Source organism: Pantoea sp. sgz302252 (genome assembly GCF_047713085.1).
In the GTDB taxonomy this organism is placed as follows: Bacteria; Pseudomonadota; Gammaproteobacteria; order Enterobacterales; family Enterobacteriaceae; genus Scandinavium.
In genome coordinates, this window is the sequence record NZ_JBLFJW010000010.1 from 111,536 (window position 1) to 152,193 (window position 40,658).

A 40,658-nucleotide genomic window follows, 5' to 3' on the forward strand; every position below is an offset into this window, starting at 1 on the left:
CGCCCGCAGGGATGCGGTAGCCCAGGCTATCGAGGCAAATAATTATCTGGCACAAAATTTCACGCCGAGCTTACTGATTGAAAAACTGAAAGAGGTAGACACTCTTACCGTTGGCAAATGGCTGGACCGTTACGACATGCTGCTGCAGCGTCGTGACCTTTCAGCCAATACATACAAAATTCGCGGAAACCAGTTGGCAACGGTAAAAGAGAAGATGGGCGGGATGATATTGAAGGAAGTCAGCACCCGGCATATCGCAGAGTTTCTTGATCCGTGGGTAAGTGAGGGAAAAAACACAATGGCGGCCGGGATGCGCTCGGTTTTGTCCGACGTGTTCAGGGAAGCGATCGTTGAAGGCCATATCATGCACAACCCCGTCACCCCTACCCGTACGCCGGGAATCAAAGTGCAGCGCGACAGACTTGATCTGAAAGTATTCCACGATATGCGCAGCACCGCGGAACAGATGCCGGTGTGGTTCCCGCTGGCGATGGATCTCGCATTGGTTACAGCGCAGCGCCGCGAGGATGTGGCCACCATGCGATTTTCTGAAATTTATGATGACCGGTTACACGTAATTCAGCAAAAAACAGGCGTCATGTTGGCGATCCCGCTGTCGCTCACCCTCCCTGCTGCTGGACTGCGCCTCGGTACGGTGGTCGATCGCTGCAGGCTGGTCAGTCGGTCAGATTTTTTAATCAGCGCTGGCATCAGAAAAAACAGCCCGGATGGCAGTATTCACCCCGACGGGCTCACCAAAAAGTTTGCAGATACCAGAAAATTGTCTGGCCTGTCATTCAGCGATACCCCGCCAACATTTCATGAAATCCGGAGCCTGTCAGGTCGGCTATACGAAGCGGCCTATGGAAAAGAATTTGCCCAAAAACTTTTCGGTCACAAGTCCGAGAAGATGACCGAAATGTACCTGGACAAGCGGCAAAACGAATACGTGATGATCTGAATTTTTCGTGTAAAAAAAATATTAAGGCCGATTTTGTTGTGGTATAACGGAAAAAGACCGAATACGAGATTTCGATAAAATTTCGATAAATTTCGATACGGTCTTTGTAAGTTACTGATATGACTTACAAATAAAAAGAGACCGAATACGATTCCTGTATTCGGTCCAGGGAAATGGCTCTTGGGAGAGAGCCGTGCGCTAAAAGTTGGCATTAATGCAGGCTAAAGTCGCCTTGCCCTTTAAGAATAGATGACCATGCCAGGTTTTCCAGTCCGCGACAAAAGTGGTCAAAAAAAACCGTGAGCAAAGCGTCACAAAAAACAAAAACCGCAGGCATTCGTCAGAATAACTTTCGTTTTTTTTATTGTGCATCAAACGGTTAGCGCTACGCTTCAGCAGAGTTTTTCCGCACGTGCAATAAACGGTTCAAGGCTCATTTTCTGGCCTGCCTGGGCCGGATCGTCAATCTGAATCACCGAAATGGGCTGTGCGGTCGTTTTCCCCTCTTTCACTTCTTGTTCAGCCACCGCGTTCAGCGGGTACTGCACCAGTGTGCTGGGATTAATGGCATACAGCGCATTGCCCGGCCGACAGGTCAACATTACCTCTTCACGATTAAATGCCCACTTATCTTTGCCGACTTCAAAGCGGCTGACGGTGATCACCTGCGGGGCGGCAAGAGCCGCTCCAGAAGTTGCCAATAACACGAGAGATAGAACGAGTTTTTTCATGATTTCGCCAATAATTTAGAACGGTTCCCAGGTGGCGAAAGCGCTTACCGCCGCCAGCACCAGAGCCCCTAATACCATTTCAGCCTGCGTCATGCGCAAGAACAGTTTTTCAACATGCTGCCGATCCGCTGCCATTCGCGGGACCAGAACATACCGGTTTATGAGCGCAATGGCGACCATCAGTGCCACCAGCCCCATCTTCACCACCAGCAGAGTGCCATACGCCGTGTCGGTGAACAGCGATCCCTGGATCAAGAACGCGTTAATCAGGCCGCTCAACACCACGCCCGCCACCGCCAGATGCCCATATCGCGAGAAACGCATCATGGTGGCGATAGCAAGGGTTCGCCAGCGCCCTTGTGCTAAACGAACGCAATAGGCGAACGGTAACAGGCCGCCAAGCCAGGCGGCAGCGCACAGCAGATGAATCGCGTGATTGGTGCGTTGTAGCACGCCGCTCATGCCTTCGCGCATTGCAGCATGACCGACACCGGCCATCAACAGAAACTGTGCGATGCAAAGAATGAGCAACAGTGGCATCAACCGTGATGGCCGCAGCCACCACACCACGACGGTAATCCACGCCAACAGGATTTGCCACAGCCAGATGCTGCCAAAGCGGGTACCAGCCACCAATAGCCAGATATCCGGCTGGAAAACGTCGCTCCAGCCATTGCCCATCAGCCCACCCTGCAACATCAGCATCAGGCTCGCGCTGCTGGCGCTGAGAAAGAGCGTAACGGAAAGCAGCCGTGAAAAACGCTGGCTTATCAGGCGTCGAACCTGAGGCGCAGCCCACCAGGCCGAGTACAGGACGCAACCAAATGCCAGCATCAGGCAGACAAAATGCCCCCAGCGCAGACCGATATAGAGTGAAGCCAACACGTTTATTTCACGCTGAAGTGATACTGGCCTTTGGTTTTATGCCCGTCTACCGACACAACATGCCAGTCAACGGTGTAATCGCCCGGTTTCAGCGCTTGCTCAACCGGAACAATCAGCTGAGTGTTGTCTTTTTCATTCAGTTTCGCTGTTCCCACCGGGATTAGCGCCTGCTGCGGCCCCGTTAAGGTGATGCCGCTGAATTTCACTTCAACCCCTTCCGAGAAGTTCAGGGTCAGTGCTTGTGGCGCCGCGGTGACCTGAGCATCGGCTGCAGGATATTGATGTTTAAGATGGGCATGTGCCAGTGCTGTGGAAGTCGTTAATATGCAGGTCAGGAAAACCGCCGCGCTCAATGCGCGAGAAGCGATGGGGGTCATTCTCTTCATTCTCTTTTGTTATGTATCTGGTGCCAAGAATAACGCTGTATAATGTTCACGTCGAGATTCAGCGCCGCCGGGCTTGCTATTCTGAGACACTCTTAGTAATTTCTGCCCAGGTTTAAGAAGGAGCACATCATGGAAAACAATCTGGCAAAAATTCCGCAAGACGAGATGGACAAGGTCAATGTCGATTTGGCGGCTGCGGGTGTGGCATTTAAAGAGCGCTACAATATGCCGGTCATTGCTGAAGTGGTTGAACGCGAGCAGCCAGGCCACCTGCGAGACTGGTTTCGCGAGCGTCTGATCGCGCACCGTCTGGCCTCCGTGAATCTCTCTCGCCTGCCGTACGAGCCAAAACAGAAGTAAGAATTCTCAACTGTTACACTTCCTTACATAAACCCTGCTACAATCTTGAGAAAATTCTGAAGCATTCACCAGGGACATTGTGTAAGGCACCAGTCTGACACCGCAGGCGAACCATGTCAGCGTGCTGCCGCCGGATGCCGAAGGCCACGAACTTGACCCGATTGCTACTTTACTGGCCGCGGGCACCTGTACTCGCGAATTTCAGCAGCAATCCGTGCAACAGCTACAGCGCCTCGCGCACAAGTACGCGATTGCGGTCCTGAAATCGAATTACGCTGACGGCAGTGCGCTGTGGGGCGAAAATATTCCAGCGGCTGGGAGGGCGACATCATTCCGCTGCACGGACACCGTTACGCCATTGACGAAATCCGCTGCGACGCATAACCTTCCCTTTTTAGCCGGGAGAGCATTATGTTACGCGTTATCGATACGGAAACCTGCGATTTACAGGGCGGCGTGGTAGAGATCGCCTCGGTGGATATCGTTGACGGCAAGATAACGAACCCAATGAGCCATCTGGTGCGACCAGACCGACCGATAAGCCCTCAGGCGATGGCTATCCATCGCATCACCGAAGAGATGGTGGCTGACAAACCATGGATTGAGGAAGTGGTGCCGCACTATCAGGGCAGCACGTGGTATGTCGCGCACAATGCCAGCTTTGACCGCCGCGTTCTGCCAGAAATGAACGGGGACTGGATTTGCACCATGAAGCTGGCACGCCGTCTGTGGCCGGGCATTAAGTACAGCAATATGGCGTTGTATAAATCCCGCAAGCTTAACGTTGTAACGCCCCCCGGCCTGCATCATCACCGCGCACTGTACGACTGCTACATCACCGCAGCGTTGCTTATCGACATCATCAACGTGTCAGGCTGGACGCCAGATCAGATGGCCGATATCACCGGCCGCCCGGCGTTGCTGACCACCTTCACCTTTGGCAAATACCGCGGCAAGCCTGTAGCAGAAGTGGCCGAGAACGATCCCGGCTACCTCCGCTGGCTGTTCAACAACCTCAATTCGATGAGCCCCGAGCTGCGTTTAACGCTCAAGCACTGGCTCGGCGAATAATCAACGCGGTGCCTGGCCCGGTAACGTCCCCTGGGCCAGCGCAATCAGGAAAGTGTATTCCAGCGCCACGCCCTCATAGCTTTTGAAACGCCCTGATTTACCGCCGTGCCCGGAATCCATCTCCGTGCATAACAACAGCAAATTATCACCAGTTTTCAGTTCACGCAGCTTCGCCACCCATTTTGCCGGTTCCCAGTACTGAACCTGCGAATCATGCAGCCCGGTGGTCACCAGCAGATGAGGATAAGCTTTCGCGGCCACGTTATCGTACGGGCTGTACTCTTTCATGTAGCGATAGTATTCCGCATCCTGAGGATTGCCCCACTCTTCAAACTCACCGGTAGTGAGAGGAATCGATTCGTCGAGCATGGTGGTCACGACATCAACAAACGGAACCTGTGCGATCACGCCGTGGAACAGTTCCGGACGCTCATTGATGGCGGCTCCCATCAGCATGCCTCCGGCGCTTCCGCCCATGCCGTAGCACAAAGCAGGACTGCCAAAGCCTTGTGCCAGCAACGCATCACAGACGTCGAGATAATCATTGAAGGTGTTTTTCTTCAGCAGGAATTTGCCATCTTCGTACCACTGCTGGCCCAGTTCGCCGCCGCCGCGCACATGCGCAATGGCAAACACAAAACCCCGGTCGAGCAGGCTTAAACGACTGCTGCTGAAATCGGCGTCCATACTGGCACCATAAGAACCGTAGCCATACACCAGCAAAGGATTTTTGCCCTGGCGGAAATGCTGGCGGTGATAGACCAGCGAGACAGGCACCTCGACACCATCACGCGCTTTGATCCACAAATGCTCGCTGCGATAGAGGCTTGCGTCAAAACCCTTCACTTCCTGCTGCTTGAGCACTTTACGCTCGCCGGTATCCATATTCAGCTCAAACAACGTGTCTGGCGTTGTCATCGATGAATAACCGTAACGCAGGCGTGAAGTATCTGATTCAGGGTTGTAGGCCACCCAGGTGACATAAGCCGGATCGTCAAAGGCGATGCCCGTGACTTCGCGGGTTTTACGGTTAATTTGCCTCAGGCTGGTCAGCCCACGCTGGCGCTCTTCCACCACCAGCCAGTCCGTAAACAGGGTAAAGCCTTCAAGCATCACATCATCACGCGCCGGGATCAGCGTTTCCCAGCGGCTTTCGTCGCGAACAGAGGTGCGATAGAGGCCAAAGTTTTTCCCGTCACGGTTAGAGCGAAGATAAAAATTGTGCTGGAAATGGTCGACGCTGTACTCATGATCTTTGCGACGAGGCAGGAAACAGATCGGCTGTGCATCCGGCATTTCGGCATCCAGCAGCAGCACTTCGCTGGTGGTGGCACTTGAAAGGTAAATGATCACATAGTGCTTCGAGCTGGTTTTATGCAGGCTGACGTAAAACATGTCGTCCTGTTCTTCATACACCCTTTCGTCTGCGCTGACCGGCATCCCAACGGTATGCCGCCATACCTGATAGGGCAACAGCGTGGTCGGGTGTTTACGCACGTAATAAATCGTTTGTGAATCGTTACCCCACACAAATTCGGGCTCGATGTTCTCCAGCGTTTCCGGGTACCAGTTCTCGGTTTCCAGGTTGCGGATGCGCAGGCCATACTGGCGGCGCGAAAGATAGTCTTCCGTTAAAGCCATCAGGGTATTGTCTGGCGAAATGCCCAGCCCGCCGAGGGTATAAAACTCACTGTGCGCCGCACGCTGATTGCTGTCGAGCAACAGCTCCCATTCATCCCATTCTTCTTTCTGAACAGACTGACGCTGATAGAGCGCATACTCGCAGCCCGGTTCATAAATCTGCCGGTAGCGATACCCGTTCTTCGTATAAGGTGCAGAAACCTCGCGCTGTGGAATACGATCAACAATCTCCTTCAGCACCTTATCTTGCAGGCTACGCTGTGAAGCCATCACTTCACGCCCGTAGGCATTTTCCTGCTTCAGATAGTCGAGTACCGCTGGCTGCGAACGATCATCGTCGCGCAGCCAGAAGTAATTGTCGGTTCGTGTGTCGCCATGCAAGGTCATGACGTGGGGAATGCGTTTGGCTTTTGGTGGCATGTCGTTGTTCTTCTGCGTAATACATTTACCCTAAGGGTGGCAAATGTGCAGAACGATGCAAGCGAAACCTGCCAATGTGACGTTAAACGGCTTGTTTTTGTGCCTTCAAATCGGCTTCGATACCGTCCCGAACGTCCTGAGGGATTTTCAGTGCATCGCCCAGCGCGTTGAGATAACTGCGTTCCATAAAGTGATCAATATCGATGGCAGCACAGCTGAGGAAATAAAGCTCCAGCGCTTCCTCTTCATTGCGGACATCACGGGCCAGAAGTTGAGGATCTAATGGCTGAGCAATGGCTTTCTCCACCAATTGACGCCCCTGTGATTCCACACCCGCTTCCTGCAACTGCTGCTCGATGGCGGCACGTTCTTTGTCGTCAATATGCCCATCACTCTTGGCAGCAAACACCAGGGCGTAAATCAGACGCTCCGTTCGCACATCCACAGGGCTAGTTTGTTGCCCGAACTGCGGTTCACCCTGATGCGCCGTTCTCACTTTATCTTTGTATTTATTCCACAACACGGTACCAGCCACCGCCCCGCCGCCAACCAATAACGCGCCCGTGCCGTATTTGGCTAACAGTTTGCGGGAAGATTTGCTGGACACCAGCAAGCCGGCAAGGCCGCCGAGTGCGCCAGGCACCAGCAGTTTGCTAAGCCCCTGCTCGCCAGAAGGCTGAGCAGAGGAAGAAGATTGACCGAGTAAAGACTGGAGTTGATTGAGCCAGTTAGCCATGATTTCCTCGCGGCGCAGTGATGAATGCTTTCAGACTAAGCGAGACGATGTAAGGTTTCGTCTGGGCTGACTAAAGATACGCAAAGTCCCCGGCCTCATCGTCTGCTATTCTGCGGGAAGACAGACGCAAACGTTTTCGTATATACTGACGGCCACTTTTTTACTGTGGAATTTCGTTATGACTGTACTAGGCACCGCGCTGCGTCCGGCGGCAACTCGCGTAATGTTATTAGGCTCTGGCGAGCTGGGAAAAGAAGTGGCCATTGAGTGTCAGCGTCTGGGCATTGAAGTGATTGCCGTTGACCGTTACGCCGATGCACCAGCGATGCACGTCGCGCACCGCAGCCACGTCATTAATATGCTCGATGGACAGGCGCTTAACGCACTGGTTGATCAAGAAAAGCCCGATTTCATCGTGCCGGAAATTGAAGCGATCGCCACCGATATGCTGATTGAACTGGAACAAGCCGGGCAGCAGGTGGTTCCCTGCGCTCGTGCGACGAAGCTCACCATGAACCGCGAAGGCATTCGCCGCCTCGCCGCAGAAGAGCTGAAGCTGCCTACGTCCAGCTACCGTTTTGCGGACAGCGAAACAGCATTCCGTGATGCCGTGGCAGAGATTGGCCTGCCTTGCATCATCAAGCCGGTGATGAGTTCATCGGGTAAAGGCCAAAGCTTTATCCGCACGGAAGATCAGCTTAGCGCCGCCTGGCAATATGCCCAGCAAGGTGGGCGTGCGGGTGCCGGTCGAGTGATTGTAGAAGGTGTGGTTAAGTTTGATTTCGAAATTACCCTGCTGACCGTCAGTGCCGCAGATGGTGTGCATTTTTGTGCCCCTGTCGGCCATCGCCAGGAAGATGGCGATTACCGCGAATCCTGGCAGCCACAGCAGATGAGCGCGCTGGCACTGGAGCGTGCGGAGGCAATCGCCCGTGAAGTGGTGCTGGCGTTAGGCGGTTACGGCTTGTTTGGCGTCGAGCTGTTCGTCTGCGGCGACGAGGTTATCTTCAGCGAAGTCTCACCACGCCCGCATGACACCGGAATGGTGACGCTGATTTCACAGGATCTGTCTGAGTTCGCACTGCACGTTCGCGCGTTCCTGGGTTTACCGATAGGCGCGATTCGTCAGTACGGCCCGTCGGCCTCGGCGGTGATCCTGCCTGAAATGACCAGCAATAATGTCAGCTTCGGCAATCTTGAAGCCGCTGTTGGAGCGGATGTGCAGTTGCGCCTGTTTGGCAAACCGGATATCGACGGTACGCGTCGTTTGGGCGTGGCGTTAGCCGTGGCAGAGGATGTGGAAACGGCGGTTGAAAGGGCGAAAACAGCGGCAGGAAAAGTCAGGGTAAAAGGCTAAAAAAATGCCCGGTGGCGCTTACGCTTACCGGGCATTAAATTGGGTGCGGTCTGATGCCCTCACCCCGTCCCTCTCCCACGGGAGAGGGTGCACACACTAAAAAACCTTCTTAGAAAGAAGGTTTTTGCAGTTTATTTCGCGCCTTCAACCGCTTCGCGAGCAATTTTGGTGATGCGGTCGTAATCGCCAGATTCCAGCGCGTCGGCTGGTACCAGCCAGGAACCGCCGATGCACAGCACGCTTTTCAGCGCCAGGTAGTCACGGTAGTTCGCAGGTGAGATGCCGCCAGTTGGGCAGAAACGGATGTGCGCGAACGGACCGGCAATCGCCTGCAGTGCTTTAGTGCCGCCGTTAGCTTCCGCCGGGAAGAATTTGAACTCTTTCAGGCCGTAATCCATGCCCAGCATCAGTTCAGACACAGTGCTGATCCCTGGGATCAGTGGGATAGTGCCTTCGGTAGCGGCTTTCAGCAGGGGCTCAGTCAGGCCCGGGCTGATGGCAAACTGCGCACCAGCTTCGGTCACTTCTTTCAACTGCTGAACGTTAGTCACGGTACCTGCACCGACGATAGCGTCCGGCACTTCTTTCGCAATGGCGCGGATAGCGTCCATTGCACATGCAGTACGCAGCGTCACTTCCAGTACGCGCACGCCACCGGCAACCAGCGCTTTCGCCATTGGCACCGCGTGTTCCAGTTTGTTAACCACGATAACCGGGACGACCGGGCCGTTGGTCAGGATTGCTTCTGCTGTTGTTTTCCAGTTTTTCATCAGAGTTGTTCTCTCGCCAGAATGAGTAAACTTGTCGTATTAAAAAGTGATGCAGGTTGCGCCCTGCTCCGCACCAGAGAGGTTTTCACGCAGCGCGCCAAACATCTCGCGCCCGGTGCCCACTCGTTGTGCGCTCAAATCAGGAATATGTGGCTTACGAGCCGCCAGTTCCGCTTCATCTACCAGCAGGGTCAGTTCACCTGTCTGGCCATTGACACGAATCATGTCGCCATCGTGGACTTTCGCCAGCAGACCCCCGTCGTAAGCTTCCGGGGTGACGTGGATGGCTGAAGGTACTTTACCGGATGCACCGGAAAGGCGTCCATCGGTGACTAATGCTATTTTGAAACGGCGGTCCAATAATACACCTAATGGCGGCATAAGTTTATGTAATTCTGGCATGCCGTTGGCTTTTGGTCCCTGAAGACGCACTACCACCACGCAATCTTTGTCCAGCAGCCCTGCTTCGAAGGCGGGCAATACGTCATGCTGGCTTTCAAAGACTACCGCTGGCGCTTCGATAATCTGGTTCTCAACCGGTACGGCAGAGGTTTTCATCACCGCGCGTCCCAGGTTACCGCTCAGCACTTTGGTGCCACCGTGATGAGAGAAAGGTTTATCAAAGCTGGCGATAACCGCTTCATCCAGCGACGCCTGCGCCCCTTCACGCCAGTCCAGTTCACCGTTATTCAGCCATGGCTCCAGGGTGTAACGATGCAGGCCATGACCGGCCACGGTGTCCACGTCTTCATGCAGCAATCCGCCTTTCAGCAGTTCACGCACCAGCACAGGCACGCCGCCCGCCGCCTGGAAGTGGTTGATATCCGCAGGACCGTTCGGGTACAAACGCGCCATCAGCGGCACCACATCAGACAGATCAGAGAAATCATCCCAGTTAATGATGATACCTGCCGCGCGAGCCATTGCCACGATATGCATGGTGTGGTTAGTCGAACCGCCGGTAGCCAGCAGCGCGACAATACCGTTCACCACCACTTTCTCATCGAACATTTTACCGAGCGGCATCCATTCGTTGCCGTTACCGGTCATACGCGTCACCTGGCGTGCAGCTGCCGCAGTCAGCAGCTCACGCATTGGCGCATCCGGATGTACGAACGACGAGCCCGGCAACTGCATGCCCATAAACTCAATAACCATCTGGTTGGTATTGGCTGTGCCGTAGAAAGTACAGGTGCCTGGCGCGTGATAAGAAGCCGCTTCAGATTCCAGCAGCGCCATGCGATCCACTTTGCCTTCAGCGTAAAGCTGACGAATGCGCACTTTTTCTTTGTTCGGCAGACCGCTCGCCATGGGGCCAGACGGAATGAAAATGGAAGGGAGATGACCGAAGGAAAGCGCCGCCATTGCCAGACCCGGGACAATTTTATCGCACACGCCCAGATACAGCGCGCCATCAAACATATTGTGAGACAGCCCCACCGCCGCGGACATCGCAATCACTTCACGGCTCAGCAAAGAAAGCTCCATGCCGTCCTGACCTTGCGTCACACCATCACACATGGCAGGAACCCCGCCAGCGACCTGACCGACCGCGTTGACGCTGTGCAGCGCTTTGCGGATCACATCCGGATAGTGCTCGTAGGGCTGATGTGCCGACAGCATATCGTTGTAGGAAGTAATGATCGCAATATTGTTACGCAGCATGCTTTTCAGCGACGCTTTATCATCGGGCTGGCAGGCAGCAAAGCCATGAGCCAAATTCCCACACGCCAGACTGGAGCGTTGGACGGTATCGGATTTGGCCTGCTTAATCCTGGCGAGGTAGGCACTGCGGGTCTTTTGTGAGCGTTCAACAATGCGTTGTGTTACGCGTAACAATACAGGATTCATAAAAGCTCCTCAAACTCTGAGTGTCTGGGCTTAGGCATTAACACGAAGTTCAGGAGTGATTAACAATGCTGAAACGCGCGTGTGCTGTAGCTCAGGGGCAAATTCATCTCCCTTGAGTGTAATAAAAAAAGCCCCGGTGGTGAACCACCTGGGGCTTAAATGCGCAAATATCGCACGAGATGCTGTGTCAGATCATGTTACCGGTAAAATACCCTGATCGGAGTAGCGTCTGATTTTACTCGAACTCGTTCCAGGAGCGGCCGTCACGGGTGATCATCGCCACGGAAGCGACCGGTCCCCATGTGCCTGCCTGATACGGTTTTGGCGCATCCTGATCGGCGGCCCACGCTTCGGTGATGGAGTCGACCCATTTCCACGCCTCTTCCACTTCATCACGACGCACGAACAGCGCCTGAATGCCGCGCATGGTTTCCAGCAGCAGACGCTCGTAGGCATCGGCCAGATGCGTTTCGTTGAAGGTCTCGGAGTAGCTCAGATCCAGCTTGGTAGTCTGCAGGTTGTGCTTGTGATCCAGACCCGGCACTTTGTTGAGGATCTGAATGTCCACGCCTTCGTCCGGCTGCAAACGAATGGTCAGCTTATTCTGTGGAAGCTCCTGCCAGGACTCTTTAAACAGGTTGAGTTCTGGGGTTTTGAAGTAAACGACAACTTCGGAACATTTGGTCGGCAGACGTTTACCGGTACGCAGGTAGAACGGCACGCCAGCCCAGCGCCAGTCGTCGATATCCACACGGATAGCCACGAAGGTTTCGGTGTTGCTGCTCTTGTTTGCGCCTTCTTCTTCCAGATAGCCCGGCACTTTTTTGCCCTGGGCAAACCCGGCAGTGTACTGACCGCGCACGGTTTTATCACGCACATTTGAGCGGTCGATACGACGCAGCGATTTCAGCACTTTCACTTTCGCATCGCGAATGCTGTCCGCGCTCAGGTCAGACGGCGGTGACATCGCAATCATGCACAGAATTTGCAGCAGGTGGTTCTGGATCATGTCGCGCATCTGCCCGGCCTGATCGAAATACCCCCAACGGCCTTCGATGCCCACTTCTTCCGCCACGGTGATTTCCACGTGATCGATAGTGCGGGAATCCCAGTTGTTGACGAACAGGGAGTTGGCAAAGCGCAGCGCCAGCAGGTTCAGCACCGTTTCTTTACCGAGATAGTGGTCGATACGGTAAACCTGGCACTCTTCGAAGTATTCGCCCACCTGGTCGTTGATTTCGCGGGAGGTTGCCAGGGACGTACCCAGCGGTTTCTCCATCACGACGCGTGCCGGTTTGGCGTTGAGCTTCGCTTCGCCCAGCCCTTTGCAGATGGCGCCAAAGGTGCTTGGCGGCATCGCGAAATAGTTGATGGTCACGCGCTCTTTCTGATCGAGCATTTTACCCAAACGGGTGAAGGCTTTGGTGTCGTTGACATCCAGATTGCAGAAGTCCAGGCGACCGCTAAGGGTGTCCCACAGACTCTCGTCAATCTTCTCCTTCATGAAGGTTTCCAGCGCCTCGCGCACCACTTTGGTGTATGCATCTTTATCCCAATCGGCACGCCCTACCCCAAGGATACGGGTGTCCGGATGGATCTGACCCGCTTTCTCCAGTTGATACAGGGAAGGCAGCAATTTACGACGCGCCAGATCGCCTTTCGCGCCGAAAATGACCAGATCGCATGCCTGGGCCGTTTGCGTTACCGCCATGTCATTCTCCTCAGTTGGATTGCCTGGTGCTTCTGCCAGGCGCTATTTGTAATTTTCTTACGCTGCACTGTACTGTGTTTACGTGAATGTCGAAACCCTGAACCGCCCGTCGACGCCATATAAAGGCATTTTCGGGAAAAAGAGGGCATCATTTCCGAGTCAATCGCTTCATTTTGTTCGTCATTTCGCCAGTTCACGTCGGGAAAAAGGCGACTCTGATCATGTAATGAAAAAAAACAACGTAAATTGTCCTCTTTCCTCAGCATTGCCGCGGGCACAGGGGTATATTCTCACTAAAATGCATGCCGATTTCATCCATTAATGGAATCGCTTTCACCGATGAGCGTCTGTTAACCATGAACATGCTGGAAAAAATCCAGTCTCACCTGGAAAACCTTAGCAAATCCGAGCGGAAAGTGGCGGAAGTGATCCTCGCCTCCCCGAGTCAGGCCATCCACTCCAGTATTGCCACGCTGGCGCTTCAGGCTGCCGTTAGCGAACCTACCGTCAACCGTTTCTGCCGTAGCCTGGACACCCGAGGCTTCCCTGATTTTAAGCTGCATCTGGCACAAAGTCTTGCGAACGGCACGCCTTACGTAAACCGTAATGTCGATGAAGACGACAGCGTTGAAGCCTACACGGGGAAAATCTTCGAATCGGCCATGGCAAGCCTCGACCATGTACGGCAATCTCTTGATATGTCGGCCATCAATCGTGCGGTGGATTTGCTGACTCAGTCCAGGAAAATTGCCTTCTTCGGGCTGGGTTCTTCCGCCGCTGTCGCGCACGATGCCATGAACAAGTTTTTCCGCTTCAACGTGCCGGTTATCTATTCCGATGACATTGTCCTGCAAAGAATGAGCTGTATGAATTGCAGCGATGGCGACGTAGTGGTGCTGATTTCCCACACCGGGCGAACCAAGAACCTGGTCGAACTTGCGCAGCTCGCAAGGGAAAACGACGCCATGGTTATCGCCCTCACCTCCGCAGGCACGCCACTGGCGCGTGAGGCTTCTCTGGCCATTACGCTGGACGTGCCGGAAGATACCGACATTTATATGCCAATGGTTTCTCGCCTTGCCCAGCTCACCGTGATTGATGTGCTTGCCACGGGCTTTACTTTGCGGCGTGGCGCAAAATTCCGGGATAACTTGAAGCGGGTCAAGGAAGCATTAAAAGAATCGCGGTTTGATAAGGAACTGCGGCTTGGCAGTGAAAATCATTAAAATCTTATAACAAGCTTGTAACCTATTTGTACATTCGGGTAAGTTCCAGCAGTAGACTATGCACAGGCGGACCCCCGATTCCTGTTCACACAACACCAAAATTGTTTCAGCAACGGAGTATTACATGTCCAGAAGGCTTCGCAGAACCAAAATCGTGACCACGTTAGGCCCGGCGACCGACCGCGATAATAACCTGGAGAAGGTTATTGCTGCTGGTGCGAACGTTGTCCGCATGAACTTCTCTCACGGCAGCGCCGAAGATCATAAGCTTCGTGCCGATAAAGTCCGTGAGATAGCCGCCAAACTGGGTCGTCACGTCGCCATTCTTGGCGATCTGCAGGGACCAAAAATCCGTGTGTCTACCTTCAAAGAAGGGAAAGTGTTCCTGAACATTGGCGACAAATTCCTGCTTGATGCCAACCTGGGCAAAGGCGAAGGCGACAAAGACAAAGTCGGTATCGACTACAAAGGCCTGCCTGCTGACGTTGTGCCTGGCGATATCCTGCTGTTAGACGATGGTCGTGTGCAGCTTAAAGTGCTCGAAGTTCAGGGCATGAAAGTGTTCACCGAAGTCACCGTTGGTGGCCCACTGTCCAACAATAAAGGCATCAACAAACTGGGTGGCGGCCTGTCCGCAGAAGCCCTGACTGAAAAAGACAAAGCCGATATCCAGACCGCCGCCCTGATTGGCGTCGACTATCTGGCCGTGTCCTTCCCGCGCTGCGGTGAAGACCTGAACTACGCGCGCCGCCTGGCTCGCGATGCAGGTTGTGATGCCAAAATCGTCGCGAAAGTGGAACGTGCCGAAGCGGTCTGCAGCCAGGACGCGATGGACGATATCATCCTCGCCTCCGACGTAGTAATGGTTGCACGTGGTGACCTGGGTGTTGAAATTGGCGACCCGGAACTGGTCGGCATTCAGAAAGCGCTGATTCGTCGCGCTCGTCAGCTGAACCGCGCGGTGATCACCGCCACTCAGATGATGGAATCGATGATCACCAACCCAATGCCAACCCGTGCAGAAGTCATGGACGTGGCTAACGCCGTGCTGGATGGTACCGATGCGGTGATGCTTTCTGCGGAAACCGCAGCAGGCCAGTATCCTTCTGAAACCGTTGCCGCCATGGCACGCGTTTGTCTGGGTGCCGAAAAAATCCCAAGTATCAACGTCTCCAAGCACCGTCTGGATGTGCAGTTTGATAACGTGGAAGAAGCCATTGCGATGTCCGCGATGTATGCCGCCAACCACCTGAAAGGGGTTTCCGCGATTATCTCTATGACCGAATCAGGCCGTACTGCCCTGATGACGTCTCGTATCAGTTCCGGCCTGCCGATTTTCGCCATGTCCCGTCATGAACGCACGCTGAACCTGACGTCCCTGTACCGCGGTGTAACTCCGGTCCACTTCGACAGCGCAACCGACGGTGTGGCCGCAGCCAGCGACGCAGTTAACCTGCTGCGCGATAAAGGCTACCTGGTATCCGGTGACCTGGTTATCGTGACCCAGGGTGACGTGATGAGTACCATTGGCACCACCAACACGACACGTATTCTGACTGTCGAATAATATCTCGCAAATCTCTCCACTGCCGGGTCTCCCCGGCAGTTTTTTATTCCCTCATCCCTTTATCGCTGCGGTTCATTTTCCTTATTTTTATTTTCCGCCAATTTATTTTTTCATTACGTTACGTTATTCGCAACACACCCCAATATAAAAGGAATACACTCAAAGCCCGAGCGTACGTTCACTGACATATATTCATCACGCTGATGGAAGGGACATTCCAGAATGAGCAACATCTCTTATTTAAGGATGACGGGCGAGCGCCAGGGGAAAATATCTTCAGGCTGCAGCACGGAACAATCCATCGGGAACCGTTTTCAGTATCAACATGAAGATGAAATTCTTGTCTATCAGCTTTCTGCTGCCTGGTCAGGCTCCCAAGGTGGCATCCATCACCGGGGGCTGCGTTTCACTAAGCCCATCGACAAATGTTCGCCGCTACTGACCAACGCGATTAATGAAAATGAAAAGCTCCAGCTCACTTTTGATTTTTATCGCACTGACCGTTATGGCCGTCAGGAGAAATATTTCCAAATAGAACTGCGCGGCACGTCCATTCAGAAAATTCAGACATCTATTGTTGCGGATATTCTTGACAGCGAAGATATTACTGTGAGCTATGAATATGCTCGCAGCAAACATCTTATTGCTAATACAGAATTCAGCGACCTGATCCTGCCAGATAACTATAACCAGCGCTTTCCAGCCAATGAGACAAAACAGCCCGATAAGCGAAAAATGAAGTTAACGCTTGGGGTGTTTTTTGATGGAACCGGTAATAACGCCGTCAATACGCAAAATATGCTGACAGCCTGCACCGCCGCACACTATGACCTCTCCGATCCGGATGCCGAAAGCATCCTTGCGCGTACGGTTCAGGAAAATATGGGGCTCTCCGGGGTCGGGGCCACCAGCTATATCGGCGGCTACACGAATATTCACTGGCTCAATACGTTGTACAAAACGAATCTCCCCATTGATTCCGGGCAAGCCCAGGTCGCAATTTATGTCGAAGGGGTAGGCACCGAAGCGGGCAAACCAGACAGCATGGTCGGGCTAACATTGGGCGTGGCGGATACCGGCGTGATTGCTAAGACAGATTTGGCGGTGAAGCAGATTGCGGGGGCGATAAAAGAGGTGTTGCGAAAACTAAGGCCACAATTACTAGGGTGCGAACTCACAGTCACTGCCTTTCAGTTTGATATCTTCGGTTTTAGCCGCGGCGCCGCTGCCGCACGTCACTTGGCCAACCGTATACAGAACAAAGATCTGGCGATCATCAATGCCATCCGCTATGGAATGGGCGATGTCGAATACTCCGGCGCGCCTGCTGGTAAAACCCGCTTTATCGGAATTTTCGATACGGTTGCCGCCATCGGGACACCGCAAAATGGCCTCAATCCTCACACTGCCAATACGGGTGAAGTGAATATCGTGCTGCGCCCTGGCGTAGCCGAGAAAGTATTCCATATCACTGCGCAGAACGAATGCCGGTTTAACTTCGCCCTCAATAGCGTTCAACCCGCCTGGCCCGAACTGAGCCTACCGGGCGCGCACTCCGATATCGGCGGCGGTTATTTACCCATGGTGCGAGAAAACGTCTATCTCACGCGTCCCGCAGCCGAAACGGTGCCTCTTAGCACTCCGCCCCAGCATACGCGCGTATACCATCGAGCGATGGCTCAACTGCCCGCTCTGGAGGCTTCCAGCGCTATCGCACCAATTATCCGCACCCATGACATCAGCGCTGACACCTGGGAAAACGAGCGCATGCCCGCGCATCACCGCGAAGGCATGCAAAAACGCGCCTTTGCCGCCCTGGTGATGAAACAGAGAATCGTCAAGAACGACTGGTCGAAAGTGGTCTTGCGGGTGATGCTAGATGCGGCTCAGGAGGCGGGGGTGGTGTTTAAAGAAATATCGGAAAGTGATGGTTTTGATTTCAGCTCAACACTTTTAGAACTTTATCATTTGGCCATTTCAATGGGGCGAGATGCTCGCTCAACAGGCCAGAAGATAGGCTTTAGCCAACAAATCATCGATATCATCGCAAAAGATTACATCCACTGCTCGGCAAATTGGAACAGCATCACTTTTGACGGAAAAGGGAAGGTTTATGGGGGAACATCATCTTCTGAAATAATAGGCTTTGTTAATCGCCCGGATGAAAACTGGCAGAGGACAATTTACAATATGGACGGTAATAAGCAATGAATCATATTAAGCTATTTTGGCTAATAACTATTCTCACTATCGGTGGTTGTCAGTCGGCTCACCCTATAACTCCGGAAGAAACCGGCGAAATGCCTTATGGGCTCTGGGGATTTGTTTTCTTTACCCCCAATGCATTATTTGCCGATGTCAATTATGTTGCCATTATTGATGAAAAAAAGGTTCTCTACTCTTTCCGAACACTTGATGGTGTTGACGATGATTATTCCAGCGTAGGGCAATGGGGTACACGTTATATGCGTTTTGCGCAGTTCAATAAAGCACGTCACCCTCCTCGTGCAATGTTGTTTTGCTGGGACTCTGTTATCGATAAAAAAACCTACGAAACGCACATTATCTTCCCCGAATCAATACGGGAAAAAATGAGTGTCTCGACGGGAATAGACTGGCTGGGAGATCAAGCCTGGTACAGCACCATTCTTTTTGGCTTAGCCCCGGAGGGGAAAGTTAAAATCTGGCTGCAAAACAGCGGTGGAGGCGACAACCTGCCTGTAGAACCAAAAAAAATCACCACACTTTCAGGGGATAAATTGGATGGCTGCAAGGGAATAACCAATCATTCACAAGGTTATGGATATACAAAAAGTACCCGGGAATTTATTAAAGGCAAAACCTACCCGTATGGGGAATGGTAAGGCGGGATGCTGATGCTTCATAACATGGATGGCAATAAAAAATGAACGATATAAAGCGCGGGTTACTGGTTTTTTTGCTCATAATCTCTGGCTGCCATTCATCCAGAGCTTTAACCCCGGAAGATACCGGCGAAATGCCTTATGGACTCTGGGGATTTGTGTTCTTCACCCCCAAAGCATTACTTGCCGATGTCACTTATGTTGGCATTATTGATGATAAAAAGGTTCTCTACTCTTTCCGAACGCTTGATAGTGTCCGCGATGATTCTTCCAGCGTTGGGCGATGGAGCACTCGCTATATGCGCTTTGCGCAGTTCAATAAAGCCCGTCACCCTCCTCGTGCAATGTTGTTTTGCTGGGACTCTGTTATCGATAAAAAAACCTACGAAACGCACATTATCTTCCCCGAATCAATACGGGAAAAAATGAGTGTCTCGACGGGAATAGACTGGCTGGGAGATCAAGCCTGGTACAGCACCATTCTTTTTGGCTTAGCCCCGGAGGGGAAAGTTAAAATCTGGCTGCAAAACAGCGGTGGAGGCGACAACCTGCCTGTAGAACCAAAAAAAATAACCACGCTTTCAGGGGATAAACTGGACGGCTGCAAGGGGGTAACTCAACACCCAAATGGTTACGTCTATTTTGGTGAGACACCTGAGTTTATCAAAGGCAAAACCTACCCGTATGGGGAATGGTAAGGCGGGATGCTGATGCTTCATAACATGGACGGCAATCAAAAATGAACGAATTTAAACGCGGACTACTGGTGTTTTTGCTCATAATCTCTGGCTGCCATTCATCCAGAGCTTTAACCCCGGAAGAAACCGGCGAAATGCTTTATGGGCTCTGGGGATTTGTTTTCTTTACCCCCAATGCATTATTTGCCGATGTCAATTATGTTGCCATTATTGATGAAAAAAAGGTTCTCTACTCTTTCCGAACACTTGATAGTGTTAACGATGATTCTTCCAGCGTTGGGCGATGGGACACTCGCTATATGCGCTTTGCGCAGTTCAATAAAGCCCGTCACCCTCCTCGTGCAATGTTGATTTGCTGGGACTCTGTTATCGATAAAAAAACCTACGAAACGCACATTATCTTCCCTGAATCAGTGCGGGAAAAAATGAGTATATCAACGGGAATAGATCGGCTCGGTGGTCATGCCTGGTACAGCACCATTCTTTTTGGCTTAGCTCCGGAGGGAAAAGTTAGAATCTGGCTGCAAAACAGCGGTGGTGGTGACGGCGACAACCTGTCTGTAGAACCAAAAAAAATCACCACGTTTTCGGGAGATAAACTGGATGGCTGCAAGGGAATAACCAATCATTCACAAGGTTATGGATATACAAAAAGTACCCGGGAATTTATTAAAGGCAAAACCTACCCGTATGGGGAATGGTGACTCCCCATACTGTTGCCAGGCATAAATGCTTCTTGTAGTCCATTCAGCATTTATGCCTGGCATCGTTATCCCGCTTTTATTTCTTCGGAAACAGTTCTTTTCGCTTATAAGGCTCTGTCTCACCCGGCTTACGGGTTTTCAGCAGCTTTAAGATCCAGGTGTACTGTTCAGTATGCGGAGTGACGAAAATCTCGACTTCTTCGTTCATCCGGCGGGCGATGGTGTTGTCATCGGCTTCCAGCAGGTCATCCATCGGTGGGCGAATTTCAACCGTCAAACGGTGCGTTTTGCCGTCATAGACCGGGAAAAGCGGGACAACCCGAGCACGGCAGACTTTCATCAAACGACCAATGGCGGGCAGCGTAGCCTTATAGGTGGCAAAGAAATCGACGAATTCGCTGTGCTCTTCACCATGATCCTGGTCAGGCAGATAATACCCCCAGTAGCCTTCACGCACGGATTTGATAAACGGCTTAATGCCGTCATTACGCGCGTGCATACGGCCACCAAAACGGCGACGCACAGTATTCCACACGTAATCAAAAACAGGATTGCCCTGGTTGTGGAACATCGCCGCCATCTTCTGGCCTTTTGAAGCCATCAGCATCGCCGGAATATCCACGCCCCAGCCGTGCGGCACGAGGAAGATCACCTTCTCATCGTTGCGGTGCATCTCTTCGATGATCTCGATGCCTTTCCAGTCAACACGCGAAAGGACTTTCTTCGGGTCACGCAACCCCAGTTCCGCCATCATCACCATCGCCTGGGGCGCCGTGGCATACATGTCATCGATGATCGCTTCACGCTCGGCTTCGCTTTTCTCAGGGAAGCAATACAGCAGGTTAATTTGCGCACGACGGCGAGAGCTTTTCGCCAGCCTTCCCACCCTGCGGCCAAGTTTGCCAAGAATCGGATCTCGGAATGACGGCGGCGTTAGCGCTATACCCGCAAAGGCAAACACGCCCAGCCAGGAGCCCCAATAGCGCGGATGTAAAAAGGACTTTTCGAACTGAGGAATAAACTCAATGTTATTTTTTTTCGTTTCCATGCCTGTTCCAGAGTCGTGCCGGAAAAAGAGAAAGATGCTGATAGTTTAGCGACGTGCCAGACTTCGCACAAAAGAAAAAGCCGATGCCAGCAAAGGCATCGGCTTTGAAAGGTCAGGGTTTAGTCAACTTGCAGCTGAGGCACAACCTCTTTGACCTGCACCAGGTAATCACGACGATCGGAACCTGTCAGCCCTTCGGTGCGCGGTAACTTCGCAGTCAGCGGGTTAACGGCCTGCTGGTTGATCCACACTTCATAATGCAAGTGAGGCCCAGTCGAACGGCCAGTGTTGCCCGACAGCGCAATACGGTCGCCACGTTTCACTTTCTGACCCGGTTTCACCAGCAGCTTACGCAAGTGCATATAACGAGTGGTGTAAGTACGACCATGACGAACAGCGACATAGTAGCCTGCGGCGCCACTGCGTTTTGCCACCACCACTTCACCGTCACCGACAGCCAGAACCGGTGTGCCCTGCGGCATCGCGAAATCAACACCTTTATGCGGTGCAACACGCCCCGTTACCGGATTCTGACGACGCGGATTAAAGTTCGACGAGACGCGGAACTGACGAGCCGTTGGGAAACGCAGGAAGCCTTTCGCCAGGCCTGTACCGCTGCGGTCGTAGAATTTGCCGTCTTCCGCGCGGATAGCGTAGTAATCTTTGCCAGAAGAGCGCAGGCGCACGCCCAGCAGTTGGCTTTGTTCGCGTTTGCCATCCAGCATCTCGCGAGACATCAGCACCGAGAACTCATCGCCTTTTTTCAGTTTACGGAAGTCCATCTGCCACTGCATCGCTTTAATCACTGCACTGACTTCGGCGCTGGTTAACCCGGCATCACGCGCGCTGCTCACAAAGCTTGCACCCACAGTGCCTTTCAGAACACTGTTTACCCAATCGCCCTGCTGGGTTTCGGCACTCATTTTGAAACCGTTTGCAACGCGATCGTAGGTACGTGTTTCACGACGGGACATCTCCCACGTCATGCGCTGTAAATCGCCATCAGCGTTGAGGGTCCAGGAAAGTTGTTGACCAATTTTGAGGTTACGCAGGTCTTTATCTGCGGTGGCCAGCTGGCTGATATCACCCATATCAATGCCATACTGGTTGAGAACGCTGCTGAGGGTATCGCCTGTTGACACCACGTACTCGTGTACACCCGCCTCATTGTCGGTTTTGTCGTCCAGCTCATCCTGAGGAATGGCTTCGTCTTCCTGTGCAGCCTGGTCGATAGGCTCACTGGCTTCCGGCAGCAGAGAACGAATTTCGCTCTTCTCAAGCTCAATGGTTCGGACAATGGGGGCTGATTCGGGATGGTACACGTACGGTCGCCAGACGGCGACCGCAAGGGTGAGAACGGTAAGCGACCCGAGCATAACGCGGTGGGGTCGCGGCAAATTGTTAAATGCCAGGGCGACAGAGCGGGCTATCTGTTGCACGTATTCACTTCCTCGTTAATCTCCTTTCAGGCAGCTCGAATACTGGTTCGCCAGTTGGGTCAGAAAATCCGTATAACTGGATTTGCCCAACGGGATGTGGGTTCCTAGCGGATCTAACGTTCCCATTCGAACGGATGTTCCGCGAGAAACCGCTTCTACCACGGCTGGCCTGAATTGTGGCTCAGCAAAAACGCATATCGCTTTCTGCTCAACCAACTGTGTTCTTATGTCATGTAAACGCTGCGCACCGGGCTGGATTTCTGGGTTGACGGTAAAATGCCCTAATGAGGTCAATCCGTAGTGTTTTTCGTAATAGCCGTAGGCGTCATGAAAAACGAAATACCCTTTCCCTTTCAACGGTGCCAGCTCGTTACCCACCTGCTTATCGGTCGCGGCTAATTGTGCCTCGAAATTCTTCAGGTTGGCGTCTAGTTTGGCTCGACTTTGCGGCATAAGTTCCACTAATTTATCGTGGATTGCAACCGCCGACAGACGCGCTATCTCTGGCGAGAGCCATAAGTGCATGTTGTACTCGCCATGATGGTGATCTGCATCACCTTTTTCGCCCTCGGTGTGACTATGGTCATGGTCGTGGTCGTCATCATCGCCCCCTTTCATGAGTAGCGGTTTCACCGCTGGCAGCGTTGAAAGGGTGACCTTTTTTACTTCAGGAAAGGCTGTGACTGTCTTGTCCATAAATGCTTCCATTTCTGGACCAATCCACACCACTAAATCGGCGTTTTGTAAGCGTTTTGCGTCACTTGGGCGCAAAGAATAGTCGTGTTCAGAGGCACCGTCAGGAAGCAATACCTGGGTATCCGTCACGCCATCGGCGATAGCGGAGGCGATAAAGCCCAGCGGTTTCAGCGACGCAACCACCGCGGCGTTGGCTTGTATAGCGGCAGCGCCCCAAAGCGCGGTGGATAATGCTGCGAAAAGAAGCGTCTTTTTATGTAACATAATGCGTCGGCTCATCGTATTATCGGAAAGAAGCGTGATATTATAACATTCACTGACTTGTGCAACCCTCAAATTGTGATGACGAATCTCGTAACGCTCGACAATGTCTCGGTCACCTTCGGCCAGCGCCGTGTGCTGTCCGATATCTCGCTGGCTCTGAAGCCAGGTAAAATTTTGACGCTTCTTGGGCCGAATGGCGCAGGAAAGTCGACCCTTGTCCGCGTGGTGCTGGGGCTGGTAGCACCGGATACTGGCACTATCAAGCGAGAGGGGAAACTGCGTATTGGCTATGTCCCGCAGAAATTACACCTCGATGCCACGATGCCGTTAACCGTTAATCGCTTTCTGCGCTTACGCCCCGGCACGCGCAAAGAAGATATCCTTCCAGCGCTCAAACGCGTTCAGGCAGGCCATTTGATGGAAGCGCCGATGCAGAAACTTTCTGGCGGCGAAACGCAGCGCGTGTTGTTAGCCCGGGCGCTGTTAAACCGTCCGCAGCTGCTGGTACTTGATGAGCCAACTCAGGGTGTGGACGTCAACGGCCAGGTCGCGCTGTACGATCTCATCGACCAGTTGCGCACCGAACTCGACTGCGCGGTGCTGATGGTCTCTCATGACCTGCACCTGGTGATGGCCAAAACCGATGAAGTGCTGTGCCTCAATCACCACATCTGCTGCTCCGGCACGCCAGAAGTGGTTTCGATGCACCCGGAATTTATTTCGATGTTTGGCCCACGTGGCGCTCAGCAACTTGGCATTTACCGTCATCAACACAACCATCGTCATGATTTGCAAGGCCGCATTGTGCTGCGTCGGGGAAATGATCGCCCATGATTGAATTGCTGTTTCCCGGCTGGTTAGCCGGTGTGATGTTGGCCTGCGCGGCAGGTCCTCTGGGCTCTTTTGTTGTCTGGCGCAGAATGTCCTATTTCGGTGATACGCTGGCTCACGCGTCATTATTGGGCGTGGCATTCGGCCTGTTGCTGAACGTCAATCCTTTCTACGCCGTTATTGCCGTGACATTACTGCTGGCAGGCGGACTGGTGTGGCTTGAACGCCGCCCTCACCTTGCGGTGGACACCTTGCTCGGCATCATGGCACACAGCGCATTGTCTTTAGGCCTGGTGGTGGTCAGCCTGATGTCGAATGTTCGCGTTGACCTGATGGCTTATCTGTTTGGCGATTTATTGGCCGTGACGCCGGAAGACCTGATTTCGATAGCGCTTGGGGTGATTGTGGTCGTTGGCATTTTGCTGTGGCAATGGCGCAGCCTGTTGTCGATGACCATCAGCCCGGATCTGGCGTTCGTGGATGGCGTGAAGTTACAGCGCGTGAAACTGCTGTTGATGCTGGTCACCGCATTGACAATTGGTGTGGCGATGAAGTTTGTCGGCGCGCTGATTATCACTTCATTGCTGATCATTCCTGCCGCCACCGCTCGCCGCTTTGCGCGCACGCCGGAACAGATGGCCGGTATCGCCGTGGGCATTGGCATGATTGCGGTCACCGGAGGGCTGACATTCTCCGCCTTTTACGACACCCCCGCAGGCCCTTCCGTGGTGCTTTGCGCGGCGGCGATGTTCATCATCAGCATGAGCAAAAAAACCGCCCAGTAGCGCTAAGTCCCGGCTGCGCGAGGCGTGTCGGGGCTTCATTTCTCATTATTCCCGCACCGTAAACCCTAACTCACCGGAAATCGCCTTGGCGGTTTCACACAGCGATTTCAGCAAATTCTTCTCGCCCACCTGTTTAAGTCGTGACGTGGAAAGCGAAATCGAAATCGCGTACGGCACCCGCCCATGAATATCAAACACCGGGACCGCAAGGCACGACACGCCAAGCTCGTTCTCTTCCCTGTCCATCGCCATCTTCCGCTCACGAATTTGCGCCAGCTCGTCATACATCGCCGGAAGCCCGGTGATGGTGTTGCGCGTCAGGGGCTGAATTTCCGCCTGGTGGCTTTCCCAGTAGGCTGAAACGTAATCCTCATGCCCGAAGGCCATGTAGATCTTGCCCATCGCCGAGCAGTAGAGCGGCATGTGCTGGCCGATATAGGCCCGGGTTCGCAGCATTCCGGTAGTCGGTTCCAGCTTATAAATCAGGATCGCATGGTCATCTTCACGGCTGGAAAAATTCACCGTTTCCCCGGTCGCCAGATTCAGCATTTCGAGGTGAGGGGCCGCCACGTGAATGATATTAAGCGATGAGAGCGCCTTTTGTCCGACAGCGATAAACTTGGTGGTCAACCGGTAGCTCCCCGCCGCGGGGGCTGGCGTCACGTACCCGCAGCCCTGCAGCCCCTGCAACAGACGGTGAACGGTGCTCTTGTTCAGTCCCGACAGTTCGGACAGATGCTGTAATGGGCAACCGTTGGGATAGTTGCTGAGGATCTCAATCAGCATCAGCCCGCGAAACAGGCTCTGGCTTCCGGCGGGCTTCTCTTTTTCCTGCATCGCTTCACTCTCTTTCGGGCTCATTACTGGCTCTCCGTGTTTTGGCGTTCCGATGGTAGCGCAAAGTGTGTCTCAGTTCACGATCTCGACAATAAAAACTCAATCTATTGATTTTACACACTTTCAAAAAATCCTGCTGCCGTTGCTTTGTCAAAAATTGATCGCTATATTTGAAATCAGGTTTCGCATAGTGAAATTTAGAGATAAAAAACACACCATATTTTTTCCCTGCCACACACCAGGAGTCCTGGAATGAAAGTAACCTTCAATCAGCTAACCGCGGAGTTTGAGCGAGTGCTGCTCGCCCGCAGCGTCAGGGCAGAAACCGCAGCGGCCTGTGCCGAGATGTTTGCCCGCACCACCGAATCCGGCGTCTATTCACACGGCGTCAACCGTTTCCCGCGTTTCATACAGCAGCTTGATAACGGCGATATTGTGCCGGACGCCGAACCCGTGCCGGTTATCCGCCTCGGTGCCATTGAGCAGTGGGATGCAAAGCGTTCCATCGGCAATCTCACGGCCCAAAAAATGATGGACCGGGCTATTTCCCTGGCGTCCGATCACGGCATTGGCCTGGTGGCATTACGCAATGCCAACCACTGGATGCGCGGCGGCAGCTACGGCTGGCAGGCGGCAGAGAAAGGCTACATCGGCATCTGCTGGACCAACTCCATCGCGGTCATGCCGCCGTGGGGCGCCAAAGAGTGCCGTATCGGCACCAATCCGCTGATCGTCGCGATCCCCGGGAATCCCATCACCATGGTGGACATGTCGATGTCGATGTTTTCGTACGGCATGCTGGAAGTGAACCGTCTGGCCGGGCGCGAGCTGCCGGTGGACGGCGGCTTTGATGACAATGGCAACCTGACCCGCGACCCGGGCGTCATTGAAAAAAATCGCCGCATTCTGCCGATGGGCTACTGGAAAGGCTCCGGCCTGTCGGTGGTGCTGGACATGATTGCCACCCTGCTCTCCAACGGCGCATCGGTGGCGGAAGTGACCGAAGACAACAGCGATGAATACGGCGTGTCGCAGATTTTCATCGCCATTGAGGTCGACCGGCTGATTGACGCCCCGACCCGCGAGGCCAAACTCCAGCGGATCGTGGAGTTCATCACCAGCGCCGAACGCAGTGATGAAAACGTGGCCATTCGATTGCCCGGGCATGAATTCGCCCAGTTGCAGGCCGCCAACCGCCTCGACGGCATTACGATAGACGACAGCGTATGGGCAAAAATTCTGGCCCTGTAAGGAGCGCCCCATGATCTTCGGACACATTTCCCGGCCCAATCCCTGCCCGCTTCCGGCAGCGATTGAAAAGGCGCTCGACTTTCTGCGCAGCACCGATTTTTCCGCCCTTAAGCCCGGCGTTGTGGAAATAGAGGGTAAGACAATCTATGCGCAAATCCTTGACCTGCATACCCGGCCCTGGGCAGAAAACCGGCCGGAAGTCCACCGGCGTTACCTCGATATTCAGTTTCTTGCCTGGGGTGAGGAACAAATCGGGGTGGCTATCGACACCGGCAATAATATTATCAGCGAATCGCTGCTGGCTGAACGGGATATTCTTTTTTATCAGCAGGCCGAGAATGAATCGATGATAGAGATGACTCCCGGGAGCTATGCCATATTTTTCCCACAGGATGTTCATCGCCCTGCCTGTCATAAATATAAGACAACGGCCATTCGTAAAATTGTCGTTAAAGTGGCGGTCAGCGAACTGAATTAATTTCGGTATCGCCCTCGCTTATTAAGGAGCACGTTATGAATAACACCGGTTATATTATCGGTGCATACCCTTGTGCACCCTCATTTCATCAACGAGGGAAAGAAGAAGAGACGGAATTCTGGCATCAGCTGGCCGACACCCCGCACATTCGGGGAATAGAACAGCCCTGCCTTGAGCAATTACACCCTTACGGCGACGAGTGGCTGCTGCAACACACGCCCGCCGAATGGCAAATTGTGGTCACCGCGGTGATGGAAACCATGCGCCAGCGGGCGAGCGACGGCGGTTTTGGTCTGGCGTCCGCCGATGAGGCGCAGCGTCAGGCCTGTGTGGCGTATTACCGCCGCCTGCAGCAGAAAATTAATGCTATCAACGAGCGCTATCCCGGCAAAATTCCCGCCCTGGAAATGCAGGCGGCCCCACAGGCGGGCAATAGCAGCGTGAGCCAGGCCACCGACGCCTTCGCCCGCTCGATAAGCGAAATCAGCCAGTGGGAATGGTCCTGCGCTCTGGTGCTGGAACACTGTGACGCCATGGACAAACCCGCCCCACGCAAAGGTTTTCTGCCTCTGACGCAGGTTCTGGAAGTCCTTGACGGCTACGCGATTTCCCTGTGCATCAACTGGGCACGGTCTGCACTCGAAGGGCGCAGCGCCGATTTACCTTTAGAGCATGCGCGTCAGGCCAGCGCTGCCGGGAAGCTCGGCGCATTCATGTTTTCCGGCACCGCCAGCGCGGGCGATTACGGTGAATGGCAGGATTCTCATGCGCCGTTTTCCCCTTTCTGCCCTGAAAGCCTGTTAACCGTGGAGCATGCCCGGGACCTGCTCTCGGTGGAGCACGCATTATTATTTACCGGTATTAAACTGCTGGAAATCGATCCGCAGGCCAGCGTTGCGCATCGGCTGTCAATATTACGCGATGGAATACAAAACCTGCAATTAGCAAACAAATAAAACAATAAGCAAATAACCCTTACCCTACTCTCAAATGAGAATATGACTATGACAACAAACTCTGTGTTAACGGCGGGAGATATTCCACGCCAACGCTGGCTAAGGATAATTCCGCCCATTCTTATTACCTGTATTATTTCCTATATGGATCGGGTGAATATTGCCTTTGCCATGCCGGGCGGTATGGACGCCGATTTAGGTATTACCGCCAGCATGGCGGGTCTTGCGGGCGGTATTTTCTTTATCGGTTATCTCTTTTTGCAGGTGCCGGGCGGCAAAATAGCGGTACACGGCAGCGGTAAAAAATTTATCGGCTGGTCGCTGGTCGCCTGGGCGGTCATTTCGGTACTGACCGGGCTGGTCACCAACCAGTATCAGCTGCTGGCCCTGCGCTTTCTGCTCGGCGTCGCCGAGGGAGGCATGTTGCCGGTGGTGCTGACGATGATCAGCAACTGGTTCCCCGATGCAGAACGAGGCCGCGCCAATGCGATCGTCATTATGTTTGTGCCGATCGCCGGGATTGCCACCGCCCCGCTCTCAGGCTGGATAATCACCGTCCTTGACTGGCGCTGGCTGTTCATTATCGAAGGTCTGCTGTCTCTGGTAGTGCTGGTGCTGTGGGCCCTGACCATCTACGACCGTCCGCAGGAAGCGCGCTGGATAAGCGAGGCGGAAAAGCGCTATCTGGTTGACACATTAGCCGCCGAGCAGCGCGCCATTGCCGGAACCGAAGTCAAAAACGCCTCGCTGTCGGCGGTGCTCTCTGACAGAACCATGTGGCAGCTTATCGCACTGAACTTCTTCTACCAGACCGGCATTTACGGCTACACCCTGTGGCTGCCAACCATCCTCAAGGAGCTGACCCACACCAGCATGGGCCAGGTCGGGATGCTGGCTATTCTGCCCTACGTGGGCGCGATTGCCGGAATGTTCCTGTTCTCCTTCCTGTCCGATCGCACCGGCAAACGCAAACTTTTTGTGTCTCTGCCGCTGCTCGGCTTCGCGCTGTGCATGTTTCTGTCGGTGACCTTACAGGCCCACATCTGGCTGTCGTATGCCGCGCTGGTGGGCTGCGGTTTCTTCCTGCAGTCGGCGGCGGGCATTTTCTGGACCATTCCGGCCCGGCTGTTCAGCGCTGAAATGGCCGGGGGCGCTCGCGGGGTGATCAACGCCCTCGGCAACCTCGGCGGCTTCTGTGGCCCGTATGCCGTTGGCGTACTGATCATGCTCTACAGCAAAGATGCCGGCGTTTACTGCCTTGCTGCCTCACTCGCCATTGCCGCGGTGCTGGCGCTGTTGCTGCCAGCGAAATGCGATACCGGCACGGAGCCCGCACCGGCGGTCAGCCCGTGCAAACGCACAGCTTAATCCCCCTCGCCCGGCGCATAAGACCGGGCGACTCACTCTAACCGGGAACCACAATGCGTCATCACGACACCTACTGGCTCGGCATTGACTGCGGCGGCACCTATCTGAAAGCCGGCCTGTACGACAGCCAGTGTCGGGAGCTCGCCACTGAAAAGCGAGCCTTACACACCCTGAGCCCCAGGCCCGGCTACGCCGAGCGTGACATGCAGGAACTGTGGCAGACCTGCGCGGAGACCCTGCGCTCGCTGCTCAGCCACAGCAAAATCCGCGCTTCGCAAATCAAGGGGATTGGCATCTCCGCCCAGGGGAAAGGGCTTTTTCTGCTCGATAAAGAGGACCGGCCGCTCGGCAACGCTATTCTCTCCTCCGACCGTCGGGCGCTGGAGATAGTCCAGCGCTGGCAGCAGGATGGGATCCCCGAAAAGCTGTATCCGCACACCCGCCAGACGCTGTGGACCGGGCATCCGGTGTCGCTGCTGCGCTGGCTCAAGGAGCATCAGCCCGAACGCTACCGGCAAACCGGCTGCGTGATGATGGCCCATGACTATCTGCGCTGGTGCCTGACCGGCGTGAAAGCGGCTGAAGAAACGAATATTTCCGAATCCAACCTCTACAGCATGGTCAGCGGGCGCTATGACCCTCAGCTGACGCAGTGGCTTGGGATCGGTGAAACGGATGCCGCGCTCGCGCCGATTGTCGGCCCGGCAGAAATCTGCGGGGAAATCACGCCTCAGGCAGCCGCCCTGACCGGTCTGACGGCGGGAACGCCCGTCGTCGGCGGTCTGTTTGACGTGGTTTCCACCGCACTCTGCGCAGGCTTACAGGATGAACGAACCGTCAACGCGGTGATGGGGACCTGGGCGGTGACCAGCGGCATTACCGATGGCCTGCGGCAGAACGAGCCGCATCCCTATGTCTACGGACGCTACGTGACGCCGGGGCAGTACATCGTTCACGAAGCGAGCCCCACCTCTTCCGGCAATCTTGAATGGCTGAACGCGCAGTGGGGCAATCTGTCGTTCGACGACATTAACCAGCAGGTCGCCAGCCTGCCCAAAGCGGGCAGCGAGGTTTTCTTCCTGCCGTTTCTGTATGGCAGCAACGCCGGGCTGGAGATGACCAGCGGGTTCTACGGCATGCAGGCTCTTCATACTCACGCCCATCTGCTCCAGGCCGTGTATGAAGGCGTGGTGTTCAGCCATATGACACACCTGAGCCGGATGCGGGAACGCTTTAGCGAAGTGAAAGCCCTGCGCGTCACCGGCGGTCCGGCACGCTCTGCGGTGTGGATGCAAATGCTGGCCGACGTCAGCGGCCTGAACGTAGAGCTGCCGCGCATCGATGAAACAGGCTGCGCCGGGGCCGCACTGGCCGCGCTGGTGGGTACCGGCGTTTACCCCGATTTTCGCAGCGCCCAGCAGGTGATGCGCTATGCGGTCCATACCCTGACGCCCGACCCTGCCGCACACGCCGCGTATCAGCGTAAATATCGGCATTATCAATTTCTTATCGAAGCATTACAGGGTTTTCACGCCCGAATGAAGGAGCAAACCCCATGAGCAGACCGTTATTGCAGCTGGCTCTCGACCACACCATGCTTGATGCGGCGCTGAACGATGCCGCGTTATTGCAGGACAGCGTCGATATCGTCGAGGCCGGAACTATTCTCTGCCTGAGCGAAGGGCTGAGCGCAATCAAAGCGCTGCGCGCCCAGTGCCCGGAAAAAATTATCGTGGCCGACTGGAAGGTGGCCGATGCCGGAGAAACGCTGGTGCAGCAGGCGCTGGGGGCCGGAGCCAACTGGATAACCCTCATCTGCGCCGCGCCGCTGGCGACGGTTGAAAAAGGCCATCAGCAGGCGCAGCGGCTGGGCGGAGAGATCCAGATAGAGCTGTTCGGCAACTGGACCTTTGACGATGCCCGCGCCTGGCATGACATCGGCGTCCGTCAGGCCATTTATCACCGGGGCCGCGATGCCCAGGCCAGCGGTCAGCGCTGGGGAGAGGACGATCTGGCGCGGCTAAAAACGTTGTCCGACATCGGCCTTGAACTGTCGGTCACCGGGGGGATCACCCCGGACGATTTGCCGCTGTTCCGCGACATCAACGTGAAGGCCTTTATCGCCGGGCGGGCGCTCGCCAATGCAGCCCAGCCGCTGCTCGCCGCCCGGGCGTTCCATCAGCGGCTGACCGACGTGTGGGGGAACCGCTGATGAGACGTCATCCTTTAGGGATTTACGAAAAGGCGCTGGCCAAAGATCTGAGCTGGCCGGAAAGGCTGGGGCTGGCCAAAAGCTGCGGGTTCGACTTTGTCGAGATGTCGGTGGATGAAACCGACGAACGCCTGTCCCGGCTGGAGTGGAGCCCCGCCCAGCGCGCGTCGCTGGTGTCCGCCATGCTCGAAACCGGGATAGCGATTCCCTCAATGTGCCTGTCAGCCCACCGCCGCTTTCCGTTTGGCAGCCGCGACCCGGCCGTCCGGGAACGGGCGCGCGAGATAATGCTCAAGGCCATCAGACTCGCACGCGACACGGGCATCCGTACCATCCAGCTTGCCGGATACGACGTCTATTACGAGCCGCATGATGCCGGCACCGAACAGCGTTTTGCCGAAGGGCTGGCGTGGGCGGTGGAACAGGCGGCAGCGGCGCAGGTCATGCTGGCGGTAGAGATAATGGACACCGACTTCATGAATTCGATAAGCAAATGGAAAGTGTGGGACCAGCGTCTGGCCTCGCCGTGGTTCAGCGTCTACCCGGACGTGGGCAACCTCAGTGCGTGGGGGAACGACGTGTCGGCCGAACTGGCACTCGGTATCGACAGGATCGCCGCTATCCACCTGAAAGACACTCAGCCGGTGACGCCAACGCAGCCAGGACAATTTCGCGACGTGCCATTCGGCGCGGGCTGTGTCGATTTTATCGCCCTGTTCCGCACGCTGGAACGGCTCAACTACCGTGGCGCGTTTTTGATAGAGATGTGGACCGAAAAAGCCAAAGAGCCGGTGCTGGAGATAATCGAGGCCCGTCGCTGGATCGAAACCAAAATGCAGGCAGGAGGATTAACATGTTAGAGCCACTGAAAGCTGAGGTGCTGGCGGCCAATCTGGCGCTACCAGCACACGGGCTGGTCACGTTCACCTGGGGTAACGTCAGCGCCATCGACAGCGAACGCCAGCGGATGGTGATTAAACCTTCCGGCGTGGAATACAGCGAGATGCGCGCGGAAGATATGGTGGTGGTGGACGTCGCGACCGGAAAGGTGATTGAAGGGAAACTGAAACCATCGTCCGATACCGCCACTCACCTGGCGCTGTACCGACGCTATCCGCAGATAGGCGGCATCGTGCATACCCATTCACGCCATGCCACCATCTGGTCTCAGGCCGGGAAAGATTTGCCCGCCTGGGGCACCACCCACGCCGATTATTTTTACGGCACTATCCCCTGTACCCGCCCCATGACGCCGCAGGAAATCGGCGCAGAGTACGAATATGAAACCGGGAAAGTGATTATCGACACCTTTGAGCAACGGGAGTTGGATCCGCAGCAAATCCCCGCGGTGCTGGTCCATTCCCATGGTCCATTTGCCTGGGGGAAAAATGCCCATGACGCGGTTCATAACGCGGTGGTGCTGGAAGAGTGTGCCTACATGGGGCTGTTTTCACGTCAGCTCACCCCGGAGCTCGCCAGCATGCAGCCGGAGCTCCTCGACAAGCATTACCTGCGCAAGCACGGGAAGACGGCGTATTACGGTCAAGGGTGAGCAGTTGTGTTTGGGGTCAAGTGGTCAATATAAAAACAGCATTGATTGAATGGATATTGGGTTGTATATTTCAACAGGCTGGATATTAAAACAGTTATTGATCATCAAGGATGTGGCAAACAGTTAGGCAAACTAATCACTGAACTTTTTGAACCAAAGGATTAGAACATGGCCAGATGCACAGCACCAAGATACGGACACCGCACTGCTAGCGGGAGGGCTTCCTGCCCAGCCTGCGGCAGCAGCTATGGTGGCTATCGCTCATACTCAACGCCCTCTTATTTCTCGCTAGGTGGCGGTTCGAGCGGGTATAGCAGCAGCGGCGGAGGAAGCTCTAGTAGCACCAGACCACGTTGGTCACGGGCAGGTTCATCCGTGATTTATACCTCTGCGGAAGTGCGTACTCTTACGCCAGTCCGTGAGAACGTTGAGAAACGGGCCTCTGTTCCTGATTTACGGGATGTATTCCTGTGCCATGCCTGGGACGATCGCAAAGACGCAGCCAAAGAGTTGCATGACCAACTTGAGATGAAGGGTGTATCAGTCTGGTTTAGTGAAAAAGATGTTTTACTTGGTGCAACGTTACTCCGGGAAATCGATAAAGGATTGGCAAAATCGCGCGTAGGAATTGTGCTGGTGACCCCTGCACTACTAAAGCGACTCGCTGGAGAAGGGATTGCTGATAAAGAGCTATCGGCGCTTCTGGCACGAGATCTTCTTGTTCCCATTGTACATAACACAACGTATGAAGATCTCCGCGAAGTCAGTCCGTTACTTGGTTCACGCAGCGGTTTGAGCACAACTGAAGATTCAATGGGCAATATTGCCAGCAAGCTGGCTGAGCTGGTAACAATCTAGCGTTGACATTTATCCTCGTTGGAATTCATGCTTTCGTATCGATATGCTCGTCTGGAGAGATGCTGCTCTGCCAGGCATAGTTAAATCTATTGAACAACAGATCGATTTGTCTTTAAGTAAGGACGCATATGTCAGGCTTTCAGGAATGGTTACTGAGTAAGGCAACGGGCAATTATTTTCTGTACATCAAACGCTTGTCAGCAAATGACACTGGTGCAACTGGCGGTCATCAGGTTGGCCTATATATCCCTTCTGGCATCGTTGCAGAACTGTTTCCCTCAATAGACCACACTGAGGAACTAAATCCCTCGGTTTTTCTCAATTCAACCTACTCCTCGCATATTTGCAGTGATAGTGAAGCACGCGCGATTTATTATAACGGCAGCTATTTTGGTAAAACCCGAAATGAAAAACGTATAACGCGCTGGGGCCCAGGGAGTCCACTTCAGGATCCTGAAAATACAGGTGCATTGTCCATCCTGGCCTTTGAGCACGAGCCCGGAAGTGACAGTAAGAACGTTGATGTGTGGGTTTGCAAAAATCCTGACGAAGAGGACATTGTCGAATCCATTCTTGGCGAAATTATCCCTGGATCGCTGAGGTTTGGTCCCGCAAAAGAAATTTTAGGTGGATTAGCTCTTCAGCCAAAAACAACCCAGAAGAAATACAAAATTCCAGCGCCCTGGGAAACCACATTCCCATCTGGCTCAGAAATAATTAAATACGCTGCGGACTACTTTTCAAAAGGCTGTGCAGACCCAGACGAGCAACTCATCGATCGCAGGCGTGTGGAATATGATATTTTCCTCCTTGTAGAGGAAATGCATGTCCTTGATATTATAAAGAAGGGATTTAACTCGGTTGATGACTTTATCGCGCTGGCTAATTCAGTCAGTAACCGCAGAAAATCCCGTGCAGGGAAATCACTGGAGCTACATCTTGAACAGCTTTTCCTTGAACATGGTCTTACTCAGTTCGCAACACAGTGCGTTACTGAAGGGAATAAAAAACCAGACTTCCTTTTTCCATCTTATGATGCGTACCATGACAAAGCATTTCCGGACGAAAAACTCCATATGCTTGCGGTAAAAACGACATGCAAGGATCGGTGGCGGCAAGTGTTGAATGAAGCAGACAGAATAAAAAACATCCATCTCTTTACGCTTCAGGAAGGAGTGTCATTGGCACAATTTAAAGAAATGCAGCAAGAACGGGTTACGCTGGTTGTTCCCTCTTCCCTGCACAAAAAATATCCTGAGGCTATTCGACCAGAATTGATGACTCTGGGGCATTTTATTGCCAAGCTTATCGGTATCTACACTGTATAAACTCGAGGAAAGCCCTCAGGCACGAGCGCCTGAGGGCTTTCTTTATTTGATTTTCGTTTTGTCTGCTCGCGCAGAAACAGCTTTACCGATGTAAGGTTCAAGCAATCTGGCAACAGCTTCAAATACAGGAACAACAACAGAGTTCCCAAACTGGCGATAAGACTGGGTATCAGAAACAGGGATCCTGAACGGTTTGCCGCCGACTTTTTCAAACCCCATTAGCCGGGCACATTCATGAGGCGTCAACCTTCTTGGGCGCCGGCTTTGATTTTCTTCGTCGCGGAAATCTAATTCCCCTTTCGCTTTGTCCCATCCTCTGTCTACCAGTATTTCAGAGCCATCTTTGTGGTACCGGGCAGAGAGAGTTCTGGCCACACTGTTCACATTTGTAGGATTAACGAGTCCAAACCCAAAACCATTGCCTTTCGCGGCATGTTTCTTGGCATAGTTATACAGGTATTCCCAGAGTTTCGGTGTCAATATATATTTACTGTCTACCGCAGGATCCAGTAACTCTCCAAATGTTGGACGATTTTGTGGATACAATTTATGAATATTGCGAAGGGTAAAACCATCGTGGATTTTAAGATCGCGACGGAATCCGACTAATACAATTCGCTCTCTGTGCTGAGGTAAGAAATTTTTCCCGTCAATAATTTTGGGATCATCAGAACCCGAAACACCTGCATCTGCAACTTCATAACCAAGCTCATCAAGCGTTTCCATGATGACCTTGAAGGTTTTGCCTTTATCGTGGCTTTTCAGGTTCTTAACGTTTTCAAGGACGAATATTGCCGGCTTTTTGGCCTTAATAATACGCGCAACATCAAAGAAGAGCGTCCCTTGAGCTTCACATTCAAACCCATGAGCTCTTCCTAAAGAATTTTTCTTGCTGACACCTGCGAGGCTAAAAGGCTGGCAAGGGAACCCGGCTAACAAGACATCATGATCAGGAATTTCTTTATCGATATGCTTATAGGCAGCAGTTTCCGACAAGCCTTCTCTATCACTAAGAGTGACTTCACGAATGTCGAGGTTAAATTTATGTTCCTGCTCATCGTTAAACCAGTTTGCTTTGTAAGTCCGGACAGCCTCTTTGTTCCATTCACTGGTAAAAACGCAATGACCGCCAATTTCTTCAAACCCTTTGCGAATACCACCGATGCCAGCAAATAAATCGATAAAGCGAAATGCGTAGTCAGGGTGATGCTTCGGAGGTTCTGGCAGCATTTTCCTTAGCAGAATTTCCTCTGCAGAGGTCAATGATTTTGGCCCACACTTCCCGTTAATCCACCGATTTATCGTTTCCCTGCTCCAGTCATTATTACCTACTTTTCTAAGCAGTTCTGCCACGTATTTTTGATCATAAATTTCAAGAACTTTTGCAATAAGCTCTCTGTCCTTTTCCTGCTGCAATTTTTCTTCTTCTTCAGATTTCTGCAGGAGATCCTGCGCAAGCAATTCAAATTCAGACATAGCACCTCCAATGGGTCTCATTGGTGACACCATATCACTCATTTGACCCAGATAAAATAAATTTATCTGGTTATTTAACCAGTGATTAAGATTTGCTCGCTTTTTAGCTCCCCATCGAACCATACGTAATCATCTGTTTTGCCTGCGGAGCTGTCCAGGTTCGGACACCATCACCAAAAGTGCAGCAAGCGTAACCGCTCCAACGCCTTTGACGCTATTCAGTATTTTCCTTTTTTCAGCCAACGAGTCTGTATTGAGTAGCTGCTCACTGATTTCTTCATCCAACAGAGAAACTTCGGCATCAATCCAGGCAAAATGCCATGAAAGGCTGGACTGGGACACTGAATCGGTCTGCTCTTGAATCCGATTTTGTTCCATCGTTCTGATATGAATCAGCTGCCTCCTGCGGGTCACCAGCGTCGAGAGGATCATTCTTCGCAAGATGTTCCATTGCCCTTCCGAAGTTTTTTATCTTACGCGGGTTTACGACTGCAACAGCATAACCGGCCTTGGTCATGGCCATAGCTAAAGGCAAATGATATTTGCCTGTCGCTTCAGTCGCTATCAATCCAACGCTAAGTTTATGAAGTAACTGAATAAGAGATTGAAATCCAGCCTCACAATTCTGGAGATGATGAATTTGCTGTGTCGTATCGATATAGGTATCAAAATGACAATTTCGAGATATCAATTCCAACGATGGTAACTTCTTTCATTTTCAGGTATCCCGTTCTTGCAGATGCGGACTGGTAAACACCGCCCAAGCAGTTGTTCGGGTTAATACTGAACTGAAACCGATGCTACGCAAAACGCTCCTTCACGGGTTAATAGCCCTCATACGGGAACATGCTGCAGCATCTTGCTCATCATCAAAAGTATATGCAGTCAAAACCGCGTACACTTTTATCCAAAAGAGCAAAGATACGGCACATATTTACTCACCCTCGGACTTGCTTACCCAAGTTCAAAATCGTGCTACAGCATCAGCAAATCAATCAGTTTCGATATTGCCTCCTGACCCTTCAAACATACAAGTTACGGCAGATAAAATGCCTGGCGGCGCTTCGCTTGCGCAGGCCTACATTTCCCGTAGGCCCGGTCAGGCGTTAGCCGCCACCGGGCATTCAAGGCATTTCAGGTGGTGTGATCCCGAAGTGATTCCACGCGCGGACTGTCGCCATGCGGCCACGAGGCGTGCGTTGCAGGAATCCTTGCTGGATAAGATACGGTTCCAGCACGTCCTCGATGGTTTCTCGCTCTTCGCCAATAGCCGCCGCCAGGTTATCCAACCCGACCGGGCCACCGAAGAATTTGTCTATCACCGCCAGCAGCAGCTTGCGGTCCATGTAATCAAACCCTTCCGCATCGACGTTGAGCATATCCAGCGCCTGCGCGGCAATCTCCGCCGACACCGTTCCATCGTGACGAACCTCGGTAAAATCACGTACACGACGGAGCAGACGGTTGGCGATACGCGGCGTACCACGCGCGCGGCGGGCAATTTCAAGCGCGCCCTCTTCACTCATTTCGACGCCCATAAAGCGCGCGCTGCGGCCCACGATATATTGCAAATCAGGCACCTGATAAAACTCAAGACGCTGAACAATACCGAAACGGTCTCTTAGGGGAGAAGTTAATGACCCCGCACGGGTCGTCGCACCAATCAGGGTGAAGGGCGGTAAATCGATTTTGATTGAACGTGCCGCCGGGCCTTCGCCGATCATGATATCCAGTTGATAATCTTCCATCGCCGGATACAGCACTTCTTCCACCACCGGAGAAAGGCGGTGAATTTCATCGATGAACAGCACGTCGTGCGGCTCAAGGTTGGTGAGCATCGCCGCCAGGTCACCGGCTTTTTCAAGCACCGGGCCAGAAGTGGTGCGCAGATTCACGCCCATTTCGTTGGCAACAATATTGGCAAGGGTGGTTTTCCCCAACCCCGGCGGCCCAAAAATTAACAGATGATCGAGCGCTTCACCGCGCAGTTTCGCCGCCTGAATAAAGATTTCCATTTGCGAGCGCACCTGTGGCTGGCCGATATACTCTTCCAGCAATTTTGGGCGAATCGCACGGTCAACAACATCTTCCGGCGTGATACTGCCTGCAGAGACCAGGCGGTCAGCTTCAATCATCCCTTACCTCACATCGCGGCGCGAAGCGCGTCGCGGATTAACGTTTCACTGCTGGCATTCGGGCTGGCGATTTTGCTCACCATCCGGCTGGCTTCCTGAGGTTTATAGCCCAGCGCCACCAGCGCTGCAACGGCTTCCTGCTCGGCATCGTCAGTCGCCTGGCTTGCCGGGGAAGTCAGCACCAGGTCAGAAGCCGGTGTAAACAAGTCGCCATGCAGGCCTTTGAAGCGGTCTTTCATTTCGACCACCAGACGCTCGGCCGTTTTCTTGCCGATGCCCGGAAGCTTCACCAGAGCGACAGAATCTTCACGCTCCACCGCATTCACAAACTGCTGAGCGGACATGCCGGAAAGGATGGCAAGCGCCAGCTTCGGCCCCACGCCGTTGGTTTTGATCAGCTCTTTGAACAGCGTGCGCTCTTGCTTATTGTTGAAACCAAACAGCAGCTGCGCATCTTCACGCACCACAAAATGGGTGAAGATGATGGCTTCTTTGCCCTGATCGGGCAGTTCGTAGAAACAGGTCATCGGCATATGCACTTCATAGCCAACACCGCCCGCCTCCAGTAAAACCAGGGGGGGTTGTTTTTCCAGAATAATGCCTCTGAGTCTGCCGATCACGTGACGCTCCTGCGTTAAAGAATGAGATCAATGCGCTATCATAAAAAAAGGCTGGATAAATATCCAGCCCCAATATGATGACATAGCCTGCTTAATTGCAGATCCAGAAAATATCACCAGACAAAAATGAGGAAAATCAACTCGTTGATTTTCGGCTGCTAACCACAAAGAAGGAAAAGCCACGTTTTATCAGACTGCTGACGAACCCCGCGTTTTTCGTGGGGTTCTGTTTTATGAGCGACCGCAGGTCGCGATCGCGATATTTTTTCTCATCCCTCTGTTTTCGCGCTCACCCGACCTTTCCGGCCTCACATATCCCTCATAAGCGGCCTTTAACACCCAAAAAAGCCAGTAAAGAAGCGCCAGCAGCGCCATCTTCTTCATATTCTGCGCTGTCGCTGCAAGCCAGCACTGTATCTGTACCTTCCGCAACCCACGATACCGCGCATACCGGTGACCGTGGTGCTGTTTCGCATCCGCGAAGCTGCGCTCCACCGTCTCCTTGCGTCGCGCGTACACCTTTTTGCCCCATGTCGTCAGCCGCAGTTCATCCGCCTTCTCCCTGGCCTCTTCCCACACGTGCCG

At 53.4% G+C, this 40,658-nt stretch carries 39 protein-coding genes and 1 pseudogene (1 of these 40 cut by a window edge); 22 read left to right on the top strand and 18 right to left on the bottom strand.

Translation table 11 applies throughout. The features are described from left to right. Positions 1 to 961: the 3' portion of a tyrosine-type recombinase/integrase gene (locus tag ACLW56_RS10145; protein WP_330983658.1), read on the top strand. The gene continues 116 nt to the left of window position 1, outside the view; 961 of the gene's 1,077 nt are visible here — the last part of the coding sequence; the start codon falls outside the window, past its left edge; it ends in the stop codon at positions 959 to 961. Positions 962 to 1,353: 392 nt separating this feature from the next. On the opposite strand, the gene ACLW56_RS10150 is transcribed toward ACLW56_RS10145, so the two are convergent. The 3 genes from ACLW56_RS10150 to yobA are packed head-to-tail and all read right to left on the bottom strand — an operon-like array spanning position 1,354 to position 2,945. Beyond that, the gene (locus ACLW56_RS10150) at positions 1,354 to 1,692 is read right to left on the bottom strand and encodes a YebY family protein (protein ID WP_330983659.1); all 339 of its coding nucleotides are present in this window, start codon (positions 1,690 to 1,692) and stop codon (positions 1,354 to 1,356) included. Positions 1,693 to 1,707: 15 nt separating this feature from the next. Beyond that, a complete protein-coding gene (copD, locus tag ACLW56_RS10155; protein WP_330983660.1) occupies positions 1,708 to 2,577 on the bottom strand; it encodes a copper homeostasis membrane protein CopD in 870 nt (289 codons plus the stop codon). 2 nt (positions 2,578 to 2,579) lie between these two features. Continuing rightward, on the bottom strand, positions 2,580 to 2,945 hold the full coding sequence (gene yobA / locus ACLW56_RS10160) for a CopC domain-containing protein YobA (RefSeq protein ID WP_415377722.1): 366 nt from the start codon (positions 2,943 to 2,945) through the stop codon (positions 2,580 to 2,582). Between the two features lie 147 nt (positions 2,946 to 3,092). Here yobA and ACLW56_RS10165 point away from each other — a divergent pair, with 147 nt between their 5' ends. After that, a complete protein-coding gene (locus tag ACLW56_RS10165; protein WP_330983661.1) occupies positions 3,093 to 3,323 on the top strand; it encodes a DNA polymerase III subunit theta in 231 nt (76 codons plus the stop codon). Between the two features lie 411 nt (positions 3,324 to 3,734). Further along, positions 3,735 to 4,394 carry an exodeoxyribonuclease X gene (exoX, locus tag ACLW56_RS10170; protein ID WP_330983662.1) on the top strand — a complete coding sequence of 220 codons (660 nt, stop codon included), beginning with the start codon at positions 3,735 to 3,737 and terminating at the stop codon, positions 4,392 to 4,394. Here the strand turns inward: exoX and ptrB are convergent, their stop codons facing one another. Both ptrB and ACLW56_RS10180 read right to left on the bottom strand, forming a co-directional pair. Beyond that, on the bottom strand, positions 4,395 to 6,455 hold the full coding sequence (gene ptrB, locus ACLW56_RS10175) for an oligopeptidase B (protein WP_330983663.1): 2,061 nt from the start codon (positions 6,453 to 6,455) through the stop codon (positions 4,395 to 4,397). It abuts the gene before it with no gap. Positions 6,456 to 6,537: 82 nt separating this feature from the next. After that, a complete protein-coding gene (locus ACLW56_RS10180; RefSeq protein ID WP_330983664.1) occupies positions 6,538 to 7,191 on the bottom strand; it encodes a tellurite resistance TerB family protein in 654 nt (217 codons plus the stop codon). A 178-nt stretch (positions 7,192 to 7,369) separates the two neighbouring features. Here ACLW56_RS10180 and purT point away from each other — a divergent pair, with 178 nt between their 5' ends. Beyond that, positions 7,370 to 8,548 carry a formate-dependent phosphoribosylglycinamide formyltransferase gene (gene purT / locus ACLW56_RS10185; protein WP_330983665.1) on the top strand — a complete coding sequence of 393 codons (1,179 nt, stop codon included), beginning with the start codon at positions 7,370 to 7,372 and terminating at the stop codon, positions 8,546 to 8,548. Between the two features lie 131 nt (positions 8,549 to 8,679). Here the strand turns inward: purT and ACLW56_RS10190 are convergent, their stop codons facing one another. The 3 genes from ACLW56_RS10190 to zwf form a co-directional block, all read right to left on the bottom strand. Continuing rightward, a complete protein-coding gene (locus ACLW56_RS10190; RefSeq protein WP_330983666.1) occupies positions 8,680 to 9,318 on the bottom strand; it encodes a bifunctional 4-hydroxy-2-oxoglutarate aldolase/2-dehydro-3-deoxy-phosphogluconate aldolase in 639 nt (212 codons plus the stop codon). A 39-nt stretch (positions 9,319 to 9,357) separates the two neighbouring features. Next, entirely contained in the window at positions 9,358 to 11,169 is a 1,812-nt protein-coding gene (edd, locus tag ACLW56_RS10195) for a phosphogluconate dehydratase (RefSeq protein WP_330983667.1), read from the bottom strand. A 235-nt stretch (positions 11,170 to 11,404) separates the two neighbouring features. Beyond that, positions 11,405 to 12,880, bottom strand: a complete 1,476-nt coding sequence (gene zwf, locus ACLW56_RS10200; protein ID WP_312625967.1) for a glucose-6-phosphate dehydrogenase — start codon at positions 12,878 to 12,880, stop codon at positions 11,405 to 11,407. A gap of 356 nt (positions 12,881 to 13,236) precedes the next feature. Between zwf and ACLW56_RS10205 the strand changes: the two genes are divergently transcribed. From ACLW56_RS10205 to ACLW56_RS10230, 6 genes are all read left to right on the top strand, one after another. Next, a complete protein-coding gene (locus ACLW56_RS10205) occupies positions 13,237 to 14,106 on the top strand; it encodes a MurR/RpiR family transcriptional regulator (RefSeq protein ID WP_330983695.1) in 870 nt (289 codons plus the stop codon). 124 nt (positions 14,107 to 14,230) lie between these two features. Next, positions 14,231 to 15,673: a pyruvate kinase gene (gene pyk, locus ACLW56_RS10210; RefSeq protein ID WP_330983668.1), complete on the top strand. Its 1,443-nt coding sequence runs from the start codon at positions 14,231 to 14,233 to the stop codon at positions 15,671 to 15,673. A gap of 222 nt (positions 15,674 to 15,895) precedes the next feature. After that, positions 15,896 to 17,884, top strand: a complete 1,989-nt coding sequence (gene tssD / locus ACLW56_RS10215; RefSeq protein ID WP_330983669.1) for a type VI secretion system tube protein TssD — start codon at positions 15,896 to 15,898, stop codon at positions 17,882 to 17,884. Continuing rightward, positions 17,881 to 18,537 (top strand): DUF2931 family protein, encoded by a 657-nt coding sequence (locus ACLW56_RS10220; RefSeq protein WP_330983670.1) that lies wholly within the window; start codon positions 17,881 to 17,883, stop codon positions 18,535 to 18,537. The genes tssD and ACLW56_RS10220 overlap by 4 nt, the downstream gene beginning before the upstream one ends. A 41-nt stretch (positions 18,538 to 18,578) precedes the next feature. Then, a complete protein-coding gene (locus tag ACLW56_RS10225; protein WP_330983671.1) occupies positions 18,579 to 19,235 on the top strand; it encodes a DUF2931 family protein in 657 nt (218 codons plus the stop codon). A 41-nt stretch (positions 19,236 to 19,276) separates the two neighbouring features. Next, positions 19,277 to 19,939, top strand: coding sequence for a DUF2931 family protein (locus ACLW56_RS10230; protein WP_330983672.1), 663 nt, complete (start codon positions 19,277 to 19,279; stop codon positions 19,937 to 19,939). Positions 19,940 to 20,015: 76 nt separating this feature from the next. On the opposite strand, the gene lpxM is transcribed toward ACLW56_RS10230, so the two are convergent. From lpxM to znuA, 3 genes are all read right to left on the bottom strand, one after another. Continuing rightward, on the bottom strand, positions 20,016 to 20,987 hold the full coding sequence (gene lpxM / locus ACLW56_RS10235) for a lauroyl-Kdo(2)-lipid IV(A) myristoyltransferase (RefSeq protein ID WP_330983673.1): 972 nt from the start codon (positions 20,985 to 20,987) through the stop codon (positions 20,016 to 20,018). A 119-nt stretch (positions 20,988 to 21,106) separates the two neighbouring features. Then, positions 21,107 to 22,426: a murein DD-endopeptidase MepM gene (gene mepM, locus ACLW56_RS10240; protein WP_330983674.1), complete on the bottom strand. Its 1,320-nt coding sequence runs from the start codon at positions 22,424 to 22,426 to the stop codon at positions 21,107 to 21,109. A gap of 15 nt (positions 22,427 to 22,441) precedes the next feature. After that, positions 22,442 to 23,386: a zinc ABC transporter substrate-binding protein ZnuA gene (gene znuA, locus ACLW56_RS10245; RefSeq protein WP_330983696.1), complete on the bottom strand. Its 945-nt coding sequence runs from the start codon at positions 23,384 to 23,386 to the stop codon at positions 22,442 to 22,444. 78 nt (positions 23,387 to 23,464) lie between these two features. On the opposite strand from znuA, the gene znuC reads away from it, so the two are divergent. Continuing rightward, positions 23,465 to 24,220 (top strand): zinc ABC transporter ATP-binding protein ZnuC, encoded by a 756-nt coding sequence (gene znuC / locus ACLW56_RS10250; RefSeq protein ID WP_330983675.1) that lies wholly within the window; start codon positions 23,465 to 23,467, stop codon positions 24,218 to 24,220. Continuing rightward, positions 24,217 to 25,002, top strand: a complete 786-nt coding sequence (gene znuB / locus ACLW56_RS10255) for a zinc ABC transporter permease subunit ZnuB (RefSeq protein ID WP_330983676.1) — start codon at positions 24,217 to 24,219, stop codon at positions 25,000 to 25,002. The genes znuC and znuB overlap by 4 nt, the downstream gene beginning before the upstream one ends. A 45-nt stretch (positions 25,003 to 25,047) precedes the next feature. Here the strand turns inward: znuB and yiaJ are convergent, their stop codons facing one another. Further along, complete coding sequence (gene yiaJ / locus ACLW56_RS10260) at positions 25,048 to 25,863, bottom strand: IclR family transcriptional regulator YiaJ (protein ID WP_330983677.1); 816 nt, start codon at positions 25,861 to 25,863, stop codon at positions 25,048 to 25,050. A gap of 228 nt (positions 25,864 to 26,091) precedes the next feature. Between yiaJ and yiaK the strand changes: the two genes are divergently transcribed. The 10 genes from yiaK to ACLW56_RS10310 all read left to right on the top strand — a co-directional run bounded on the left by yiaK (position 26,092) and on the right by ACLW56_RS10310 (position 35,842). Then, positions 26,092 to 27,090, top strand: coding sequence for a 3-dehydro-L-gulonate 2-dehydrogenase (yiaK, locus tag ACLW56_RS10265; protein ID WP_330983678.1), 999 nt, complete (start codon positions 26,092 to 26,094; stop codon positions 27,088 to 27,090). Positions 27,091 to 27,100: 10 nt separating this feature from the next. Further along, positions 27,101 to 27,568 carry a YhcH/YjgK/YiaL family protein gene (locus ACLW56_RS10270; protein WP_330983679.1) on the top strand — a complete coding sequence of 156 codons (468 nt, stop codon included), beginning with the start codon at positions 27,101 to 27,103 and terminating at the stop codon, positions 27,566 to 27,568. A 35-nt stretch (positions 27,569 to 27,603) separates the two neighbouring features. Beyond that, on the top strand, positions 27,604 to 28,524 hold the full coding sequence (locus ACLW56_RS10275) for a DUF4862 family protein (protein WP_330983680.1): 921 nt from the start codon (positions 27,604 to 27,606) through the stop codon (positions 28,522 to 28,524). Positions 28,525 to 28,572: 48 nt separating this feature from the next. Beyond that, positions 28,573 to 29,892 carry an MFS transporter gene (locus tag ACLW56_RS10280; RefSeq protein WP_415377718.1) on the top strand — a complete coding sequence of 440 codons (1,320 nt, stop codon included), beginning with the start codon at positions 28,573 to 28,575 and terminating at the stop codon, positions 29,890 to 29,892. Between the two features lie 53 nt (positions 29,893 to 29,945). Next, positions 29,946 to 31,451 carry an FGGY-family carbohydrate kinase gene (locus ACLW56_RS10285; protein WP_330983682.1) on the top strand — a complete coding sequence of 502 codons (1,506 nt, stop codon included), beginning with the start codon at positions 29,946 to 29,948 and terminating at the stop codon, positions 31,449 to 31,451. Then, a complete protein-coding gene (ulaD, locus tag ACLW56_RS10290; RefSeq protein ID WP_330983683.1) occupies positions 31,448 to 32,104 on the top strand; it encodes a 3-keto-L-gulonate-6-phosphate decarboxylase UlaD in 657 nt (218 codons plus the stop codon). Before ACLW56_RS10285 ends, ulaD begins: the two co-directional genes overlap by 4 nt. Further along, positions 32,104 to 32,964, top strand: a complete 861-nt coding sequence (locus tag ACLW56_RS10295) for an L-ribulose-5-phosphate 3-epimerase (RefSeq protein WP_330983684.1) — start codon at positions 32,104 to 32,106, stop codon at positions 32,962 to 32,964. The genes ulaD and ACLW56_RS10295 overlap by 1 nt, the downstream gene beginning before the upstream one ends. Then, positions 32,958 to 33,656, top strand: coding sequence for an L-ribulose-5-phosphate 4-epimerase (gene araD, locus ACLW56_RS10300; protein ID WP_330983685.1), 699 nt, complete (start codon positions 32,958 to 32,960; stop codon positions 33,654 to 33,656). The genes ACLW56_RS10295 and araD overlap by 7 nt, the downstream gene beginning before the upstream one ends. Before the next feature lie 375 nt (positions 33,657 to 34,031). Beyond that, positions 34,032 to 34,514 carry a toll/interleukin-1 receptor domain-containing protein gene (locus ACLW56_RS10305; protein WP_330983686.1) on the top strand — a complete coding sequence of 161 codons (483 nt, stop codon included), beginning with the start codon at positions 34,032 to 34,034 and terminating at the stop codon, positions 34,512 to 34,514. Positions 34,515 to 34,642: 128 nt separating this feature from the next. After that, positions 34,643 to 35,842, top strand: a complete 1,200-nt coding sequence (locus tag ACLW56_RS10310; protein ID WP_330983687.1) for a type II restriction endonuclease — start codon at positions 34,643 to 34,645, stop codon at positions 35,840 to 35,842. A 42-nt stretch (positions 35,843 to 35,884) separates the two neighbouring features. On the opposite strand, the gene ACLW56_RS10315 is transcribed toward ACLW56_RS10310, so the two are convergent. The 6 genes and pseudogenes from ACLW56_RS10315 to ACLW56_RS10340 all read right to left on the bottom strand — a co-directional run. Then, the gene (locus ACLW56_RS10315; RefSeq protein ID WP_330983688.1) at positions 35,885 to 37,318 is read right to left on the bottom strand and encodes a DNA cytosine methyltransferase; all 1,434 of its coding nucleotides are present in this window, start codon (positions 37,316 to 37,318) and stop codon (positions 35,885 to 35,887) included. Between the two features lie 129 nt (positions 37,319 to 37,447). Next, positions 37,448 to 37,750, bottom strand: coding sequence for a hypothetical protein (locus tag ACLW56_RS10320; protein ID WP_330983689.1), 303 nt, complete (start codon positions 37,748 to 37,750; stop codon positions 37,448 to 37,450). Positions 37,751 to 37,793: 43 nt separating this feature from the next. Continuing rightward, positions 37,794 to 38,015 (bottom strand): annotated as a pseudogene (locus tag ACLW56_RS10325) (hypothetical protein); the annotation flags it as partial. Between the two features lie 427 nt (positions 38,016 to 38,442). Then, positions 38,443 to 39,453 (bottom strand): Holliday junction branch migration DNA helicase RuvB, encoded by a 1,011-nt coding sequence (gene ruvB, locus ACLW56_RS10330; protein WP_330983690.1) that lies wholly within the window; start codon positions 39,451 to 39,453, stop codon positions 38,443 to 38,445. A gap of 8 nt (positions 39,454 to 39,461) precedes the next feature. Continuing rightward, positions 39,462 to 40,073 (bottom strand): Holliday junction branch migration protein RuvA, encoded by a 612-nt coding sequence (gene ruvA / locus ACLW56_RS10335; RefSeq protein WP_330983691.1) that lies wholly within the window; start codon positions 40,071 to 40,073, stop codon positions 39,462 to 39,464. 231 nt (positions 40,074 to 40,304) lie between these two features. Next, on the bottom strand, positions 40,305 to 40,658 hold a 354-nt coding region (locus tag ACLW56_RS10340), incomplete at its 5' end, for a transposase (protein WP_330982744.1).

Coding starts and splice junctions, on each gene's coding strand:
- ACLW56_RS10150 (WP_330983659.1), bottom strand. CDS start 1,692: ATGAAAAAACTCGTTCTATCTCTCGTGTTATTGGCAACTTCTGGAGCG.
- ACLW56_RS10165 (WP_330983661.1), top strand. CDS start 3,093: ATGGAAAACAATCTGGCAAAAATTCCGCAAGACGAGATGGACAAGGTC.
- exoX (WP_330983662.1), top strand. CDS start 3,735: ATGTTACGCGTTATCGATACGGAAACCTGCGATTTACAGGGCGGCGTG.
- ptrB (WP_330983663.1), bottom strand. CDS start 6,455: ATGCCACCAAAAGCCAAACGCATTCCCCACGTCATGACCTTGCATGGC.
- ACLW56_RS10180 (WP_330983664.1), bottom strand. CDS start 7,191: ATGGCTAACTGGCTCAATCAACTCCAGTCTTTACTCGGTCAATCTTCT.
- purT (WP_330983665.1), top strand. CDS start 7,370: ATGACTGTACTAGGCACCGCGCTGCGTCCGGCGGCAACTCGCGTAATG.
- ACLW56_RS10190 (WP_330983666.1), bottom strand. CDS start 9,318: ATGAAAAACTGGAAAACAACAGCAGAAGCAATCCTGACCAACGGCCCG.
- edd (WP_330983667.1), bottom strand. CDS start 11,169: ATGAATCCTGTATTGTTACGCGTAACACAACGCATTGTTGAACGCTCA.
- zwf (WP_312625967.1), bottom strand. CDS start 12,880: ATGGCGGTAACGCAAACGGCCCAGGCATGCGATCTGGTCATTTTCGGC.
- ACLW56_RS10205 (WP_330983695.1), top strand. CDS start 13,237: ATGAACATGCTGGAAAAAATCCAGTCTCACCTGGAAAACCTTAGCAAA.
- pyk (WP_330983668.1), top strand. CDS start 14,231: ATGTCCAGAAGGCTTCGCAGAACCAAAATCGTGACCACGTTAGGCCCG.
- tssD (WP_330983669.1), top strand. CDS start 15,896: ATGAGCAACATCTCTTATTTAAGGATGACGGGCGAGCGCCAGGGGAAA.
- ACLW56_RS10220 (WP_330983670.1), top strand. CDS start 17,881: ATGAATCATATTAAGCTATTTTGGCTAATAACTATTCTCACTATCGGT.
- ACLW56_RS10225 (WP_330983671.1), top strand. CDS start 18,579: ATGAACGATATAAAGCGCGGGTTACTGGTTTTTTTGCTCATAATCTCT.
- ACLW56_RS10230 (WP_330983672.1), top strand. CDS start 19,277: ATGAACGAATTTAAACGCGGACTACTGGTGTTTTTGCTCATAATCTCT.
- lpxM (WP_330983673.1), bottom strand. CDS start 20,987: ATGGAAACGAAAAAAAATAACATTGAGTTTATTCCTCAGTTCGAAAAG.
- znuA (WP_330983696.1), bottom strand. CDS start 23,386: ATGTTACATAAAAAGACGCTTCTTTTCGCAGCATTATCCACCGCGCTT.
- znuC (WP_330983675.1), top strand. CDS start 23,465: ATGACGAATCTCGTAACGCTCGACAATGTCTCGGTCACCTTCGGCCAG.
- znuB (WP_330983676.1), top strand. CDS start 24,217: ATGATTGAATTGCTGTTTCCCGGCTGGTTAGCCGGTGTGATGTTGGCC.
- yiaJ (WP_330983677.1), bottom strand. CDS start 25,863: ATGAGCCCGAAAGAGAGTGAAGCGATGCAGGAAAAAGAGAAGCCCGCC.
- yiaK (WP_330983678.1), top strand. CDS start 26,092: ATGAAAGTAACCTTCAATCAGCTAACCGCGGAGTTTGAGCGAGTGCTG.
- ACLW56_RS10270 (WP_330983679.1), top strand. CDS start 27,101: ATGATCTTCGGACACATTTCCCGGCCCAATCCCTGCCCGCTTCCGGCA.
- ACLW56_RS10275 (WP_330983680.1), top strand. CDS start 27,604: ATGAATAACACCGGTTATATTATCGGTGCATACCCTTGTGCACCCTCA.
- ACLW56_RS10280 (WP_415377718.1), top strand. CDS start 28,573: ATGACAACAAACTCTGTGTTAACGGCGGGAGATATTCCACGCCAACGC.
- ACLW56_RS10285 (WP_330983682.1), top strand. CDS start 29,946: ATGCGTCATCACGACACCTACTGGCTCGGCATTGACTGCGGCGGCACC.
- ulaD (WP_330983683.1), top strand. CDS start 31,448: ATGAGCAGACCGTTATTGCAGCTGGCTCTCGACCACACCATGCTTGAT.
- ACLW56_RS10295 (WP_330983684.1), top strand. CDS start 32,104: ATGAGACGTCATCCTTTAGGGATTTACGAAAAGGCGCTGGCCAAAGAT.
- araD (WP_330983685.1), top strand. CDS start 32,958: ATGTTAGAGCCACTGAAAGCTGAGGTGCTGGCGGCCAATCTGGCGCTA.
- ACLW56_RS10310 (WP_330983687.1), top strand. CDS start 34,643: ATGTCAGGCTTTCAGGAATGGTTACTGAGTAAGGCAACGGGCAATTAT.
- ACLW56_RS10315 (WP_330983688.1), bottom strand. CDS start 37,318: ATGTCTGAATTTGAATTGCTTGCGCAGGATCTCCTGCAGAAATCTGAA.
- ACLW56_RS10320 (WP_330983689.1), bottom strand. CDS start 37,750: ATGATCCTCTCGACGCTGGTGACCCGCAGGAGGCAGCTGATTCATATC.
- ruvB (WP_330983690.1), bottom strand. CDS start 39,453: ATGATTGAAGCTGACCGCCTGGTCTCTGCAGGCAGTATCACGCCGGAA.